At 64.3% G+C, this 56,891-nt stretch carries 50 protein-coding genes and 1 tRNA gene (2 of these 51 cut by a window edge); 34 read left to right on the top strand and 17 right to left on the bottom strand.

The window, feature by feature from the left end; translation table 11 throughout:
• Positions 1 to 183 carry the 3' portion of an amino acid ABC transporter substrate-binding protein gene (locus AAE027_RS18385; protein ID WP_370986767.1) on the top strand. The gene continues 726 nt to the left of window position 1, outside the view, so 183 of the gene's 909 nt are visible here — the last part of the coding sequence; its start codon lies off the left edge, out of view; the stop codon is at positions 181 to 183.
• Positions 184 to 193: 10 nt separating this feature from the next.
• On the opposite strand, the gene AAE027_RS18380 is transcribed toward AAE027_RS18385, so the two are convergent.
• Positions 194 to 1,483, bottom strand: coding sequence for an MFS transporter (locus AAE027_RS18380; protein ID WP_370986768.1), 1,290 nt, complete (start codon positions 1,481 to 1,483; stop codon positions 194 to 196).
• Positions 1,484 to 1,512: 29 nt separating this feature from the next.
• On the opposite strand from AAE027_RS18380, the gene AAE027_RS18375 reads away from it, so the two are divergent.
• Genes AAE027_RS18375 through AAE027_RS18360 form a run of 4 tightly spaced genes read left to right on the top strand, consistent with a single transcriptional unit; the run spans position 1,513 to position 5,106 of the window.
• On the top strand, positions 1,513 to 1,986 hold the full coding sequence (locus AAE027_RS18375) for a MarR family winged helix-turn-helix transcriptional regulator (RefSeq protein WP_370986769.1): 474 nt from the start codon (positions 1,513 to 1,515) through the stop codon (positions 1,984 to 1,986).
• A 2-nt stretch (positions 1,987 to 1,988) separates the two neighbouring features.
• On the top strand, positions 1,989 to 4,040 hold the full coding sequence (locus AAE027_RS18370; protein ID WP_370986770.1) for an FUSC family protein: 2,052 nt from the start codon (positions 1,989 to 1,991) through the stop codon (positions 4,038 to 4,040).
• Positions 4,037 to 4,243, top strand: coding sequence for a DUF1656 domain-containing protein (locus AAE027_RS18365; RefSeq protein ID WP_091888586.1), 207 nt, complete (start codon positions 4,037 to 4,039; stop codon positions 4,241 to 4,243). Before AAE027_RS18370 ends, AAE027_RS18365 begins: the two co-directional genes overlap by 4 nt.
• Entirely contained in the window at positions 4,240 to 5,106 is an 867-nt protein-coding gene (locus AAE027_RS18360; RefSeq protein WP_370986771.1) for an efflux RND transporter periplasmic adaptor subunit, read from the top strand. Before AAE027_RS18365 ends, AAE027_RS18360 begins: the two co-directional genes overlap by 4 nt.
• 676 nt (positions 5,107 to 5,782) lie before the next feature.
• On the opposite strand, the gene AAE027_RS18355 is transcribed toward AAE027_RS18360, so the two are convergent.
• Positions 5,783 to 6,994, bottom strand: coding sequence for an acyl-CoA dehydrogenase family protein (locus AAE027_RS18355; protein ID WP_370986772.1), 1,212 nt, complete (start codon positions 6,992 to 6,994; stop codon positions 5,783 to 5,785).
• A 48-nt stretch (positions 6,995 to 7,042) separates the two neighbouring features.
• Positions 7,043 to 8,668: a long-chain fatty acid--CoA ligase gene (locus tag AAE027_RS18350; RefSeq protein WP_370986773.1), complete on the bottom strand. Its 1,626-nt coding sequence runs from the start codon at positions 8,666 to 8,668 to the stop codon at positions 7,043 to 7,045.
• Between the two features lie 176 nt (positions 8,669 to 8,844).
• On the opposite strand from AAE027_RS18350, the gene AAE027_RS18345 reads away from it, so the two are divergent.
• The 4 genes from AAE027_RS18345 to AAE027_RS18330 all read left to right on the top strand — a co-directional run bounded on the left by AAE027_RS18345 (position 8,845) and on the right by AAE027_RS18330 (position 12,322).
• Positions 8,845 to 10,698 (top strand): flavin-containing monooxygenase, encoded by a 1,854-nt coding sequence (locus AAE027_RS18345; protein ID WP_370986774.1) that lies wholly within the window; start codon positions 8,845 to 8,847, stop codon positions 10,696 to 10,698.
• Between the two features lie 38 nt (positions 10,699 to 10,736).
• Positions 10,737 to 11,555, top strand: coding sequence for a lytic murein transglycosylase (locus AAE027_RS18340; protein WP_128934425.1), 819 nt, complete (start codon positions 10,737 to 10,739; stop codon positions 11,553 to 11,555).
• 110 nt (positions 11,556 to 11,665) lie between these two features.
• Positions 11,666 to 11,887, top strand: a complete 222-nt coding sequence (locus AAE027_RS18335; protein ID WP_091888574.1) for a hypothetical protein — start codon at positions 11,666 to 11,668, stop codon at positions 11,885 to 11,887.
• A gap of 12 nt (positions 11,888 to 11,899) precedes the next feature.
• Positions 11,900 to 12,322: a hypothetical protein gene (locus tag AAE027_RS18330; RefSeq protein ID WP_091888572.1), complete on the top strand. Its 423-nt coding sequence runs from the start codon at positions 11,900 to 11,902 to the stop codon at positions 12,320 to 12,322.
• Positions 12,323 to 12,883: 561 nt separating this feature from the next.
• Here AAE027_RS18330 and AAE027_RS18325 read toward each other — a convergent pair.
• Both AAE027_RS18325 and AAE027_RS18320 read right to left on the bottom strand, forming a co-directional pair.
• Positions 12,884 to 16,072 carry an efflux RND transporter permease subunit gene (locus AAE027_RS18325; RefSeq protein ID WP_370986775.1) on the bottom strand — a complete coding sequence of 1,063 codons (3,189 nt, stop codon included), beginning with the start codon at positions 16,070 to 16,072 and terminating at the stop codon, positions 12,884 to 12,886.
• Between the two features lie 177 nt (positions 16,073 to 16,249).
• A complete protein-coding gene (locus AAE027_RS18320) occupies positions 16,250 to 17,491 on the bottom strand; it encodes an efflux RND transporter periplasmic adaptor subunit (protein ID WP_370986776.1) in 1,242 nt (413 codons plus the stop codon).
• Between the two features lie 201 nt (positions 17,492 to 17,692).
• Between AAE027_RS18320 and AAE027_RS18315 the strand changes: the two genes are divergently transcribed.
• Positions 17,693 to 18,298 carry a TetR/AcrR family transcriptional regulator gene (locus AAE027_RS18315; RefSeq protein WP_091888566.1) on the top strand — a complete coding sequence of 202 codons (606 nt, stop codon included), beginning with the start codon at positions 17,693 to 17,695 and terminating at the stop codon, positions 18,296 to 18,298.
• A gap of 9 nt (positions 18,299 to 18,307) precedes the next feature.
• Here the strand turns inward: AAE027_RS18315 and AAE027_RS18310 are convergent, their stop codons facing one another.
• Complete coding sequence (locus tag AAE027_RS18310) at positions 18,308 to 19,816, bottom strand: amidase (RefSeq protein ID WP_370986777.1); 1,509 nt, start codon at positions 19,814 to 19,816, stop codon at positions 18,308 to 18,310.
• Between the two features lie 525 nt (positions 19,817 to 20,341).
• Between AAE027_RS18310 and AAE027_RS18305 the strand changes: the two genes are divergently transcribed.
• From AAE027_RS18305 to rnz, 5 genes are read left to right on the top strand one after another with little or no spacing between them, the layout of a single operon-like run.
• A complete protein-coding gene (locus AAE027_RS18305; RefSeq protein ID WP_370986778.1) occupies positions 20,342 to 21,559 on the top strand; it encodes a multidrug effflux MFS transporter in 1,218 nt (405 codons plus the stop codon).
• 15 nt (positions 21,560 to 21,574) lie between these two features.
• Positions 21,575 to 21,721, top strand: a complete 147-nt coding sequence (locus AAE027_RS18300) for a hypothetical protein (RefSeq protein ID WP_370986780.1) — start codon at positions 21,575 to 21,577, stop codon at positions 21,719 to 21,721.
• A complete protein-coding gene (gene guaD, locus AAE027_RS18295) occupies positions 21,678 to 22,970 on the top strand; it encodes a guanine deaminase (protein WP_370986781.1) in 1,293 nt (430 codons plus the stop codon). Before AAE027_RS18300 ends, guaD begins: the two co-directional genes overlap by 44 nt.
• A gap of 15 nt (positions 22,971 to 22,985) precedes the next feature.
• On the top strand, positions 22,986 to 23,969 hold the full coding sequence (locus AAE027_RS18290; RefSeq protein WP_370986782.1) for an antibiotic biosynthesis monooxygenase: 984 nt from the start codon (positions 22,986 to 22,988) through the stop codon (positions 23,967 to 23,969).
• Between the two features lie 29 nt (positions 23,970 to 23,998).
• Positions 23,999 to 24,901, top strand: coding sequence for a ribonuclease Z (gene rnz / locus AAE027_RS18285; protein WP_370986783.1), 903 nt, complete (start codon positions 23,999 to 24,001; stop codon positions 24,899 to 24,901).
• A gap of 14 nt (positions 24,902 to 24,915) precedes the next feature.
• Here rnz and AAE027_RS18280 read toward each other — a convergent pair whose 3' ends face one another.
• Positions 24,916 to 25,767 carry an IclR family transcriptional regulator gene (locus AAE027_RS18280; RefSeq protein ID WP_370986784.1) on the bottom strand — a complete coding sequence of 284 codons (852 nt, stop codon included), beginning with the start codon at positions 25,765 to 25,767 and terminating at the stop codon, positions 24,916 to 24,918.
• 102 nt (positions 25,768 to 25,869) lie between these two features.
• Here AAE027_RS18280 and AAE027_RS18275 point away from each other — a divergent pair, with 102 nt between their 5' ends.
• From AAE027_RS18275 to AAE027_RS18240, 8 genes are all read left to right on the top strand, one after another.
• A complete protein-coding gene (locus AAE027_RS18275) occupies positions 25,870 to 26,790 on the top strand; it encodes a dihydrodipicolinate synthase family protein (protein ID WP_370986785.1) in 921 nt (306 codons plus the stop codon).
• Positions 26,791 to 26,817: 27 nt separating this feature from the next.
• A complete protein-coding gene (locus tag AAE027_RS18270; RefSeq protein ID WP_370986786.1) occupies positions 26,818 to 28,266 on the top strand; it encodes an FAD-binding oxidoreductase in 1,449 nt (482 codons plus the stop codon).
• The gene (locus tag AAE027_RS18265; protein ID WP_370986787.1) at positions 28,263 to 29,369 is read left to right on the top strand and encodes a four-carbon acid sugar kinase family protein; all 1,107 of its coding nucleotides are present in this window, start codon (positions 28,263 to 28,265) and stop codon (positions 29,367 to 29,369) included. Before AAE027_RS18270 ends, AAE027_RS18265 begins: the two co-directional genes overlap by 4 nt.
• The gene (gene pdxA / locus AAE027_RS18260) at positions 29,366 to 30,403 is read left to right on the top strand and encodes a 4-hydroxythreonine-4-phosphate dehydrogenase PdxA (RefSeq protein WP_370986788.1); all 1,038 of its coding nucleotides are present in this window, start codon (positions 29,366 to 29,368) and stop codon (positions 30,401 to 30,403) included. Before AAE027_RS18265 ends, pdxA begins: the two co-directional genes overlap by 4 nt.
• 13 nt (positions 30,404 to 30,416) lie before the next feature.
• Positions 30,417 to 31,547 (top strand): iron-containing alcohol dehydrogenase, encoded by a 1,131-nt coding sequence (locus AAE027_RS18255; RefSeq protein WP_370986789.1) that lies wholly within the window; start codon positions 30,417 to 30,419, stop codon positions 31,545 to 31,547.
• Between the two features lie 142 nt (positions 31,548 to 31,689).
• The gene (locus tag AAE027_RS18250; protein ID WP_370986790.1) at positions 31,690 to 32,661 is read left to right on the top strand and encodes a Bug family tripartite tricarboxylate transporter substrate binding protein; all 972 of its coding nucleotides are present in this window, start codon (positions 31,690 to 31,692) and stop codon (positions 32,659 to 32,661) included.
• A 277-nt stretch (positions 32,662 to 32,938) separates the two neighbouring features.
• A tRNA-Gln gene (locus AAE027_RS18245) sits at positions 32,939 to 33,012 on the top strand.
• A gap of 167 nt (positions 33,013 to 33,179) precedes the next feature.
• Positions 33,180 to 33,542, top strand: a complete 363-nt coding sequence (locus AAE027_RS18240; protein WP_370986791.1) for a DUF1428 domain-containing protein — start codon at positions 33,180 to 33,182, stop codon at positions 33,540 to 33,542.
• Positions 33,543 to 33,551: 9 nt separating this feature from the next.
• Here AAE027_RS18240 and AAE027_RS18235 read toward each other — a convergent pair whose 3' ends face one another.
• The 3 genes from AAE027_RS18235 to AAE027_RS18225 all read right to left on the bottom strand — a co-directional run bounded on the left by AAE027_RS18235 (position 33,552) and on the right by AAE027_RS18225 (position 38,500).
• Positions 33,552 to 34,121, bottom strand: a complete 570-nt coding sequence (locus tag AAE027_RS18235; RefSeq protein WP_370986792.1) for an invasion associated locus B family protein — start codon at positions 34,119 to 34,121, stop codon at positions 33,552 to 33,554.
• A gap of 63 nt (positions 34,122 to 34,184) precedes the next feature.
• Positions 34,185 to 37,331, bottom strand: coding sequence for a multidrug efflux RND transporter permease subunit (locus tag AAE027_RS18230; RefSeq protein ID WP_128947404.1), 3,147 nt, complete (start codon positions 37,329 to 37,331; stop codon positions 34,185 to 34,187).
• Complete coding sequence (locus tag AAE027_RS18225; RefSeq protein WP_370986793.1) at positions 37,328 to 38,500, bottom strand: efflux RND transporter periplasmic adaptor subunit; 1,173 nt, start codon at positions 38,498 to 38,500, stop codon at positions 37,328 to 37,330. Before AAE027_RS18225 ends, AAE027_RS18230 begins: the two co-directional genes overlap by 4 nt.
• Positions 38,501 to 38,873: 373 nt before the next feature.
• On the opposite strand from AAE027_RS18225, the gene AAE027_RS18220 reads away from it, so the two are divergent.
• From AAE027_RS18220 to AAE027_RS18195, 6 genes are all read left to right on the top strand, one after another.
• On the top strand, positions 38,874 to 39,113 hold the full coding sequence (locus AAE027_RS18220) for a hypothetical protein (protein ID WP_025035676.1): 240 nt from the start codon (positions 38,874 to 38,876) through the stop codon (positions 39,111 to 39,113).
• 428 nt (positions 39,114 to 39,541) lie between these two features.
• Entirely contained in the window at positions 39,542 to 42,091 is a 2,550-nt protein-coding gene (locus tag AAE027_RS18215; protein ID WP_370986794.1) for a TonB-dependent receptor, read from the top strand.
• Between the two features lie 19 nt (positions 42,092 to 42,110).
• Positions 42,111 to 42,800: a Fe2+-dependent dioxygenase gene (locus AAE027_RS18210; protein WP_370986795.1), complete on the top strand. Its 690-nt coding sequence runs from the start codon at positions 42,111 to 42,113 to the stop codon at positions 42,798 to 42,800.
• Positions 42,797 to 43,765 (top strand): tonB-system energizer ExbB, encoded by a 969-nt coding sequence (exbB, locus tag AAE027_RS18205; RefSeq protein WP_370986796.1) that lies wholly within the window; start codon positions 42,797 to 42,799, stop codon positions 43,763 to 43,765. Before AAE027_RS18210 ends, exbB begins: the two co-directional genes overlap by 4 nt.
• Before the next feature lie 3 nt (positions 43,766 to 43,768).
• Positions 43,769 to 44,227 (top strand): TonB system transport protein ExbD, encoded by a 459-nt coding sequence (gene exbD / locus AAE027_RS18200; RefSeq protein ID WP_091888533.1) that lies wholly within the window; start codon positions 43,769 to 43,771, stop codon positions 44,225 to 44,227.
• A gap of 9 nt (positions 44,228 to 44,236) precedes the next feature.
• Positions 44,237 to 45,052: an energy transducer TonB gene (locus AAE027_RS18195; RefSeq protein WP_091888531.1), complete on the top strand. Its 816-nt coding sequence runs from the start codon at positions 44,237 to 44,239 to the stop codon at positions 45,050 to 45,052.
• Here AAE027_RS18195 and AAE027_RS18190 read toward each other — a convergent pair.
• The 7 genes from AAE027_RS18190 to gntR form a co-directional block, all read right to left on the bottom strand.
• Complete coding sequence (locus tag AAE027_RS18190) at positions 45,040 to 45,462, bottom strand: type 2 periplasmic-binding domain-containing protein (protein ID WP_370986897.1); 423 nt, start codon at positions 45,460 to 45,462, stop codon at positions 45,040 to 45,042. The genes AAE027_RS18195 and AAE027_RS18190 overlap by 13 nt on opposite strands.
• A gap of 63 nt (positions 45,463 to 45,525) precedes the next feature.
• Complete coding sequence (locus AAE027_RS18185; RefSeq protein ID WP_370986798.1) at positions 45,526 to 46,206, bottom strand: site-2 protease family protein; 681 nt, start codon at positions 46,204 to 46,206, stop codon at positions 45,526 to 45,528.
• 150 nt (positions 46,207 to 46,356) lie between these two features.
• On the bottom strand, positions 46,357 to 46,746 hold the full coding sequence (locus AAE027_RS18180) for a GFA family protein (RefSeq protein WP_370986799.1): 390 nt from the start codon (positions 46,744 to 46,746) through the stop codon (positions 46,357 to 46,359).
• A 7-nt stretch (positions 46,747 to 46,753) separates the two neighbouring features.
• The gene (locus AAE027_RS18175; RefSeq protein WP_370986800.1) at positions 46,754 to 47,500 is read right to left on the bottom strand and encodes an SDR family NAD(P)-dependent oxidoreductase; all 747 of its coding nucleotides are present in this window, start codon (positions 47,498 to 47,500) and stop codon (positions 46,754 to 46,756) included.
• 123 nt (positions 47,501 to 47,623) lie between these two features.
• Positions 47,624 to 48,355: an SDR family oxidoreductase gene (locus AAE027_RS18170; protein ID WP_370986801.1), complete on the bottom strand. Its 732-nt coding sequence runs from the start codon at positions 48,353 to 48,355 to the stop codon at positions 47,624 to 47,626.
• 200 nt (positions 48,356 to 48,555) lie between these two features.
• Complete coding sequence (locus AAE027_RS18165; protein WP_091888523.1) at positions 48,556 to 50,382, bottom strand: IlvD/Edd family dehydratase; 1,827 nt, start codon at positions 50,380 to 50,382, stop codon at positions 48,556 to 48,558.
• Between the two features lie 122 nt (positions 50,383 to 50,504).
• Positions 50,505 to 51,605 (bottom strand): HTH-type transcriptional regulator GntR, encoded by a 1,101-nt coding sequence (gntR, locus tag AAE027_RS18160; RefSeq protein WP_370986802.1) that lies wholly within the window; start codon positions 51,603 to 51,605, stop codon positions 50,505 to 50,507.
• Positions 51,606 to 51,806: 201 nt separating this feature from the next.
• Here gntR and AAE027_RS18155 point away from each other — a divergent pair, with 201 nt between their 5' ends.
• The 5 genes from AAE027_RS18155 to denD form a co-directional block, all read left to right on the top strand.
• Positions 51,807 to 52,874, top strand: a complete 1,068-nt coding sequence (locus tag AAE027_RS18155) for an ABC transporter ATP-binding protein (RefSeq protein ID WP_091888519.1) — start codon at positions 51,807 to 51,809, stop codon at positions 52,872 to 52,874.
• A gap of 42 nt (positions 52,875 to 52,916) precedes the next feature.
• Entirely contained in the window at positions 52,917 to 54,236 is a 1,320-nt protein-coding gene (locus AAE027_RS18150) for an ABC transporter substrate-binding protein (RefSeq protein WP_091888517.1), read from the top strand.
• A gap of 100 nt (positions 54,237 to 54,336) precedes the next feature.
• Complete coding sequence (locus AAE027_RS18145) at positions 54,337 to 55,254, top strand: carbohydrate ABC transporter permease (protein WP_206732736.1); 918 nt, start codon at positions 54,337 to 54,339, stop codon at positions 55,252 to 55,254.
• Entirely contained in the window at positions 55,247 to 56,173 is a 927-nt protein-coding gene (locus tag AAE027_RS18140) for a carbohydrate ABC transporter permease (RefSeq protein WP_128934395.1), read from the top strand. Before AAE027_RS18145 ends, AAE027_RS18140 begins: the two co-directional genes overlap by 8 nt.
• Before the next feature lie 64 nt (positions 56,174 to 56,237).
• Positions 56,238 to 56,891 carry the 5' portion of a D-erythronate dehydrogenase gene (gene denD / locus AAE027_RS18135; protein WP_091888511.1) on the top strand. Its footprint extends 333 nt past the window's final position, so only the first 654 of its 987 coding nucleotides appear in the window; it begins with the start codon at positions 56,238 to 56,240; the stop codon falls past the right edge of the window.

The raw sequence follows: 56,891 nt of genomic DNA, 5'->3' as shown, positions 1-56,891 counted from the left end.
GCCGATCGCGCGACCGCGGAGCTCTATGCACGCCCCGAGATCGAGGTGCTCTACAAGAAATGGTTGCAATCGCCGACCCCGCCGAACGGCCTCAACTACAACGTCCCGATGTCACCGGCCTTGCGCAACGCCTTCAAGAAGCCGAGCTCGAGCGCCGATCCTGATGTCTATGTGGTGAACTGAGGCGAGGGCGCTAGCGCGTCCGCGGGGTGTCGAGCAGCTGCCCCGCCAGCGCCGCGCCGATCGCCGCGATCGCGGCCATCACCAGCGCCCAGGCGATAAAGAGCCGATGGCCGATCAGCGCGCCGCTCACGAGCGGGGCGCTGATGTTTGCGCCCGACATCAGGGACTGATTGAGGCCCATGATCATGCCCTGGCGATTGATCGCGGTGCTGCGCGACAGCTCCGCCGTCAGCGTGCTGCGGGCGAACATGGTGCCGACGATGATCAGCGTCAGCTCGATCGCGAGCAGGCTGATGCTGTTGCCGGCCGCAAGGCCGGCAAATCCCAGTCCCATGCAGGCGAACGCCGCGGTGACGATGCCGCGGTCGGAAGCGATGAGGTTCGCGCGCGTGATCAGAAAGCTCTGGACCGCCATGTTGATGAAGCCGGCATAGGCGAACATCCATCCGAGTTCGCGCGCGCCGAAAGGATGCCCGTCCCAGGAGAAGCGTGCCGACAGGAACAGGCCGATCTGCGACAGGAACATCGAATTGACGAAGAAGAACACGATGAGAAGACCGAGCAGCCGCCATGCGTAGCGCATGCCGAGCATCGAGCGGGTCAGCGTCGGCGGGGGCACACGGTGCTGGTAGAGCGGCTCGGACGCCGGATGGTCAGGCGGGAGCAGTGCGATCGTCGCCAGGATGCTGATCAAGGAGAGCGCGGCTGCGGCCCACACCGGCGCAGTTTCCCCGTAGTGGACAAGAAGGCTCGACAGAGCAGGGCCGACCAGGAGTCCCGTTCCGATCGCGCCGCTCGTCATGCCAAGCGCCTGCTTGCGGGTCGCGGGCCCGCTGTGCTCGGCGGCATAGGCGTGAGCGACCGAGATGTTGCCGGACGTCAGGCCGTCGATGATGCGCGCCAGGAACACCATCGTCAGATTGCTTGCCACGGCGAGCAGAACGAAGCCAACGAGCGTTCCGATCTGGCTCACGACCAGAACCTTTCGCCGGCCATAGCGGTCCGAGAGCATGCCGACCACGGGGCCGGCGATGAGCTGGCAGACGGCATAGACCGAGATCAGAGCGCCGAGCAGGAACGGCGTGGCGCCGAGCCGCTGCGAATAGAACGGTAGGAGCGGCAGGATGGTCCCCATTCCGGTGGCATCCACGGCCACGACGACGAAGGTCGGGACTAGCGTCAGCGCGCTTTCGCCTGCAATCACTGCCCGTGCCTCCGTCGCGGAACCCGATCCCATATCGCGCTGTTTCTCGTTCGCTTTCTCGTGATCGTCCGACCTATGCCAGCTATATAGTTGCAAGCTAATAGTTTGTGTCCTATCTAATTTGCATGGCTCCTTCGCAGGCTCATATCCACGCCGAGATTGGCCGGCTCATCACGCGCCTTGGCCGTATATGGCGCCGCGAGTCCGACCAGGCGCTATCCGATCATGGCCTGTCCTATGCGACGGCGATCCCGCTGCTGGTGCTGTCGCGCCAGGGCGAAAACGTCCGTCAGGGCGTGCTCGCCGATGAATTGGGAATCGAGGGCCCTTCGCTCGTCCGCCTGGTCGACCTGCTCCAGGCCGAGGGCCTCGTGGAACGCCGCGAGGATCCGACTGACCGGCGTGCCAAAACGCTACATCTCACGAAAGCGGGTGAGGCCAAGGTCGAGGAGACCAACCGGGTGCTGCGCCGGGTGCGGGCGAGCCTGTTGAAGGATATCGGAGCTGAAGAACTTGCGATAACGTTCGAAACGCTCCAGCGCATCGAGCAGCGGGCCAGCCGCCTGCATGACGCCAAGACTGCTCCAGAGGCGAAATAGTCATGCGCGCCGAAGAGCCGTTCCTGGTCCGCCACGCGGACCTCATTTTCGCTTTGAAGACGTTCGCCGCGTCGATCCTGGCGCTCGTCATTGCCCTCGCGATGGACCTGCCGCGGCCTTATTGGGCGATGGCGACTGTCTACATCACCTCGCAACCGCTGGCGGGCGCGACGAGCTCGAAAGCGTTCTTCCGCGTGATGGGCACGCTGGTCGGCGCGACGATGACGGTGGCGCTGGTGCCCAACCTGATCGATGCGCCCGAACTCCTGTGCCTCGCAATCGCGCTCTGGGTCGGGCTCTGCCTGTATCTGTCGCTACTCGACGGCACGCCGCGCAGCTATGTCTTCATGCTGGCCGGATACACGGTTGCGCTGATCAGCTTTCCCTCCGTGTCCGAGCCTGGGAACATCTTCGATACGGCGGTGGCGAGGCTCGAGGAAATCTCCCTCGGTATCGTCTGCGCCAGCCTCGTCTCCACAATCATATTCCCACGCAGCGTCGCGCCCGCGGTTGCCGGCCGCGTCGATGCCTGGCTGGCGGATGCCCGCCGCCTCAGCCAGGTCGTGCTGCTGCGCGAGGGCACGAGTGAGACGCGCCGCGCCAGGCGCCTCAAGCTTGCGACCGACATCGTCGAGATCGACACGCTGTCGACCCATCTCGCCTATGACCGGTTGACCGACAGCAGCGCCGTAAGCGGCCTCAGCGAGATCTGGCTGCGCATGCTGATGCTGCTGCCGGTGATCGCCTCGCTCGAGGACCGGCTGGCGGCGCTCAGCGAAGAGGCCTTGCGGCGGCAACCCGAGCTGAAGCGACTTCTCGATGATCTGGCACAATGGATTGTCAGCGACGTCAGCGCGCGGCAGCCCGCCGACCAGATCCGCGCCACGATCGCCGAGCGGCAGGCAACGCTCGACGGCAGCGCATCCTGGGAGCGGATCATCACCACGAGCCTGTTGTTGCGGTTGCGCGAGCTTGTCGATCTCTCGCGCGATTGCCGCGCGCTCAGCCAGGCGATCGCCGAAAGCCGCAAGATTTCGACCGTCGATGTGGCGTTCCATTCCGAGGCCGGTGCTGCGCCCGTACGCCACAGGGATCGCGGCCTTGCGCTGTGGTCGGCGGCTGGCGCGGCCATCGCCATCCTGATCTGCTGCCTGTTCTGGATCGGGACCGGTTGGCCGGATGGCGCGTCGGCGCCGATGATGGCGGCGGTCGCCTGCTCGTTCTTCGCCGCGCAGGACGAACCCGCACGCTTCATCCGCAGCTTCGGCCTGTGGTCGCTGGTCGCCATCGTGGTCGTCGCGATCTACCTATTCGCGCTGGTGCCTGCGATCTCCCATATCGAGGTCCTGGTCATCGCGCTGGCGCCCACCTTCCTGCTCTACGGCCTTTTGATCGCACGACCGGCAACGGCAGGAACCGGCATGGCGCTCGCGGCCAATACGGCGACGCTGCTCGCGCTGCAGTCGACCTACAACGCAGATTTTGCGTCCTACGCCAATTCGGCCGCCGCCTTCTTCGTCGGCGTGGTCATCGCCGAGCTCGTAACCAGGATCGCGCGCGGCGTGGGCGCGGAGTGGATCGCCAATCGCCTGGTGCTATCGAGCTGGAAGACGCTTGCGGTCGCTGCCGAACGCCGCGGCAAGCGCGACCGCGCGGAGTTTGCAGGTCTCATGCTGCACCGGCTCGGGCTGCTGGTGCAGCGTATCGCCTTCCTCTCCGAGAGCGATCGCCGCGACGCCGACAGCTTGGTCCAGCTCCGCATCGGGCTCAACATCATCGATTTGCGCCGCGCCCGCTATGGCCTCGCCGCAACGACCATCCATGTCATCGACGACATGCTCGATCAGCTCGCCATTGCCTGCCGCAGATATGCGGGCGGTGGCATGCCGTTCGAGCTGCTGACGAGCATCGATCGGGCGCTCGCGCGCGCCGTCAAGGACCCCAATGACCGCGCGCGAGAAGATGCGTTGATCGGCCTCGTCGGCATCCGGCGTGGCCTGTTTCCGGACGCGCCGGCCTATCGGCCAAGCTCAGGCAAGAGTGTTGCTGCATGAGATATCAGATCGACATCTACGGTGTGCAGGTGCCCGCGCTGCTGTTGTGGATCATCGTCGCCTATGTGCTGAGCGCACTGCTTCGCCGGCTCATGCAGCGTTTCGATCTCTACCGGCTGGTCTGGCATCGCGCGCTATTCGATTTCGCGCTGTTCGTCTGCCTTCTCGGCGGCGTCGTCTATTTCTCGGAGTTTCTGCCATGAAAGGGAATCTTGGTTGGCTTGCCCGCCTCGCGCTGACCATCATTGTCGTCATCGCGGCGCTCGCCGTCGGCCGCGAGCTTTGGGTCTACTACATGGAGTCGCCGTGGACGCGCGATGGCCGCGTGCGCGCCGACGTGGTTCAGGTCGCCCCCGACGTGTCCGGCTTCGTCACCGAGGTGCTGGTCAAGGACAACCAGAAGGTCCATCGCGGTGACGTCCTGTTCCGCATCGATCGCGAGCGTTTTGCACTGGCCTTGCGGCAGGCCGATGCCGCGGTTGCCGGTCATCAGGCAACGCTCGATCAGGCCAACGCCGACCTGAAGCGCTACAGCGCGCTGACGACCGACGCGGTGTCGCAGCAGAAGCAGGAGCAGGTTCTGGCCACCCAACTCCAGGCCAAGGCGGCCTTTGATCAGGCCGTCGCCGATCGTGCGGTGGCCCAGCTCAATCTCGATCGCAGCGAGGTCCGCGCCTCCGTGAACGGCGTGATCACCAACATGGACCTGCGCCCCGGCGCTTATGTCACGGCCGGCAGGGGCGTGATGGCGCTGGTCGACACCGACACGCTGCATGTCGAAGGCTATTTCGAGGAGACGAAGCTTGCGCGCATCCGTGTCGGCGACAAGGTGCAGATCCGCCTGATGGGCGAGAAGGTCACGCTCACCGGCCACGTCGAGAGCATCGCCGCCGGCATCGAGGACCGCGACCGCGCCGAGGGCGCGAGCCTGCTTGCCAACGTCAACCCGAGCTTCAGCTGGGTGCGGCTCGCCCAGCGCGTCCCCGTGCGCATCGCGCTGGATCATGTCCCCGATAACATGGCGCTCGTCGCCGGCCGCTCGGCGACGGTAGAGGTATTGGACTAACTCGCGTGATCGCGCGGTGGCAGCAAGCAGGGGAATCGCGTTTGGGCTGGGGAAAAACCGGCAACAAGCGTTTCAATGCCAAATCGTAGGGCTAATCCTGACTGGCGTATGTGAGTCGGGGAAGCTGTATGGGCGTTTGGTTTTTAGTCCTAGCAACCTGCGTCGTCGGCACGTTGCTCCTTTTGGCATTCTGCCGATAGGGCCGACAGCGGATGCACTTGTTGCTGCGAAGCATCAGCGAGCCGCTGAATAGCGGTTCCAGGCCGATGGCTTTTGACTGTGCATGGATGAGCGCGTTCACTTCCGGGATTGGAGGCGGACGTGAGTTGGTTGTTTGCGTTTCTCATTGCCGCGAGCGCAGTCGTTCTGATCGCTCATGCGATTGATGCGATGCGTTCCTGATACTCGCTGCGGTTCGGGTCGCTAGCTATTGCAAACGACGACAATGTTCCGGCGCGGGCGAGTGTCAATTTGAGGAACTTGACCTGCAGGTCAAGGTTGTCACAGCAGGAGGAATACGATCATGCTTGCATTCTATCTGCCGATCATAATCTTCGGAGCGATACTCGACGGAATTTCGAAGCCGCGTGTGTCTGGATCCACCCAGGAGCCGCCAAGCGTCGATTAGACTGCGATCCCCAATGCGTATTCTCCAGCACCATGAGCCAACGCCTCCTTAGGCGTTCGAGTATTTCTTCAGCTCGAACCGCGCGATCTGGTTCCTGTGCACCTCGTCCGGTCCATCGGCGAGGCGCAGCAGGCGCGCGGTGGCGTAGGCTTGCGTCAGCCCGAAATCGTTCGAGGTGCCGCCGCCGCCATGGGCCTGGATCGCCCAATCGATGATCTGGCAGGCCATGTTGGGCACGGCGACCTTGATCATCGCGATCTCGGCCTTCGCCACCTTGTTGCCGACAGTGTCCATCGCGTAAGCCGCGTTCAACGTCAGCAGGCGGGCCTGCTCGATCATGATGCGCGCTTCGGCGATGCGCTCCTGCGTCACGGTCTGCTCCGAGACCGGCTTGCCGAAGGCGACGCGGCTGCGCACGCGGCGGCACATCTTTTCCAGCGTGCGTTCGGATAGCCCAATCAGCCGCATGCAGTGATGGATGCGGCCGGGGCCGAGACGGCCCTGCGCGATCTCGAAGCCGCGGCCTTCGCCGAGCAGCATATTTTCCTTCGGCACCCGCACATTGGTGAAGACCACCTCGGAGGCGCGGTCTGGCACGCCGTAGAAGCCGAACACGGGGAGGGGACGCTTCACCTCGATGCCTGATGTGTCCATCGGCACCAGGATCATGGATTGCTGCTTGTGCCGGTCCGGATTGTCAGGATCGGTCTTGCCCATGAAGATGCAGATCTTGCAGCGCGGGTCGGTCGCGTTGGTCGTATACCATTTGCGCCCGTTGATGACGTAATGGTCGCCGTCGCGCACGATCGAGCTTTCGATGTTGGTCGCATCGGATGATGCGACCGCCGGCTCGGTCATGGCGAAGCAGGAGCGGATTTCGCCCGCGAGTAGCGGCTTCAGCCAGCGCTCCTTGTCCTTCTCGGTGCCGTAGCGTTCCAGCACCTCCATGTTGCCGGTGTCGGGCGCCGAGCAGTTGAACACTTCGGGCGCAAGGTGCGATCGGCCCATCACTTCGCAGAGCGGGGCGTATTCGAGATTGGTGAGGCCCGCACCGCGGCTCGACTCCGGCAGGAACAGATTCCAGAGCCCCTCGGCGCGTGCCAGCGGCTTCAGCTCCTCGACGACGGGATAGATCTTCCACGGTCCGAGCTCTTCCGCCTCGCGATAGAAGCGTTCCTCGTTCGGATAGATGTGCCGGTCCATGAAGCTCTCGAGCTTGCGCTTGAGCTCGACGACTTTTGGCGACATCGGGTAGAGCATTTTTCGTCTCCTTGATCGGTGGACGGCATTTGTTCCGAGCGCGGCGGTTCAAGCAACGCGGTATTCTCTGAACTTCTCGCGCAGCGCGGATTTGAGCACCTTGCCGGTCCCGGTCATCGGAAATTCGTCCAGGAATTCGACTGCGTCCGGCAGCCACCAGCTCGCAATCTTCGGGCGCATGTGGTCGAGCAGAGTCTTGCCGTCGACGGTCGCGCCCTTCTTGCGGACGACGAGGAGCAGGGGGCGCTCCTGCCATTTGTCGTGCGAGATCGCGACCACGGCGGCCTGAAGTACATCGGGATGGGACAAGGCGACGTCCTCGAGCTGGATCGAGGAGATCCATTCGCCGCCGGACTTGATCACGTCCTTGGAGCGATCGGTCAGCGTGACGTGGCCTTGGCTGTCGATCACGGCCATGTCGCCGGTGATCAGCCAGCCGTCGCGGTCGAGGCCTTCCTCCAGCTTCATGTAGCCGGAGGCGACCCACGGGCCGCGAGCACGCAGATGGCCGACGGTCTTGCCGTCACGCGGCAATTCATTGCCGGCATCATCGACGATGCGCAAGGCGGTGCCAAAGCAGGCGCGGCCGGACACCTGGCGCCGGTCGAATTTTTCGTTCTCGCTGAGGTGCTCCGAGCCGGGCCGCAAGCCCGGCATCGAGCAGCCCAAGGCTTCGGTCATGCCCCAGGCCTGGATGTAGTCGATATTGTAGTCGCGCTTGAGCTTCTCGACCATCGCGCGCGGCGGGGCCGAGCCCGACGACAGCGTTGCGCGCAGCGTCGAGAATTTGTTGCCGGTGCGCCCGAGCCAGTCGAGCAGGATCAGCCAGAAGCTCGGCACGCCCGCCGACAGCGTCACCTTCTCGCCTTCGAGCAACTCATAGAGCTTGTCGGGCTCATAGTTGCGGCCGGGCAGCACCAGCTTGGAGCCGGTATAGGGCGCGGTGAACGGCATGTTCCAGCCGTTGCCGTGAAACAGCGGCGCCATCGGCATCATCACCTCGCGCACGCCTTCGACATGGCCCGGCAGGAAGTCGAAATTGCAGCAGGTCATGGTCTGCAAGATCGCAGCGCGGTGCGAATAGATCACGCCCTTGGGATTGCCCGTCGTGCCCGACGTGTAGCAGATGGTGGAGGCGGACTTTTCGTCGAACTCGGGCCAGGCGAAACCGGCCTCGTTCTCCTTGTCCAGAAGCTCCTCGTAGCAATGCACGTTCGCCAGCTTCGTCTCCGGCATCCGCTCGCGCGAGGACATCACGACGTAGCCCTCGATCGTCGATAGTTGCGGCGCGATCGCCTCGACGATCGGCAGCGTGGCCCGGTCGATGAACAGCAAGCGGTCTTCGGCATGATTGATGATGTAGACGAGCTGCTCGGGAAACAGCCGCGGGTTGACGGTGTGCAGCACATAGCCCATGCCCGGCGCGGCATAGAACATCTCGAAATGGCGGTGGGTATTCCAGGCCAGCGTGCCGACGCGATCGCCGGATCTCATGCCGAGCCGCTTCAAGGCGAGCGCCATGCGCTTGATGCGCGGATGGGCATCAGCATAGGTGTAGCGATGGATATCGCCCTCGATCTCGCGCGCGACGATCTCGGCCTCGCCGTGGTAGTCGGCGGCGTACTGGATCAGGCCGCTGATCAGGAGCGGCATGTCCATCATCAATCCCTGCATGGTCTCCTCCAGACGCCACGTCGTTGCATGGCGTACGCTTGTGATTGCGCGCGAGGTTAACGGAACGGCCCGCGACGTTCACGCAAAAAAGAAGCCGCGTGATTGCATGCCGCACTTTTTCAGGGCTAACTTCATGCGAACGGCCGGCGCAGCGGTGTGTGCCGTGGAGGAGACGAATGTCAGCGGAAAAACACAAGACCCGCGCAGCGGGCGAATCTACGGTTGATATCTCCGCCCTTCGTGCGCGCTATCGCGACGAGCGCGACCGCCGTTTGCGCAGCGAAGGCAAGGCACAGTATGTCGAGGTATCAGGCGATTTCGCTCGCTATCTCGACGATCCCTGGGCCGATCCCGGCTTCACACGCGCAGCTGTCAGTGAAGAGACCGAAGTGCTCATTGTCGGTGGCGGCTTCGGCGGCCTCTTGTGCGGCGCGCGCCTGCGCGCGGCCGGCATCGACGATTTCCGGATCGTGGAAAAGGCCGCCGATTTCGGCGGCACCTGGTACTGGAATCGTTATCCTGGAGCCGCCTGCGACACCGAGAGCTACATCTATCTGCCGCTGTTGGAAGCGACCGGCTACATGCCGGTGCGCAAATACGCGCGGGCTCCGGAAATCTACGAGCACTCCCGCCGCATCGGTCGGCACTTCGATCTCTACGCGCGTGCGCTGTTTCAGACCATCATCTCACGGATGGAGTGGCAGGAGCAGGAGGCACGCTGGCTGGTCGAGACCGATCGCGGCGATCGCATTCGCGCGCGCTTCGTCATTCTCGCCGGCGGACCGCTGAGCCGGCCGAAGCTGCCGGGCATTCCCGGCATCGAGACGTTCAAAGGCCACAGCTTTCACACCAGCCGCTGGGATTATGACTACACCGGCGGCACTGCTGAGGGCGGCCTCACCGGCCTTGCCGACAAGCGCGTCGGCATCATCGGCACCGGCGCGACCGCCGTGCAATGCGTGCCGCACCTCGGCCGTTCGGCAAAGGCGCTTTACGTCTTCCAGCGCACACCGTCCGCGATCGGCGTGCGCGACGATCGACCGACGGATCAAGCCTGGGCGCAAAGCCTCAAGTCCGGCTGGCAGCGCGAGCGCATGGACAATTTCACCGCCGTGATCTCGGGCGAGCCGTTCGAACGGGATCTGGTGCAGGACGGATGGACCGGTCTGCTCGGCGAGATACTGCTGGCGCCGCGTCGCCAGCCGCAGCCGATGACCTCGCTGGAAGAGGCGCTCAGGGTGATCGAGCAGGCCGACTACCGCAAGATGGAGGAGATCCGCGCCCGCGTCGATGCGATCGTTAAGGACGAGGCGGCCGCGGCGGCGCTCAAGCCCTGGTACAAGGCGTTCTGCAAGCGGCCGTGCTTCCACGACGAATATCTCGACACGTTCAATCGTCCCAACGTGTATCTCGTCGACAGCAAAGGGCAGGGCGTCGAGCGCATGACCGAGAATGCGGTCGTGGTCGACGGCAAGGCCTATGAGCTCGATTGCCTGATCTATGCCAGCGGCTTCGAGGTCGGCACCGATTACGCCCGCCGCATGGGCTTTGAGGTCTATGGCCGCGACGGCAGGAGCCTGTCCGAGCGCTGGCGCGACGGCGTCAAGACGCTGCACGGCTTCTACAGCCGCGGTTTCCCGAACTGCTTCCTGATCGTCACCGTGCAGGCCGGCCAGAGCGCCAATTTTCCGCACATCATCGACGAGCAGTCGCAGCACATTGCCTATGTGATCGCGGAAGCGCGCAAGCGCAAAGCGCGAACGCTGGAGCCGACGCTCGCGGCCGAAAGGGCCTGGGTCGACGAGGTCGTCAAGGCCGCGCTCGGCCGCCAGACCTATCTCGCCGAATGCACGCCCGGCTATTACAACAATGAAGGCGTGCTCGATCCGATCGCGGCAAGAAACAGCCAATATTGGCGCGGGCCGGTGGCGTTCCTGCGGCTGCTCGACACGTGGCGGAAGGAGGGCAACCTGGAAGGCCTCGAATTGTCCTATGATCGCGCCATGGAGTCGGCGCTTTCGAGCGGGTAAGATCGCGCCCGGATTGGTCAGGACGGGAGACAGTGGGTATGATCAGGGGCAGGGCCGTTGCGGGGGCGGTTTTTGGCGCGATGGCGCTGCTTGGTTGCCTGGCGCCCGCCGCCGAGGCCGCGCAATGCGGCAGCTCGCCCGCCGGCTTCGAGGCCTGGAAGCGCGAATTCGGTGCGGAGGCGCAGGGCAAGGGCATCGGCCCGACCGCGCTGTCGGCCCTGATGCAGGCCAATTATGCCAGCGCAACCATCGCAGCCGATCGCGGCCAGCGCAGCTTTTCGCTGACACTCGACCAGTTCCTTGCCAAGCGCGGCGCCACCACCATCGTCGCCAAGGGACGGCAGCTCAAGCAGTCGCAGGCCGCCTTGTTCGCCTCGATCCAGCAGCGTTACGGGGTGCCGCCGGGGCCGCTGATCGCGATCTGGGGCATGGAGACCGGCTTCGGCAGCCAGCGCGGCAACCAAAACATGCTGTCGTCGATCGCGACCCTTGCCTATGACTGCCGCCGTCCCGAATTCTTCACCGACCAGCTCTATGCCGCCTTGAAGCTGATCGACCGCGGCACGCTGTCGGGTTCGACCCGCGGCTCCATGCATGGCGAGGTCGGCCAGACCCAGTTCATGCCCAAGAACATCCTGGCCTATGGCACCGGCAATCTCGACGTGGCTGCCAACGCGCTGAATTCGACGGCGAATTTCCTCAAAGCCCATGGTTGGCGCGCAGGAGCCGGTTACCAGCCGGGCGAGCCGAATTTCGCCGCTATCGAGGCCTGGAATGCGGCCGGGGTCTATCAGAAGGCGATTGCGCTCATGGGTCGACAGATCGACGAAGGAGGAGGGGCGGCAGCCTCGCGCTAAGTCGTTCAGCAAGGCGTGATGCGCCGGCGCGAGAAAGTTGTTGCCATCGGGAACTGACGGCACGACGTTTGCTTTGATCAGGTTCAGGGGTGGGCATGAGGAGACTCAACATGGCAACCCAGATTGTGATGGACCAGACCGGCGATACACGCCACGAGTTTGATCCTGGCAATGCCGAAGCGCTGGCGCGAGCCGAACGGCGCTTTCGGGAGCTGACCGGAGCCGGCTTCACCGCCGCGCTTCGAACCGGACCCGGCGAGGTCACTCGTATCAGATCGTTCGATCCGACCGCGGAGGAAACGCTGTTCTATCCGCGCCTGGTCGGCGGTTGATCTGAGCTGATCATGATCGCGGCAGTTTGGCTCCGCGGCCCGGCGCGTGCGCGTCTGCATGCGCTGCGCGAACTCTATCGGCGCTTCTTCGGCGAGAACACGCCGGATGCCCGGGGCCGCCGGCTGCTCGCCGAATGGCTCTCGTCCGCTCAACGCGCGCAATTCGAACAGCACCGGTATTTCGACGTCGTCGGCTGCGACACCGGCAAGACCTATCGCATTCACTACGGCACCGCAGCCAACGTCCACGAAGTCGACGATGAAGGCCGAGCGACGATGGGATGGTGCTTCGTCCCGTCAGGCTTCCTCGTGCCCGGCGACGTGATGCTGGCGCAGAAGATTGCGCTCGAGACCGACGAAAGGGGCGCGCTTGCGCTCGCCAATCGGTTTCCTGCTGCAACGCATTCCGAGCACTTTTACCGGCGGCCATTCTAGCGCCGGGAGGATGGATTCGAGCCGGCTACGAGGCTCCACCTCTCCTTCGGGAGAGGTGGAGCGAACTCGGCAACGATGTCTGTCAGAAGTGTGTGGTGCGGTAGGCGTCCAGCGCATGCGCCGCGAAGACGCCGATGCTGCAAAGGGCGAGCAGGGCAGAGATCAGTTCGATCATAGCACGTCCTCCCGCAGCGGGTGGGCGACGAGATTCTGGCAGCATGAATATTCGTAGATCAGGTCGAGGAGGAATTGCATGGTGGCCGTCCCTGTATTTATTTTGACAACCACTTAACCGGCCATCTGTTTCAGGCGTGTTTCGTCGCATCGGGAAAGGGGTTTCGCCGGGAACCCTGCGGTGAGTTGTGCGCTGCGGACCCGCTACCGCTGGCCCTTCTCCATCCTCTTTCGCCGTGCGCCTCCGGCTGGCATCATGTTGCGAAGCAAAAATCATGGCGCGGATCGCCGGCTCCGCGGCCGGCGTGATCGCCCTTCATCACGTCAACGAGACGGTCTTTCGCAAGACCGTGCTCGTGTGTTGCTGCTCTTGAGGATTTCCCTGATCTAGTGACCCACCGTCTGGACCGGCGCCGCGCTGGTGTCGCTGCCGTGATGCGTCAGCGGTTTCATGCCGGTGACGGTCCGCAGCAGCACATAGAACACCGTCGTCAGGAACAGGCCGAACACGGTGACGCCGATCATGCCGGAGAACACGGCAACACCCATGGCGCGCCGCATCTCCGAGCCCGCGCCGGTCGAGAGCACCAGCGGCAGCACGCCCATGATGAAGGCCATCGATGTCATCAGGATCGGGCGCAGCCGCAGCCGGCTCGCCTCGATCGCGGCGCGGATCGGCGTGCGGCCTGCGAATTCGAGCTCGCGGGCGAATTCGACGATCAGGATCGCGTTCTTGGCCGACAGGCCGACCAGCACGATGAGACCGATCTGGGTGAAGACGTTGTTGTCGCCCTTGGAGATCCAGACGCCGAACATCGCTGCCAAGAGGCCCATCGGCACGATCATGATGATCGAGAGCGGCAAGGTCAGGCTCTCGTAGAGCGCGGCCAGCACCAGGAACACCAGCAGGATCGCCAGCGGGAACACCCAGATGCCGGAATTGCCGGCGATGAACTCCTGATAGGTCAGGTCGGTCCATTCGAAGGCAAAGCCCGGCGGCAGCACTTCCGCCGCGATCCGCGTTGCCGCTTCCTGCGCCTGGCCCGATGAAAAACCGGGCGCAGCCGCCGCGTTGATGTCGGAGGACAGGAAGCCGTTGTAGCGGATCGCGCGCTCCGGCCCCGCGCTCTGGCGGATCTTGAGCAGCGCCGACAACGGCACCATGTCGCCCGAGGACGAGCGCACCTTCAGCTGCCTGATGTCGTCGGCGCGAGCGCGGAATGGCGCGTCGGCCTGCACGCGGACGGAATAGGTGCGGCCGAACTTGTTGAAGTCGTTGACGTAGTAGGAGCCGAGGTAAATCTGGAGCGTGTTGAACACCTCCGTCACGGGCACGCCGAGTTGGAGCGCCTTGGTGCGGTCGATGTCGGCGAACAGCTGGGGCACGTTGACCTGGAAGCTCGAGAACACGCCGGCGATCTCCGGGGCCTTCTGCATCGCCGCCATGAACGCCTTGGTCGCCTCGTTCAGTGCCTCATAGCCGAGACCGGCACGATCCTCGATCTGGAGCTTGAAGCCGCCGATGGTGCCGAGACCGTTGACCGGCGGCGGCGGGAACATGGCTATGAAGGCTTCCTGGATCCCGGCATATTTCTTGTTCAGTTCGGCCGCGATCGCGGGCCCGCTGAGCGAGGGGTCCTTGCGCTCGTCGAACGGCTTGAGCGTCGAGAACACGATGCCGGCGTTGGACGAGTTGGTGAAGCCGGAGATCGACAGGCCCGGGAAGGCGACCGAGCTCTCGACACCGGGCTGGGTCAGCGCGATATCGCTCATCTTGCGGATCACCTCTTCGGTGCGGTCGAGCGTTGCGCCATCGGGCAGGCGCGCGAAGCCGACCAGATATTGCTTGTCCTGGCCCGGCACGAAGCCGCTCGGCACCTGCTGGAACAAGAGGGCAGTGAGGCCGACCAGGACCGCGTAGAGGCCCATCACCGCCGCCTTGCCCGAGATCACCCTGGTGACGCTGCCGCTGTAGTTCTCCGAGGAGCGTGTGAAGGCCTTGTTGAAGCCGCGGAAGAACCAGCCAAGGCTCTTTTCCATGATGAGCGTGAGCCGGTCCTTCGGCTCGTTGTGGCCCTTGAGCAGCAGCGCCGACAGCGCCGGCGACAGCGTCAGCGAGTTGACAGCGGAGATCACGGTGGAGATCGCGATCGTCAGCGCGAACTGCTTGTAGAACTGTCCGGTGAGGCCGGAGATGAAGGCGAGCGGCACGAACACCGCGATCAGCACCATCGCGATCGCGATGATCGGCCCCGAGACCTCACGCATCGCCTGATAAGTGGCATCGCGCGGCGACAGCCCGGCCTCGATGTTGCGCTCGACGTTCTCGACCACGACGATGGCGTCGTCGACGACGATGCCGATCGCGAGCACGAGACCGAACAGGCTGAGCGCGTTGATGGAGAAGCCGAACACGTGCATCACGGCGAAGGTGCCGACGATCGACACCGGCACGGCCAGAAGCGGAATGATCGAGGCGCGCCAGGTCTGGAGGAACAGGATCACGACCAGCACCACCAGCGCGATGGCTTCCAGCAGCGTGTGGATGACAGCCTCGATCGATGAGCGCACGAACTGGGTCGGGTCGTAGACGATCTGGTAGGACACGCCCTCCGGCATGTTCTTCTTGATCTCGGCCATGGTGGCGCGGACGTTGTCGGAGATCTGCAGCGCGTTGGAGCCCGGCGCCTGGAAGATCGGAATCGCCACCGCCTGCTTGTTGTCGAGCAGCGAGCGCAGGCCGTATTCGGAGGCGCCAAGCTCGATGCGCGCCACGTCGCGCAACCGCACCACTTCACCGCGCGCGCCGGTCTTGACCACGATGTCGCCGAACTGCTCCTCGTTCGCGAGCCGCCCTTCGGCATTGACGGACAGTTGCAGGTCGATACCCCTGACGTTCGGGGAGGAGCCGACCACGCCGGCGGCGGCCTCGACGTTCTGCGCCTGGATCGCTTTCACGATATCGCTCGCGGTCAGGCCGTGCTCGGCGGCCTTCTGCGGATCGACCCAGACCCGCATCGAATAGTCGCCCGCACCATAAAGCTGCACGTCGCCGACGCCGTCGATCCGCGCCAGCCGGTCCTTGACGTTGAGCACGGCGTAGTTGCGCAAATACGTCATGTCGTAGCGGCCGTTCGGCGACAAGAGGTGCACGACCATGGTGAGGTCGGGCGACGATTTCTTGGTGATGATGCCGAGCTGCCGCACCACGGCGGGCAGGCGCGGCTCGGCCTGCTGCACGCGGTTCTGCACCAGCTGCGTCGCCTTGTCGGGGTCGGTGCCGAGGCGGAACGTCACCGTCAGCGTCATCGCGCCGTCGGTGGTCGCCTGGCTCGACATGTAGAGCATATTCTCGACGCCGTTGATCTGCTCCTCGATCGGCGTCGCCACCGTCTCCGCGATCACCTTGGGATTGGCGCCGGGATAGGTCGCGCGCACCACGACGGACGGCGGCACGACATCGGGATATTCCGAGATCGGCATTGCGAACAGCGAGATCAGGCCGGCGAGGAAGATCAGGACCGACAGCACGCCGGCAAAAATCGGACGATCGATGAAGAATTTTGAGAGATTCATGGCTTTGCCCCTGCGCGAGAGACAACTCTCCCGTTCTCCGGGACGCAGGTGTCGCCCATGAACCCGGAATCGAGATGCGATGTCTTGGTCGTCATGACTTCGTCATTCTGGGCGCGCGGCTCCGTCTTCGCTCTTCGAGCTTCGGCTCGACAAGCCGCGCGAACCGGAACGACGTAACTAGCGTTGCACCACGTCCTGATTGCTGTGGTTGGATGCCTGCTGCCCTCGCGCGCCCATCGCCGCCACCTCCGTCTTGAGGAGGGCGCCGGGACGAACGCGCTGCAAACCATTGACCACGATGCGGTCGCCGGACTTCAGGCCCGCGGTGACGATGCGCAGCCCATCGACGGCGCCGCCGAGCGTGACCGGCCGGTAGACGGCGCGGCTGTCGTCACCGACCGCCATCACGAACTTCTTGTCCTGGTCGGTGCCGATCGCGCGTTCGTCGATCATCACCAGCGTCTGCTGCTTCGGTTGCCCCATGCGCACGCGGGCGAACTGGCCGGGGATGAGACGCCCGTCCTCGTTGCGGAAGATCGCGCGAACGCGGATGGTGCCGCTCTGACCGTTGACCTGGTTGTCGATCAGTTGGATGTGGCCCTTGGCCGCAAGGCCGCCGGAGGTCGTCATATCCACGGGGATCTGGTCGAGCTTGCCGCGCTGGCCGGAGCCATCTGCAATGGAATTCAGCGCGCGCAGCACGACCTCTTCGTCCGCATCGAACGAGGCGTAGATCGGATTGACGGAGACCAGCGAAGTCAGCACCGGGGATGCGGTGCCGGCAGCGACGAGATTGCCGACGGTTACCTCGATCTTGCCGACGCGACCGTCCACGGGCGCGCGCACCTCGGTGTAGTCGAGATTGAGCTTTGCGGTTTGGAGCGTTGCCTCGGCCGCCTTCACGTTGGCGATCGCTTCACGATTGGCATTCTCGCGCTGGTCGAAATCGCGCCGCGTCACCACGGCGTTGCCGACCAGCTGCGCGCCGCGCTCGAGCTCGCTCTGGGTGAAGACGACGCGCGCTTTGGCGGCCTCGAGCTGGGCTGCGGCCTTGTCGACCTCGGCCGCGTAGGGCGCGGGATCAATCTTGAACAGCACGTCGCCGGCCTTCACCAGCGCGCCTTCAGTGAAGTTGGTCGACAGGATCGCTCCAGCCACGCGCGGGCGCAGCTCGACACGGTTGATGGCCTCGAGCCGGCCGGAGAAATCGTCCCACAGCACGGTCTGGCGTGGCTCGATCATCGCGACGGTGACGGAAACGGCTTGCTCGGCCGCGGCGGCCGTTGCGGTCGCCTGGGCCGTACGAAAATAGTGACCGGTCGCGATCGAACCGGCTACGGCCAGGGCGCCCACGATGGCCACGCCACCGAGAAGGCGGCGAAAACGGCCGGTACGGGCGGTATTTTGGGAGGGGTGCATTTGCGCGCTCCAGATATGTAGTGTTCACTACAGATGTGGAGCTGGATATCGCAGCGCAAGATACTTATGTACCGTTCGCTAAGAAAATTGTAGCTGCATACCGCAAGAATTGGAAAACGGCAGAGAAAATAAAGCTAGAACAAATAGATAGGATTTGGCGTTAAGCTTCCAGCAGAACGCGAATTCGGAGGAGAGAGGCAGATGGGCATGGGACGCCCCCGCGAATTCGACGCCGAGGTGGCGTTGGACCAGGCGATGGAAGTGTTTTGGCGCCACGGCTATGAGGGCGCCACCATTGCCCAGCTCACCGAGGCCATGGGCATCAATCCCCCCAGTCTCTACGCCTGCTTCGGCAACAAGGAAGGCCTGCTGAAGGCCGCGCTCGACCGCTACACCAAGCTGCGGGGCGTCTGGATGGACGAGGTGGTCGCAGCCCCGACCGCCCGCGCCGTCGCCGAGCGGATGCTGATGGGCATCGCCGACAAGCAGACCGATCCCGCCAACCCGCCCGGCTGCCTGCTCGTGCAGGGCGGCATCGCCTGCGGCACCGGCTCCGAGAACGTCCCCTTCGAGCTCGCCGCCCGCCGCGCCCAGAACGAGGACCAGCTCCGCGACCGCTTTGTTCGCGCCAAGGCCGAAGGCGATCTCAGGGAAGGCGCCGATCCCGCCGCACTCGCGCGCTATGTTTCGGCCGTCGCGGTCGGCATGGGCGTGATGGCGTCCTCAGGCGCGGATCGCGAGGCGCTGCGGCAGGTCGCGAGCGTCGCCGTAGAGGCGGTCGAGGCGCAGTCGGCCGACAAAACGTAACGGCCTTTGTTATTTCGCGAATTGCGTTGAAGGCAGTGACGGTGGCGGCACAAAGCCGCCGAACTCGCGCTCGAGCAGGCCAGCCAGCGCAATCGTCGTGCGGTCCTCGAGATAGGGGCCGATGATCTGCACGCCAATCGGCAAGCCCGCAGGTGTGCGCTCGATCGGAACGGCGGTTGCCGGCAGTCCGCAGGTCGAAGCGGGGTCTGCCCAGATGAAGCACGCATCGGCGTAAGGATAGAGCTTCCCATCGATGTCGAGTTGCCGCGCGTCGAACGGCTCGGACTGGTCGTGTGGAAAGGCCGGCACGGCAGCGGCCGGGTAGATCACTGCGTCGAACTCGCGGAACAGCTCATGCCAGCGTTGCTGCAGCTGAAGCCGCGCCGCGTCAGTCGCCAGCCATTCGCGGTGGATCATGGCCCAGCCGCGGGCGCGTTCGGCCGCCAGGCTGCGGTCGTCGGGCGAGAGTGCGGCGGCAAGGCCTTGCGCCTCTGCGAGGGCGGCTGGTGTCAGGCGTGGACTTCGCGCTGCGTTCAGCAGCTTCATGTAGAGCCGCGCGGACTGGGCGAGATCGGGCAGCGACGCACTTGAACGTGCGACTTGCGCGCCTGATCGCTCGATCCGCTCGGCCAATCGTCCAATGGCTGAACGCACGGCCTCGCCCGTCGGCATCAGCGGATGGCTATCAATCACGAGGATCCTGAAATCCCTGAGCTGGTCATGTCGCGGAGCAGGCAGCGCCAGGCGATAGCCGATCCCGTCGCGCATTTCGTCGGGGCCGGCAATCACGTCGAGCGCCAGCGCCAGGTCCGCGGCAGTGCGCGTCATCGGCCCAATGACAGCCAGGTCCCCCTGGCTAGGGACGGGCGGTGCCGGCGGCAGGCTGTATCCGCGCAGCGGGACCAGGCCGAGACTCGGCTTATGTCCGAATACACCACAGAAATGCGCGGGCACCCGGATCGAGCCGCCGATATCCGAGCCGATCGAGAGCGGACCGAACCCTGCGGCCAGTGCCGCGCCCGATCCGCCTGAGGAGCCGCCGGGCGACCGGCCGAGGTCCCACGGATTGTTCGTCGTCCCATGGATATCGTTGTAACTCTGAAAATCCCGTAAGCCGATCGGGATGTTGGTCTTGCCGATGATGACGGCGCCCGCCGCCTTCAATCGCGAGACGACCAGGGCGTCCTCCGCTGGCTGGAAATCCCTGAAATGCGGAAAGCCCCATGTCGTCGGCAGGACTGTGACATTGAACGGTTCTTTCATGGTCACGGGAATGCCGAGGAGCGGCCGCCGCTCGCCGCGGCCAAGCGCGGCATCGGCGGCGCGCGCGGCGTCTCTTGCGCGATCGAAATCGCGGACGATGATGGCATTGATCTGCCCGTCCAGCGCCTCGATGCGTGCAATCGTATGCGCGAGCAGCTCTGACGCGGAGACCTTGCGCGCGTGCAGGGCGCTCAGCAGTGCGCTGATCGAGCCGTAGTCCAAGTCAGCGGCATCTGCAGCCGGCGCTCGTTGCATCACGGTCTCCATTTTCTTTCATCGTCGCGTCGAGGCTCTTCCGGCCGCAAACTGGACCGGGGGATCGAACATGCAATCTCGGGAACGGGATGAGAAGGCGGCCGTTGTGGGAACCAGATCTGCCCGCCGGTCGGGGCGGAGGCGGTCGCGATCCGCGATGCCTTCTGAGCGGTTAACGGCGCCGGCTCGACTTGCGGAATTCACAATCGGCGATCATGCAATTCTGCGCCTGTTTTGCCCGACGTGTCAAACGTCCCCGGCGCGCAGGGCTGGCGCCGCAAGGTGCGGAATTCTCCAATGATTTGTACTGTGCATGGGGTTGTTTTCGCGTTTTTTGTTTGAGTGCCCGGCTGGCAGCAAAGATCGCAACGTCGGCCAATCAAAATCGGCAACCGATACGGGAACGCCTAAGAGTTTTTACACACAGTTCTGGCACGCTCCACGCGTCAAGACCGCAGCCTGCATCGTCGCATCTCATTGCGCGCACGAAAAGACAGGCCCGCGGCCATCGAGGGGGCGTAAGCCATGACTGCAGTTGCGTCGGACGCCGATCGCGCGAAGCGGGGGATCGTGCCGATCCTGCTGTGCGTCGTGCCGTTCAGTCAGATTCCGCTCGATGCCTATACGCCGGGCCTGCCGCAGATGGTGGTGGACCTCGCAACTGACGCGGCCTCGATGCAGAACACCGTCACCGCCTACATGCTCGGCATGTCTCTCGCGCTGGTGCCGGTCGGCATCGCCTCCGATACGCTCGGCCGTCGCAACGTCCTGCTCGCAGGGCTGTCGGTGCTCATCGCGATGAGCGTTGCCTGCGCGCTGGCCACCAGCGCCTCGCTGCTGCTTGCGCTGCGTTTCCTGCAAGGCATCGGCGGCTGCACCTGTCTCGTCGTTGCCTATGCGGTCGGAGCCGACTGTTTTCGTGGCCGCGAGCTCACGGCGATCTCCGGTCTGCTTGGCGCGGCCTGGGGTCTCGCGCCCGTGCTGGCGCCTGCAGCCGGCGGCTTCATCGTCGAGCTGACGTCGTGGCGCGGAGTTTTCGTCGTCATTGCCATCGCCGCGGCAATCGTCGCCGCGATCGTCATGCTACTGCTGCCGGAAACATTGCCGGCGGAGCGGCGAGCGCCGTTCGATCCGCGCCGCACCGCCGGCATTCTGCGCGAGGCTCTCGTTCGCCCGGGCTTCCTCGCCTTCGTGCTGGTGTTTGCTGCCGCAGCAAGCGCGCAGTTGGCGTTCGGCGTCGTCGCGCCGTTCTTCTACCAGACCGGCCTCGGTTATTCGGCGGCCATCTACGGTCTCGTCGCACTCGGCCTTGGCGGGGTTAATCTCGCCGGCGAGCTCGGCTGCGCGCATTTCGCGCGCTTCATGCCGGCCCGCGTGCTGGGCTTCGGCGCCTTCGCGCTGTTTCTCGCCGGCGCCGCGCTCCTGACCGCAACCGGCATGGTCCTTGGTCTCGATCTTGCGTCGATCACGATCGGCGGCGCGCTGGTGCTCGGCGGCTGCGGCGTGCTGTGTCCGATGATGTACGGCATGGCGCTCGGCCTGTTCGAGCGCGACCACGGCCTGATCGGCGGCCTCATCAGCGCGCTCTGCTACCTTGCGGTGAGCGGCGCCATGGCAATCGCGGCGGTGTTGCCCGAGGCGACCCAGGCACCGATCGGAGGGCTCTATCTCGGCCTCTGCACCGTTGCCGGTACGCTGCTTGCGATCTCGCTCCCTTCGGCGCGCCACGCCATACAGAATTAAGGAAGGAACCAAATCATGACCACCGTCGGTATTCGCGGCACGTTCTTCGACTTCGTCGACGATCCCTGGAAGCACATCGGCAACGAGCAGGCCGCCGCGCTTTCACCAGGACGGCCTCATGGTCGTCACCGACGGCGTCATCAAGGCGTTCGGTCCTTATGACAAGGTCGCCGCCGCGCATCCGGGCGTTGAGATCACTCGTATCAAGGACCGCATCATCGTCCCGGGCTTCATCGACGGCCACATCCATCTGCCGCAGACCCGCGTGTTAGGGGCCTATGGCGAGCAACTGCTGCCATGGCTCCAGAAGTGGGTCTATCCGGAAGAGCTCAAATACCGGGATCGCAACTACGCGCGCGAGGGCGTGAAGCGTTTCCTCGACGCTCTGCTGGCGTCCGGCACCACCACCTGCCAGGCCTTCACGAGCTCCTCGCCTGTCTCAACCGAGGAACTGTTCGAGGAAGCCGCCCGCCGCAACATGCGCGTCATCGCGGGCCTCACCGGCATCGATCGCAACGCGCCGGCCGATTTCATCGATACCCCGGACAATTTCTATCGCGACAGCAAGCGGCTGATCGCGCAGTACCACAACAAGGGCCGCAACCTCTACGCCATCACGCCGCGCTTCGCCTTCGGTGCTTCGCCGGACCTGCTGAGGGCGTGTCAGCGCCTCAAGCACGAGCATCCGGACTGCTGGGTCAACACCCACATCTCCGAGAACCCGGCCGAATGCAGTGGCGTGCTCGTCGAACACCCGGATTGCCAGGACTATCTCGGCGTCTACGAGAAGTTCGACCTCGTCGGCCCGAAATTCTCCGGCGGCCACGGCGTCTATCTCTCCAACAACGAGTTCCGCCGCATGTCCAAGAAGGGCGCGGCGGTAGTGTTCTGCCCGTGCTCGAACCTGTTCCTCGGCAGCGGCCTGTTCCGCCTCGGCCGCGCCACCGATCCGGAGCATCGCGTGAAGATGTCGTTCGGCACCGACGTCGGCGGCGGCAACCGCTTCTCGATGATCTCCGTGCTCGACGACGCCTACAAGGTCGGCATGTGCAACAACACGCTGCTCGACGGCAGCATTGATCCGACGCGCAAGGATCTCGCCGAGGCCGAGCGTAACAAGCTCTCGCCGTATCGCGGCTTCTGGTCGATCACCCTCGGCGGTGCCGAGGGTCTCTACATCGACGACAAGCTCGGCAATTTCGAGCCCGGCAAGGAGGCCGATTTCGTCGCGCTCGATCCGAACGGCGGGCAAGTCGCGCAAGCGTGGCACCAGTCGCTGATCGCCGACGGTGCCGGGCCGCGTACGATCGACGAGGCCGCGAGCATGCTGTTCGCCGTCATGATGGTCGGCGATGATCGCTGCGTCGACGAGACCTGGGTGATGGGCAAGCGTCTCTACAAGAAGGACTGAGGCGGACCGCTGCCAATGAGCGCATCTTCTGACACGGCCGGCCAGCCGGTCGCTCTCGTGATCCAGCGCCGCATCGCCGACGATGGCTTTGCCGCGTTCGCGCGGTGGAACGGCGAGGTCGGCGAGGCGCTCAAGGCCTGGCCCGGCTTCCTCAGCCAGGAGGTGGTGCCGCCCCAGCCGCCGGCCCATGTCGACTGGGTGACGATCCTGCGCTTTGCGAGCCCGGCCGCGGCCCGCGCCTGGCTTCAGAGCGATGTGCGGGCGCGGCTCATCGCAAAGGTGCAGCACTTCTTCGTCGGTTCGGAAGACCTCCATATCCTGCCTGACACCGGCGTCCAGCGCGACAGCGCAGTCTCGGCCGTGATCTCCTTCAAAGTCCCGGACGGACTCGAGGATGCGTTCCTCAAATGGCAGCAGCGCATCCAGGCCGCAGAAGCCGAGTTCAAGGGATTCTTGCGCCACAAGATCGAGCGGCCGATTCCAGGCCTGCACGACGAGTGGATCATCATCCTGTCGTTCGACAGTGATGCCAACCTCAATGCATGGCTGGACTCGCCGTTGCGGCAGTCGCTGCTGAACGAAGGCGAGCGCTTCAACGCCGGCATGAATGTGAAGCGGGCGAGCTACGGCTTCAATTTCTGGTTCCCGGCCGGCAAGGCGCAGGCGCCGGAGCAAGGACCTAGCCTGATCTGGAAGAGCAACCTCATCGTCCTTCTGGTGCTTTATCCCGTGGTCTACCTCTGGGGCTACTTCATCAGCGCGCCCTTGATCGACAGCCACGGCGTGCCGGTCTGGCTGTCGCTCTTCGTCGGCAATCTCGTCAGCACGCAGCTGCTCGGCTGGTGGCTGGTGCCAGCCGCCTTTAGGGCGCTCGATTGGTGGATCTCGCCGAAGGCGACGATCGGCCGCCAGATTGTGGGATACGCACTCCTCGCCGCGCTCTATGCCGCGTCGATGGGCCTGTACGCGCTACTGATCGCGTGGCATTGGGGACGGTGAGACCGTCCACAACTGGACACGCGACGACCATGTTCGCCCTGACGTTTCTCGGAACCTCGGCCAGCGTTCCGTCGGTGGAGCGCAACCATCCGGCGCTTCTGGTGGAGGCGGCGGGCAAGCGCATCCTGGTCGATTGCGGCGAGGGCACGCAGCGCCAGTTGCTGCGCGCTGGCGCCGGCTTTCGGCGGCTCGACCGCATCCTGCTGACGCATGCCCATCTCGATCACGTGCTCGGCATCCCCGGTCTCTTTTCGACGCTGGGCTTACGGCAGAGCGCCGACGTGATGACCATTCATGGCGGTCAGGGCACGCTCGATCTCGTCATCCGGATGCTTGCGGGCCTGTGGGGCGCGGGCAGGGCGCCGATCGCGGTGGAGTTCTCAGCCCTGACCGAAGGGCAGGTCATGGACGCCGGCGATTTCACCATCGACTGCTTTCCGGTTCGCCATCGCGACACCGACAGTTTTGGCTTCGCGTTCCAGAGTCCCGCCCGCCGCCACCTTCGGCCGGAGCGCCTTGCCGAGCTGGGCGTTCCAGACGGGCCGATGCGCGGAGAGTTGGCCGCGGGACGACCAGTCGTGATCGCCGATCGAACGATCGATCCGGAAGACGTCCTGGGGCCGCCGAGCGGCGGCAGGAAGCTCGTCGTGATCGGCGACACCGAGACCACCGAAGACCTCTCCAAATACGTTTCTGGCGCCGATCTACTGGTGATCGAGGCAACGTTCCTCGATCGCGACGCATCGACCGCGCGGGACTATGGCCACCTCACTGCGCGCGATGCGGCTGCGTTTGCGGCCGCGACCAATGTCGGCCAGCTCGTGCTCACGCATCAGTCGGGCCGCTATGAGGACGATGAGGTCCTTGCAGAGGCAACCAGGATTTTTCCAAACGCCCGGATCGCTGCCGACTTCGATCGCATTGCCATCTAGCCTCGAGAGGCCGTTCAGCTCGTCAATCCGGACTTGATGGCGAGGTCCTGCACCTGGCGCGTCACCTGCATCAGGCGCGGCAGCGCCTGGTCGCGAAAGGCCGGCATGTCCATGCGCACCGCATCGATGGTGACGCTCAATCCGGCAATCACGAGACCCTGGGCGTCGAAGATCGGCGCTGCCAGCGTGCGCAGGCCATAGGCGTTCTCGCCGTCAGAAACGGCGTGCCCTTTCTTCTTCACCTGATCGAGCCGGGCGAGCAGGGCGTCGAGATCGGTGAGCGTTCGCTCCGACAGTTTGACTCGCGGTCGCGACTCCAGCCGCGCGATCTGCTCGTCCCGCGCCAGATGCGCCAGCATGACGTGGCCGAGCGCGGCGCTATAGGCCGGGATCCGCGTGCCCGGCCGGCGATCCATCTTGTGGCGGTCGAGGCCCGCACCGACCCGTGCGAGATAGACCACGTCGCCCCCGTCGAGGATGCCGAGCGAAGCCGCATCGCCGACGTCAGGCACGAGCTCGCGCAGCAGCGGCTCGACGATCGGCCGCAGCGATCCGTGCGACAGCACGGTGTAGCCGAGATCAAGGCAGGCAACGCCGAGGCGGAACCGGCGGCTCTGCGGAACGGCCTGGAGGTAGCCGAGTTCGATCAAGGTCTGGATCAGCCGGAACGCCGTTCCGCGATCGAGGTCGGCCCGTGCGGCAATCTCACTCAGGGTCAGCTCGAAGGCCTCGCTGGTGAAGCTCTTGAGCACAGCAAAGGCCTTGCCGACGGAAGCGACGTAATTCTTTGGATTTTTCGCGTCGGTGTCCGATACGCGTTTCGTGGCCTTCTTTTCGACCTTGGCCATGCTCGAATGTCTCGCCATGACATGTCCCCTTGACGTGGCGGCAAGCTGATTTTACGACGGGACAATCCAATAACAAATGTTCGCATTCCGAACAACATCGATTTGACGATCGGAGGAAGTTTGTCGACATCATCGCTGCACCCTCATGGTGTGTTCTCCGCCGCGCTGACACCGCTCGATGCCGAGCTCGCCCCCGATCATGCGCGCTTCGTCGCGCATTGCCGCTATCTGCTCGACGAAGGCTGCGACGGCATCGCGCTGCTCGGCACGACCGGCGAGGCGAACTCGTTCTCGGCCACTGAGCGCACCGCGCTGCTCGAGGCGGTGGTCGCCGCCGGCATCGCGCCGCAGCGGCTTCTGCCGGGCACTGGTGTCACCGCGCTCAGCGAGACCATTGCCCTGACGCGTCATGCGCTCTCGGTCGGCGTCGATACCGTGGTGATGCTGCCGCCGTTCTACTACAAGGGCGTCAGCGACGACGGCATTTTCGCGTCGTACAGCGAGGTCGTGCAGCGCATCGGCGATGCCAAGCTCAAGGTCGTGCTCTATCACATCCCGCAGATGTCGGCGCAGCCGATCTCGCATGCGCTGATTGAGCGGCTGCGCGCGGCTTATCCAGCGACGTTCACCGGCATCAAGGATTCCTCCGGCGACTTCGCCAACATGACCGCGATGGTCGAACGCTTTCCCGGCTTTTCGGTCCTGGTCGGCGCCGATCCTTTGTTGCTGCCGCTGCTCCGCAAGGGCGGCGCCGGCTGCATCACTGCAACGTCCAATCTCGTGGCGCGTGACCTTGCCTATGTCTACAAGCATTTTGGCGACAGCGACGACGACGCCGCGCTCAAGGCCGCGCAGGCGCGCATCGTCAGGGCGCGCGAATTGGTCTCGCGCTTCCCGCAGATGGCGTCGCTGAAGGCGCTGGTGGCCGAGCGCACCGGCCATGCCGGATGGCAGCGGTTGCGTCCGCCGCTGGAATCCTTGCCATCGGCTCACGTGAAAGAGCTGCTTGCGGATGCCACTGCATTCGCAGCCACCATTTAGCCGCGACGCCGGCGACGAGGCGATCCGATGTCCGACTCTTTCCAGGATGCGCTGTCCGGGCTCGCCGCCATCGTTGGCGACAAGCACGTCATCGCCTCCGGAGCCGACCAGGAGCCTTATGTGGTGGACTGGCGCGGCCGCTATCACGGTCGCGCGGTCGCGGTGGTGAAACCCGGCTCGACCGCTGAGGTCGCCGCCGTCGTCAAATACTGCGCGGAAAGGCAGCTTGCGATCGTGCCGCAGGGCGGCAACACCGGCATGTGCGGGGCCGCGACGCCGGACGATCGCAACGCAGGCAATGTCGTGATCCGGCTCGACCGTATGCGGGCCGTGCGCGACGTCAGCCCGCTCGCCAACACGATCACGGTGGAAGCCGGCTGCATTCTCGCCGAGGTGCAGAATGCGGCCCGTAGCGTCGATCGTTACTTTCCCTTGAGCCTGGGTGCCGAGGGTTCCTGCCAGATTGGCGGCAACATTTCCACCAATGCCGGCGGCACGGCCGTGCTTCGCTACGGACCGACACGCGATCTCGTGCTCGGGCTAGAGGTCGTGCTGCCCGACGGGCGCGTCTTCAACGGCCTGCGCGCGCTGCGCAAGGACAACACCGGTTACGCGCTCAAGCAGCTCTTCATCGGCGCAGAGGGCACGCTCGGCATCGTCACGGCGGCGGTCCTGAAACTGTTTGCACCGCCGCGCAGCTCTGCGCTGGCGCTGCTGAAATTGCAGGGCGTCGAGCAGGCGCTCGAGATCATGCAGCGCCTGCGCGGCGCGGTCGGCGACCGGCTCGGCAGCCTCGAGATCATGTCGCGCTCGCAGATCGAGGCGATAGCGGAGACAGTGCCGCATGTCGCGATCCCGTTCGAGTTGACGACGCCGTGGTATCTGATCGTCGAGCTGACCGACACGCTTCCAGGCGTTGACCTCAACGAGCCGCTCGCCACGGTGCTCGCTGAGGCGATGGAGGCCGGGCTCGCTGACGACGTCATCCTGGCGTCCAACCTGGCGCAGGCCAAGGCGATCTGGGCGGTCAGGCACAGTGTGTCCGAAGGCAACAAGCGCAGCGGCTATGTCGTGTCGCATGACAGCGTGGTGCCGCTGGAGCGGCAGGCGGCCTTCGTCGCCAATGTCGAGGCCCGGATCAAGGCTGCCGTGCCGCATGCGCGCGTCGTGATGCATGGCCATATCGGCGATGGCAATATCCACGTGATCGCACTGATCGACCGCGCGCATTGTCAGGACCCCGCTGCAACGGCCGCGCTGGTGGCCGAGATCAACGAGATCGTCGATGACGAGACCGCAGCGCAAGGCGGAGCCATCAGTGCCGAGCACGGCATTGGCATCACCAATCGTGGTCGGCTCGCGCGCGTCACCGATCCCCTCGATATCGAGCTGATGCGAGACATCAAGCAACTGCTCGATCCGAACGGCCTGATGAACCCGGGCAAGATCTTTACTGCCGGAGGCGCGCGACGATGACGAGCGTCCGCCTGCTTGCCGACGATCTCACCGGTGCGCTCGACACCGCGGCGGAGTTCGTCGGTCTGTGCGGACCGTTCGACGTCACCTGGCCGGAAGCATCTGCGGCGCAGGACTCTGAAAGCCTGGCGATCGACAGCGGCACACGCGAACGTTCCAAAACCGAGTGCATCGAGATCGTCGGACGACTGGCGCCACAGCTCCGCGGGGCGACGATCGCCTACAAGAAGGTCGATAGCCTCCTTCGCGGCGCGTGGGCGGCCGAGCTTGACGCCTGCCTGCGCAGCGGCGATTGGGCGTCCTGCGTGGTCGCGCCCGCCTTCGACTATCAGGGGCGCCGCACCGCGGGTGGCCAGCAATTTGCGCGCACGGTGCAAGGCGAGTGGCACCGCGTCGGCGACAATCTCCTGGCCCAGCTGCAGCAGGACGGCATCGAGGCGCGGCAGGGCGGGGCCGACACGCTGTCGCAGGGCGGCGTTCAGGTCTTCGACGCCGAAAGCGACATCGACCTCGATCGGGTCGTCGAGATGGGGCAGCGCATGCCGGGACCCGTGCTATGGTGCGGCAGCGGTGGGCTCGCCGGCGCGCTCGCCCGCAGCCATGACGCCGCTGCGCCGACCCAATTGAAGCTGCCGGTGCTGGGGCTGTTCGGCTCGGATCAGCCCGCGACTGCGTCTCAGCTGGCTGCGTGCGGCGAGGCAACCATCGCGCTTGCGGAAGGCGAGGGCGCGGAGCCTGTCCGGCGCAAGCTGGCCGATGACGCCGTGGCACTGGTCAAGTTCTCTCTCGCCAACGGCCTGACGCGCGCGGAGGCGGCGCAGCGGATCGCGCGCGAAATGACGGCACTGATCGCGGCGCTCGAACCACCGGGCACGCTGATCGTTGCTGGCGGCGAGACCCTGAAGGCCGCATGCGTCGCCCTTGGCGCGCATGCGCTCCAGGTGACGGGACGTATCGTGCCGGGGTTGCCGCGCTCGATCTTGCAGGGCGGCCGGTGGGCCGGCGTGGACGTGATCTCGAAGTCCGGTGCATTCGGACCCAGCGAGCTCTGGCGCGATCTGCTCCGGGACAATCATTTGCTCAACATGAGGAGTCCGACATGACCTCTCGTCATCTTGCCATCACCATGGGTGATCCCGCCGGGATCGGACCGGAGATCATCGTCAAGGCTTGCGTGGGATTGAAGGACCGGATCGCGAAGGGCGATCTGCGCCTGCTGATCATCGGCAGCGGCGCGGCGCTTGATGGCGCAAAGGCAGCGCTCGGCGCTGACATTGCCATCCCCGAAGTAAGCGACCAGGATCGCGACTGGCCAAATCTGTGCTTCCTCCAGGCCGACGCCGAGGGCGATCCCATCAGGCCCGGCGTGCTCAGCGCTGACGGCGGCCGTTTTGCCTACAAGGCGATCGAGCAGGGCGTGCGCCTGACGCAGGCGGGCCGCACCGCGGCCATCGTCACGGCACCGCTCAACAAGGAAGCCCTCAACAAGGCCGGCTATCATTTCCCCGGCCATACCGAGATGCTCGCGCATCTCACCGGCGTGCGCGGCTCGGTGATGCTGCTTGCCCATGGCAACATGCGCGTTAGCCACGTCTCGACGCATGTGGCGCTGGAGGACGTGCCGAAGCGTCTGACGCCGGAGCGCCTGCGCATGGTGATCGACCTCACCAACGACGCGCTGCGTCGGCTCGGCATCGAAAAGCCGAAGATCGCGATCGCCGCGCTCAATCCGCATGCCGGCGAGGGCGGCCTGTTCGGCCGGCAGGACATCGATGTCTCGGCGCCGACGATCGCCAAGGCAGTCGCTGACGGTCTCGACATTGTCGGCCCCGTGCCGGGTGACACCATCTTCGTGAAGCTGCGCGCCGGACAGTACGATGCTGCGGTCGCGATGTATCACGACCAGGGCCACATCCCTGTCAAGCTGCTCGGCTTCCAGGTCGATCCCGCGACCGGCCGCTGGCAGGAGCTCTCGGGCGTCAACATCACGCTGGGCCTGCCGATCATCCGCACGTCCGTCGATCACGGCACCGCCTTCGACATCGCCGGCAAGGGCATCGCCAACGAGCACAGCCTGATCGAGGCCATCGACTATGCCGAGCGGCTGGCCGTCGGCGCTTCCACATCCAAGTCGTGAGATCGAACGCACGATGACCAACGCCTTCACGCCCATCGAAATTCTTCGCCCCACTATCCTGGAGTTCGGCTGCGGCACGATCGCAGCCGCAGCGCGTTTCGCCGAGCGGATCGGCGCCAAGCGGCCGCTGGTGATCTCGGACCCATTCAACGCGCGTCGCGTCGATACGCTGGGGCTACCCGGCGCGGTCAAGCTGTTCGGCGATGTGAAGCCCGAGCCGGACCTGCCCAATCTCGAGAAGGCGGTCGCGATGGCGCGCGACGCCAAGCCCGATCTCGTCGTCGGGTTCGGCGGCGGCAGCGCGATGGATCTGGCCAAGCTGGTGGCGGTGATGTGCACGAACGACGTGGCCTTCGCCGACATCGTTGGGCCGGAGAAGGTGGCCGGCCGCAGCGTGGCGCTGATGCAGATTCCCACCACCTCGGGCACCGGCAGCGAAGCCGGCACCCGCGCGCTGGTGACCGACCCCATGAGCCAGAACAAGCAGGCGGTGCAGAGCCGCTTCATGCTGGCTGACATCGCCATCGTCGATCCGGATCTGACGATGACGGTGCCGAAAGAGGTCACCGCGGCGACCGGCGTCGATGCGCTGGCGCATTGCGTCGAGGCCTATACCAGTCGCAAGGCGCATCCCACGATCGATCTCTATGCGCTCGAAGGCGCGCGGCTGGTTGGGCAGTATCTCAAGCGGGCGGTGGTCGATGGTAGCGATCGCGAGGCGCGTGCGGGCCTGGCGCTGGCCTCGCTCTATGGCGGCTATTGCCTCGGGCCGGTGAACACGACCGCCGGCCATGCGGTCGCGTACCCGCTCGGCACGCGTCATCATGTGGCGCATGGGCTCGCCTGCGCGGTGATCTTTCCGCACACGCTGGCCTTCAACATGCCGGCCGTGGAGGCGAAGACCGTCGCAGTGCTCCAGGCGCTTGGATTGCCGAAGCAGGACGATGCAAAGCTGGCGTTCGACGCAACCTACAAGTTCTGCGCCGATCTCGGTATCGAGATGCGGCTGTCGGCGCTCGGCGTGCCCAGGGACGATCTCGGCGTGATGGCCGACGAGGCGCACGCCATTCGCCGCCTGCTCGACAACAATCCGCGCGACCTTAGCCGGGATGCGATCCTGAACATGTACGAGGTCGCGTTCTAGAGCATGATCCGGAAAAGTGTGTAGCGGTTTTCCGAAGAGATCATGCTCAAACAATAAGCTAAGGCGCGATGCATCGCGCTTTAGCCATCCCCGCCGCTCGTTCGCGGCAGCCAATCAACAACACTGAAAAGAGGAAACTTCGATGAGATCGACGTGGCTTGTTCTTGCCTCACTCATGCTGCTGGCGGCATCGCCGGCAAAGGCCCAGGACGGTTATCCGTCCAAGCAGGTGACGGTGATCGTTCCCTTCGCCGCCGGCGGTACCGCCGATATCTTCGCCCGCATGGTCTCCAACCATTTGCAAGCGAAGCTCGGCAAGCCGTTCGTGGTCGAGAATGTCGGTGGCGCCGGCTCGATCCTCGGCGTGACGCGGCTGGCGAAGTCGGCGCCTGACGGCATCACGCTCGGGCTTGCGAGCACGTCCGCGCTCGCGATCAACCCGTCGCTCTATGGTCCGAAGCTCAGCTACCAGCCGGACAAGGATCTTGCGCCGGTTGCCCAGATCAGCGTCGTGCCCAACGTGCTTGTCGTGAACCCCAACAAGATCAAGGCGCGCACCGTACCGGAGCTGATCGCTTATCTGAAGGCGAATCCGGACAAGGTCTCGTTCGGCTCGGCCGGCGTCGGCACCTCGCAGCATCTGGCCGCCGAGCTGTTTCAGCAGATGACCGGCACCAAGATGGTGCACGTACCCTACAAGGGCTCCAGCCAGATGCTGACGGACCTGTTGAGCGGCCAGATCGATCTCGCCTTCGACAACGTGCCCCTGCTGCTGCCGCAGGTGAAGACCGGCCAGCTCGCACTGCTCGCGACCGCGACGCCGAAGCGGGCCGCCTTCGATCCCGAAGCTCCCGCCGTCGCTGAATTCCTGCCGGGCTTCGAGGCCGTGGCCTGGCACGGCTTCTTCGTCCCGGCCGGGACGCCGAAACCGATCGTCGAAAAGCTCTCGGCCGAGATCCGCGCCTTCATGCAGCAACCTGACACGGTACAGAAATTGGCCGAGCTCGGCGCCACCGCGGTCGCAGTGGATTCCGAGCCGTTTGCGGCCTACATCGCCGCTGAGACGGCGCGGTGGAAGAAGGTGATCGAAGCCGCGAACATCAAGCTGGACTAAGCGCCAAGGGCGCTGCTTGGCGATATTTGAGACGTCCGCGGGCCGCAGCGTGACCCGACCGCTTCATGCGGTCGGGCGCGGCTCGTGCCTTGTCGCTGCGGACTCCCGACCTCTCGTCCTATCCCCCGTCGAGACACGACCCATCCACCGCAGCGCTTGCCAGCCCAGGGCCGAGCGGGTAGAACGCTGCCACGCCTGAGCCGTGATTTGCGCCAAACGCGCTTCCGGCCACAGTCGAGCAAATCAACAAGGCTTTGAATTTGTTCGACTATTCCGTTGGGGAATGGTGTAACGGTAGCACAACAGACTCTGACTCTGTTTGTCTTGGTTCGAATCCAGGTTCCCCAGCCATTCCGGCGCTCCTTCTCCAGACGTAACCCTCGGCATCTGCGCGGCAGCGACGGTTCGTTGGCGGCACCGCCGCTCGCGACCGTTTGCCTCATCTGAAAAATCGCGTTTCCGGTCGGATCTCCGCGCACTCCATCGTCCTTGAGTTACACAACCCAAGGAGATCCGTGATGCCCTATGTCGATGGTTTCGTGCTGGCCGTGCCGAAGGACAAGATCGAGGCCTACAAGACGCTGGCAACGACCGCCTGCGCACTCTGGCTGGAGCATGGCGCGCTCGACTATGTCGAATGCATCGGTGACGACGTCCCCTATGGCGAGCTCACCTCGTTTCCGCGCGCGGTCATGGCGAAGGAGGACGAGATCGTGGTCTTCTCCTGGATCGTCTACCGCGACCGGGAGACCCGTGATGCCGTCAACAAGAAGGTGATGGCGGACCCGCGGCTGAAAATGGACGGCATGCCGTTCGACGGCAAGCGCATGATCTATGGCGGCTTCACGACGCTGCTTCGGGCAGGCGACATCGCGACCTGACGGCGTCCGTTACTTGATCTTGTCGTAGGCCGCGGCGAAATCGTTGAGCGGCATCGGGATCGCGATCGTCTCCTTGGCCATGTTCTGGAAGGAGACCTTCAACTGCTTGCCCGACCGCAAGGCCGTGAGCAGGTCCGGCGCGACCGGCGTCGAGGCGTAGCAGCCGCGGTTCTCGCAGGTCTGGATCTGGAGATCGAACGCCTTGCCTTCGTCGACCTGGAGCTTGGCGCCGACGGGCAGGTTGAGGCCGAGCGGCAATTGCAGCAGCGCAATCGGTGTGCGGGTGTCGGGCGCGATGCGGATGTTGATCAGGATGACGGTCTGGCCGGTCTTGGTCAGCACCGCGTTCTGCTCCATCGCGCATTCGAGCGGCGCCTCGCGGCTTGCGCTGGTGCAGCGCACGATCCAGCCGGGTTGCCCCGGAGCGCCGTCCGCCTGTGCTTGCGTCGGGCTAGGCGCAGGCTGAGTGGCCGGGGCAGGAGAAGCGGCGTTCTTCTTGGCGCCCTGCTGGGCATACGCGGCGCTGGTCGACAACAGGACAGCGGCGGCGAAGGCGACAAGTCTGGATTGCATGAGCATGGCGAAACCGCGTTGGCGTGAACCGAGGTCTCGCTGTAGCGTCGCGGAAGGTGCGGCGCAAGCTTACTCGGCGGCTTGCTTGACGCTGCGGCGCTCGGCCGCCTCGTCGCCTTCGCCGTCACCCGAACGGCCCCAACCCGAGAACCAGTTGTTGAGCTCGTCGAGATAGAGATAAACCACCGGCGTGGTGAATAGCGTCAGCGCCTGGCTGACGATCAGGCCGCCGACCATGGCGTAGCCGAGCGGTTGGCGGATCTCTGCGCCGGTGCCGTGGCCGAGCATCAGCGGCACGCCGCCCAGCAGCGCGGCCATCGTCGTCATCATGATCGGGCGGAAGCGCAGCAGCGCGGCCTGGCGGATCGATTCCGCCGGTGTCTTGTGTTCGTCGCGCTCGGCGGCGATCGCGAAGTCGACCATCATGATGCCGTTCTTCTTCACGATGCCGATCAGAAGGATGATGCCGATCAGCGCGATCAGGCTGAAGTCGAAGCCGGCCGCCATCAGGATCGCGAGCGCGCCGACGCCGGCCGAGGGCAGGGTCGACAGGATCGTGATCGGATGGATGTAGCTCTCGTAGAGGATGCCGAGGATCAGGTAGACCACGACGAGCGCAGCGAGGATCAACAGCGGCACGGTGCCGAGCGATTGCTGGAACGCCTGCGCGGTGCCCTGGAAACTCGAATTCAGCGTCGGCGGCGCGCCCAGCTCCACCATCGCCCGTTGCACGGCCTCGGTGGCCTGGCCGAGCGCGACGCCTTGTGCGAGGTTGAAGCTGATCGTGATCGCCGGGAACTGACCCTGATGGCTGATCGAGAGCGGGCGGACCGGGTCGGTGGTCCAGGTCGCGAAGGTCGACAGCGGCACCTGTTCGCCGGTCAGCGGCGACTTCAGATAGAGCTTGTTCAGGCTGTCGAGATCGCCCTGCATCTCCGGCAGAATCTCGAGGATCACCTTGTAGGTATTGAGCTGGGTGAAATACTGCGTGACCTGCCGTTGGCCGAAAGCGTCATACAGCGTGTCGTCGATCATCTGCGGCTGGATGCCGTAGCGCGAGGCGGTGTCGCGGTTGATCTTGAGCTGCACCGTGGTGCCCTGCGTCTGCTGGTCGGTCGCGACGTCGCGCAGCTCCGGCAACGTCTGCATTTTGGCGAGGATCTTTGGCGCCCAGTCGTTGAGCTCGGCGAGGTCGGCGTCCTGCAGGGTGAACTCGAACTGCGTGCGGGTCGGCCGGCCGCCGAGCCGGACGTCCTGGGCCGCCTGCATGTAGAGGCGGGCGCCCTCGACCTTGTCGAACTGCGGGCGCAGGCGCGCGATGATCTGCTGAGCCGAGGCCTCGCGCATGTCGCGAGGCTTGAGCGTGATGTACAGGGCACCGTTGTTGCCGGCACGTCCGCTGCCGCCGATCGCCATGGCAACGCTCGCAACATCGGGATCGGCCAGGATGATCTTGCCGAGCTGCTCCTGGCGTCTGACCATTTCCTTGAACGAAATGTCCTGCGAGGCTTCGGACGTGGCCGTGATCAGGCCGACGTCCTGTTGCGGGAAGAAGCCCTTCGGGATCAGGACGAACAGGTAGATCGACAATCCGAGCGTGGCGAAGAAGATCGCGAGCGTGGTGCGGCGCCACGCCAGGGCGTGGTCGAGCACATATTCGTAGCCGCGCAGCATCCCGTCGAAGGCGCGCTCGCTCCATTGGTAGAACTTGCCGTGGGTCACTTCGCCATGCGCGCGCAGGAAGCGCGAGGCCATCATCGGCGTCAGCGTCAGCGACACGAACATCGAGACGAAGATCGTCATCGCCAGCACCACGGCGAATTCGCGGAACAGGCGCCCGATGATGCCTCCCATCAGCAGCAGGGGGATCAGCACCGCGACCAGCGAGATGCTGATCGAGACGATGGTGAAACCGATTTCCTTGGAGCCCTTGAAGGCGGCCGCGAGCGGGGATTCGCCTTCCTCGATGTAGCGGGTGATGTTCTCGAGCATCACGATGGCATCGTCGACCACGAAGCCGACCGCAATGGTGAGTGCCATCAGCGACAGATTGTCGAGCGAATAGCCGGCCACCCACATCAAGGCGCACGCGCCCAATAGCGCCAATGGCACCGTGACCGTGGGGATGACCGTCGCCCAGAAGCTGCGCAGGAAGATGAAGATGACCATGACCACGAGCGCGATGGTCAGCAGCAGCGTGAACTGAACGTCCTCGACCGCGGCACGGATTGTCGTTGTGCGGTCACTAATCAGCTCGATCTTGATTGCGGGCGGAATAGCGGCCACCAGCCGGGGCAGGGTGGCCTTGATCCGGTCGACAGTCTCGATGACGTTGGCACCGGGCTGCTTGAAGATCACCAGGAACACGCCGCGCTTGCCGTTGGCCCAGGCCGCCTGCTTGGCGTCTTCAGCGCCGCTGACGGCCTGGCCGATGTCGCGGATTCGCAAGGGGCCGCCATTGCGATAGGCGATGATGACGTCGTTCCAGTCCTTGGCGTGGGTGAGCTGGTCGTTGGCGTAGATCGTATAGGCGCGCTTAGGCCCGTCGATATTGCCTTTGGGGCTGTCGACCGTAGTGATGGCGATCTGGCTGCGGACGTCCTCCATCGACAGGCCCTTGGCGACAAGTTTCGCCGGGTCGATCTGAACGCGGATGGACGGCTTCTGCTGGCCGCCGATGAAGACCTGCGCGACGCCGGAGAGCTGGCTGATCTGCTGGGCGAGCTGGGCGTCGACGGCGTCGCTGACGCTGGTCAGCGGCAGTGTTTCGGAGGTCGCCGACAGCAGCAGGATCGGGGCGTCCGCCGGGTTGACCTTGCGGTAGGTCGGCGGCGAGGGCAGGTTCTTCGGCAGCTGGCCGCTGGCGGCGTTGATGGCACCCTGAACGTCGTTGGCCGCGCCGTCGATGCTGCGGTTGAGGTCGAACTGGATGGTGATCGACGCCGTGCCCAGATAGCTGGTCGAGGTCATCTGGGCGATGCCGGGGATCTGGGCGAATTGGCGCTCGAGCGGCTGCGCCACCGACGAGGCCATTGTCTCGGGGCTGCCGCCCGGCAGGTTGGCGGTGATCTGGATGGTCGGGAAGTCCACCTGCGGCAGCGGCGCGACCGGCAGCAGGGGGTAGGCGACGAGGCCGACGAAGAGGATGCCGGCCATCAGCAGCGAGGTGCCGATGGGATAACGGATGAAGGGTGCCGAAATCCCGCCCGCGATCATTCGTGTCGAACCTTGTTCTGGGCCGGATCCGAGCTCGCCACCGCCGTCGAGACGAGGCTTCCAGGCTGCACCTTGAACTGACCGCCGGTGATGACCTGCTGCCCGGGCGTGAGGCCTTCATCGATGACCGAACGTCCATCGATGCCATAGCTGACCTTGATCTTGTGCACTTCGGCCTTGTTGTCCTGATTGACGGTATAGGCGTACAGGCCGTTGGTCGAATGCTGGACCGCATCATCGGGAACGACGGTTGCATCTTTCAGCGTCCGCACCAGAAGACGCGTCGAAACCGACTGGCCCGGCCACAGCGTGTGGTCCTTGTTGTCGAATACCGCCTTGAGCCGAATAGTGCCGCTGGTCGTGTCGACCTGGTTGTTGATGACCGCGAGCTTGCCTTCGGCCAGCGTCTTCTTGCCGTCGGTGGTGAAGGCGATCACCTTGAGCGCGCCGGCCTGCTGACCTTCGGTGATGTAGGGGAGCTGGTCTTCCGGTGCCGTGAAGATCACGGCGATCGGCTCGACCTGAGAGATCGTGACGATGCCGGTCTGCGTCGAGGCGTTGACGATGTTGCCGATGTCGACTTGGCGCAGCCCTGCGACGCCCGTGATCGGCGCCTTGATCTGCGTGTAGTCGAGCTGGGTCTGGGCGTTGGCGATCGCCGCTTCGTCGGCCGCGATCTGGGCGGTGAGCTGGGCGACAGTGGAGCGCTGGGTATCGACCCGCTGCGCGGTCGCGAATTCGCCGAGCCTCATGGCGCGCTGCAGTTCGAGATTGGCGTTGGCGAGGTTCGCCTCGTCCTGCGCCTTCTTGGCTTTGGCCTGATCGAGCGCGGCTTGATAGGGGCGGGGATCGATCGAGACCAGAAGGTCGCCCTGCTGGACGATCTGGCCTTCGCGGAAGGCGAGCTTGTCGATCTGACCATCCACTCGGCTGCGGACTTGGACGGTGTTGAAGCCCTGCACCGTGCCGAGACCGGTCAGATACACTGGGAAGTCGGTCTTCTGAACCGGCGCAACGCTGACGGGAACGGCCTGCTGGCGAGGCGCTGCTTTTTGTGTCGTCTGGGTTTTTCCGGCCCCGGGCGAGCCGTATTTTTGCCAGCCATAATAACCCGCGGAGGCCACGGCCGCGATGATCAGAATCCAGAGGATCGGCCGTGTTTTTTTCATATCGGCTCGGCGGCGCTCGTGCCCCCAAGCTACGAATTATGGGGCAATCATTGGGTTCCAGCGCGCTTGTATAATACACGCCAAGTTCCAGTGTAAACAGCACTATCGGTCGAGAATCCTAAACAATTGGAAAGCTTTGCACCGCATGCAGCAGGCTGGCGCGGCAGTGTGCAGGGCTGCATTTTCCAGAGCCCGAACGATCCGCGTGCGAACCTTGGACAATGCCCGCAGACCGTGTCCCGCGCTGAGGGGCGCGGCGGACGACCACCACGCCGGTGCGTCACGAGAACGGTTCTAAATCGCGCACCGGCCGTTTCGGTTGTCAGCAAAATCAGCATCGGTCATATCGGCGCCGCCACAACGGGAGCGCAGGATGGACGAACTGAACGGCAAGCTGATCGCGTGTCAGATTCTGATCACGGGGCTGATCGCGCGCGTCGCCAACGAACAGCGCGATCCCTTGCGCTTCCTCACCGACTTCCGCGACGAAATCAAAGCCGTCGTCAACGGCGTCAACATCGCCGGGATGGACAACACCGATCGTGTGCGCGCGGTCGCGCAGAAAACCGTCGACGAATTGTTCTCGCTGATGAAGCCGCCGAGCAGCGACTGAGTGAGTGCCGGCGGGGACCCGTGGGTTCTTCGGACTGTGCCGGCTTAAGATCGCATTTGCGCATCGACATCTACACGCAGTCCGATCTGGACAGATTCAAATGTGCGGACGGACCAGTTGCATTGACCTGATTTTGCTCGACCGATAGGACCGCGCTGTTGTTGGCATCTCCGTCTCGATCATGCGCATCAATCGGTGCGCTGCTTCAGCATTGAGGAGAGCGCAGCAATCGAGAGGCAGATTAGAACGCTTCAAGTTTAGAACCGTTTGAAACTGCAGGCCTCGACGAGATTAGAATTGCTTTGAAATGGACGGATTCAGCCGGAGTGTTGCTCTGCTCTCGTTGACCCCCATTCATGCTCCCGCTAGCACCGTTGCGTCGCGTTGTCGCAATGCGACCAATCGTCGTTGAGGAAGTGGGGCGTGAAATGGGGAATGTTAGGTCGCCGCGGTCATTGCGTTCGGCTGCGTTGAGAAAGTCGGTCGACAACAATTTCGAAGCTGCTGCTGGCAAGACGGTTTCCGCCGTTGCAAGCCTGATCGCTGTCGCGACGGTGTCGAGCGGCGCAGAGGCGCAGCAGTCGAACCTGCCGCCGGTGACGGTCGATGCTCCGGTGCAGCGTCCGCGTCCGGTGGCTTCGAAGCCGTCGCCGGAGCAGGTCCGCGCCCGCAACGCGCTTCGCCGCGCCGCGCAGCGCCAGCAGCCCCAACAGACGGCTCCCATCACACCGTCAGGTCCCGCCGACGCAAATCCGTATGCGGATCCGGCTGCGCCCTATAAGGTCGATCACGTGCAGGCCGGCGGCAAATTCCCGGAGAAGCTGGTCGACACTCCCAAGTCGATCACGGTTCTCAGCAAGGAAGTCCTCGAGGACAAGAACGCCACGACGCTTAAGCAGGCGATCCTCAGCACGGCCGGCGTGACGCTCGGCTCGGGCGAGGGCGGCAACGCGTTCGGCGACCGCTTCTTCATCCGCGGCTTCGATGCGCGTAACGACATCTTCATCGATGGTGTTCGTGACGCCGGCGTCAGCGTGCGTGAAAACTTCTTCACCGAGCAGGTCGAGATCCTGCGCGGTCCCGGCTCGACTTTTTCCGGCCGCGGTGTCGCCGGTGGTGCGATCAACATCGTCACCAAGCAGGCGACGACGGAACAGAGCTTCTACAACATGGACACCACGTTTGGCACCGACCAGACCAAGCGTGTCACCCTCGACGTCAACCAGGTGATCGACCCGACGCTCGCCGTTCGTGTCGGCGGCCTGTTTCAGGATGCCAATGTCGCTGGCCGCGACTACGTCACCGACAACCGGAACGGCGCCTTCGTCGCCACGACCTGGAAGCCGACCGACACGATCAAGGTCACCGGCAACTACATCCACACCGAACTGACCGGTCTTCCGGACTTCGGCGTGCCGTATTATCGACCGAGCACAGCGTCCACCGCTGGCGGTCCGTTCCCGGATTTCGGAGCGAGCCGCAAGAACTGGTACGGTTTCGTCAATCGCGATTTCTTCCGCACCGGCCAGGACATCGGCACGATCAACGCGGAAGTGCAGATCACTCCCGATCTCATGATCAGCAACAAGTTCCGCGCTTCGCGTTCGACCCAAAATTACATCGGAACGCTGCCGGAATCGCCCTCGCTGAAGGACCCGCTCTCAGCTTCGACGCTGACGTCCAATCCGCAGAGCCGTTTTCAGATCACCGATGTGCTCGCCAACCAGACGGAGGCGACCTACAAGTTCCTGGACGGGGCGGGGTTCAAGCATACTGCGCTTGCGGGTATTGAGGTCGATCGTGAGCGGTCGTCGATCGACAGGTATCTTGGGCTGACCTCGGAAGCCACCGGCATTCCCTCGAGCCCATCGGGCTCGCCGACCAACACCAGCGTCTTCTTTCCTCAGAACACGTATCTGCCCTTCGGAATCCCGTCGCTTTCAGGTTTGCCGACCAAGATCGGTATCGACACTGTCAGCGGTTACGTCATGGATAGCGCAAACTACCATGACCTGCTGATCCTCAATGGCGGTTTCCGTTACGACAACTACAAGATCAACACGTCGGGATACGGAACGATCGGTGGGGTGAGCCGGTTCGGCCAGCAATCCGCCGAGTTCCTGATTCCGAATTTCAATCTCGGTCTCACGCTCAAGCCGCTGCCGAACGGCAGCGTGTACGTGGCGTATGCGACCTCGGCCAATCCCGTCGGTGCCGAGTTCGATGGGACCAGCACGGCCTATGGCGGTCTCACACCGGTCCTCAACGGCAACTCGAACCAGATTTTTGGGCCGGAGAAGAACAAGGCGATCGAGGTCGGCACGAAATGGGAGTTGTTCGACCGTCACCTGCTACTGACGGCGGCGTTGTTCCAGACCGAAAAGGAAAACGCGCGCGAGTCGCAGAATATCACTGCGGCGACGGCAACTGCGACCTGTCCCTATCCAGTGACTGTTCCAGCGACCACCGGCACGGTGTCCTGCATCACGGCCGGGGCAGCCTACCGCATCCGCGGTATCGATCTCGGCGTCGGTGGCAAGATCACAGACAAGTGGAGTGTGTTCGGCGGTCTCGTGCTGATGCAGTCGGAAGTGACGCAGTCGCTGGCACCGTCGGCCAACAAGACATTGTATCCGACCAACGTCGGGCGTCCGCTCGCCAATATCGCGCACGAGTCGTTCAGCCTGCTGTCGAAATATCAGCTCAACGACACCTGGGAACTGGGCGGGCAGGCGGTATACCGCTCCAAGATCTATGGCGGCACTTTGCTCGCGGCCAATCAGGGCACGTCGCTGCCGAGCTACTGGCGCTTTGACGCGTTCGCGGAGGCGAAGCTCGATCAGCACTGGAAGCTCAAGCTGTTCGTGAACAACATCTTCGACAAGCGCTACTACGACGCGCTGTACCAAAGCGCAGCACCGTTCGTGCTGGAGGCACCGGGCCGTGCCGCCTATGTGGTGCTCTCCGCGCGCTACTGATGGAGCAACAACGAGTTTCATGCTGACATGCATAGAAAACGTTCTCAGCAAGGATGATGTGGCGGATTTCCGCCGCATCATGGACGCCAGCGACTGGGAGGACGGCCGCTCCACTGCGGGCGCGCAGTCCGCCATGGTCAAGCGCAACGAGCAATTGCCGCCGGACAGCGAGGTCGCGCGCAAGCTCGGCAACCGCATCATCTCGGCGCTGACGTCGAACCCGCGCTTCATCGCGGCGGCGATCCCGCTCCAGATCTTCCCGCCGCTCTTCAACCGCTATGCGGCGAGCAGCGGCCACCATTTCGGCCTGCACGTCGACAATGCGATCCGCGGCGACCGCCTGACCGGCCTTCGCATCCGCACAGACCTGTCGGTCACGCTGTTCCTCGCCGAGCCGGAGGAGTACGATGGTGGCGAACTTGTGATCGAGGACAGCTACGGTTCGCACGAAGTCAAGTTGCCAGCCGGCGACTGCGTGCTCTATCCCTCGACCAGCCTCCACCTCGTCACGCCGGTGACGAGGGGAACGCGGGTTGCGTCTTTCTTCTGGCTTCAGAGCATGATACGGGACGATCAAGCCCGGAGCATGATCTTTGACCTCGACACCGCGATTCAGGCGCTGGTGGAACGGCTCGGGCGTGACGATCCCGAAACGGTCAAATTGACGGGTATCTATCACAACCTCATTCGCTACTGGGCCGAAGTATGAAGACCATGACCTTCCAAGCCAGCCTTGCCGCCGCCGCCATGCTGGCGGCCGCCTGGCTCGCATCCCCTGCTTCTGCCCAGACACAAACCCCGCCGGCCCCGGCGCAATCGGTGGCTCAACCGGCCCCGGCCGGTCCGGCTCCCGCGGCGCCAGCAGCTGCTGCCCCGGCGCCTTCGGCCCCGATGGCGACCGCTCCCGCTGCTCCGACGGCGCCCCCCGCGGCCGCCGGTCCGACCACCCCCAAGCCCGATGTGGCGACCGCTGTCGCACCGGCCATGAAGGAATTGTCGCCCTGGGTGATGTTCATGTCGGCGGACGTCATCGTGAAGGCGGTGATGATCGGGCTCGCCTTTGCCTCGCTGGTGACCTGGACCGTCTTCATCGCCAAGTCGATCGAACTGTCGGTCGCTTCCACCAAGCTTCGTTCGGCGCTGAAGAAGACCGCAGAGGCACGTTCGCTCGCGGAAGCCCAGATGGCGCTCGGAGCCAAGGAAGGGATCCTGCCGTCCTTCCTCGTCGCGGCGCTGCGTGAGGCGCGGATGTCGGCCGGCCTGTCCAGCGATGCCGGCATCAAGGAGCGCGCGGCCTCGAGCTTTGCCGAGATCGTGCGCGCGGAACAGCGCCGCATCCGCATCGGCATGGGCGTGCTCGCGACCATCGGCTCCACCTCGCCCTTCGTCGGCCTGTTCGGCACGGTCTGGGGCATCATGAACAGCTTCATCGGCATCTCGAAGTCGCAGACCACGAACCTCGCCGTGGTCGCGCCCGGCATCGCCGAGGCGCTGCTCGCCACCGCGATCGGCCTGGTCGCCGCGATCCCCGCCGTCATCATTTACAACCATTTCGCACGCGTGACGAAAGGCTATCTCGAGCTCGTCAGCCGCGCCTCGGGCGCGGCGGGGCGGCTGCTCTCGCGCGATCTCGATCGCAGCCACGGCAGCGTGCATTCGCGCGCAGCGGAGTGAACCATGGGCGTTTCGCTCGCAGACAACGACGGCGAAGACGACGATTTCTCGGAAACGCATGACATCAACGTCACGCCGTTCATCGACGTCATCCTGGTGCTGCTGATCATCTTCATGGTCGCAGCGCCGCTCTCGACCGTCGACCTGCCGATCGATCTGCCAACGTCGAGCGCGACGCCGCAGAAGAAGCCGGACAAGCCGACCTATCTCAGCATCAAGCCTGATCTGACACTGGCGATCGGAGAGAACCCGGTCCACCGGGCCGAGTTGATCGGCACCCTCGACGGTCTGTCCGACATGAGCAAGGACAAGTATGTCTTCCTGCGCGCCGATCGCTCGGTGCCGTATGGCGAGTTGATGGGGGTCATGGAGCTCTTGCGCTCAGGCGGCTATACGCGGGTCAAGCTGGTCGCGCTGGAAGGCGCTCCGGGGGCGCCCGCGGCAGGCGCCGCTCAGCCTTAAAGGCCCGCTATGTCGGACGAACTCAGACCATCCAGGAAGCTTTGGATCTTGGCCGCGGTGGCGGCGCTCGCGCTTCATCTGGGTGGCGCCGCGCTCGCGCTGGCACACCTGCAAGCCGATGACGGCGACGATGGTCTGGGTGCGGCGGGCGCCGAGTTTGCGGTCGAGATGGCCTCGCCAAAGGCGCCCGATACCGACCTTCCGCCGGGGCCTGACAGTGAAGCGATGCAGGAGCAGCAGGCGCTTCCCGAGCAAAAGGCCGAGACCAAGGAAACCGAGCTGCCAAAGGATCAGTCGCAGCAGGTCGACGATCCCGATCGGGTTGTCACCGAGAACATCTCGAAGAAGCCGCAGGACGAGGATCCGAAGATCGCGGCGGTCGAAACTCCCGCTGCCGAGGCATCGCCGAAGTCGGTTGCGACGGCACGGCAGACACTCGATGAAGACGCGCGCGAGGCCGAGAAGGCCCTGGCGCCGGTGCTTGGGCTTGGCAAGGACATCCTGAAGATTACGGCGGACTGGAACCGCAAGATCAGCGCGCATCTGACGGCCCACAAGGTCAATCCGGAGGGCAAGGAGCCCAATAACCAGAAGGTCAAAGTGAGCTTCGCGATCAACCGCAAGGGAAACGTGCTGTCGGTCGACGTCGTGGAGTCGTCGGGGGATGCGGCTTACGATGCGGCCGCGGTCTCGATTGTCCGCAAGTCCGATCCCATTCCGCAGCCGCCGGCCGGGCTGACTGACGACCGGTTCGAGCGCACCGTCGACATCATCTTCACGCCGCCGGACGCGAAGAAAAAGAAGAAGACGGCTCAGCGCCAGTAGAGCCTGATCCCGACATAGACCACGACCAGGCAGGCGAAGATCAGCGCCACCGGCAGCGGCCGTTTCTGGGTTCCAGCGAATGCCGCCGTCCCGAAGGAGGCGGACTTCTTCGGCTTGGGGGCCGGGCGACGGAAGGCGGTAACATTGTCCGCCGCCGTTTCAGGCGGACGGGTGCGAACGTCGGGCGGGGTTCCCGCGCCGCCCATCTCGGCATAATAGGCCTTGTAGATCGCGCCGATGGTGGCCTCGGTGGCTTCGCCCTCGCTCATCTGCTCCAGCAGGTTCTTGTAGCTCGCGAGGAACTCCTGGGCCTCCGGAGGCAGCGCGGACGCCCCGTTGAGCTTCGCCATCATCTTCCAGGTGGCAAAATCGGCGCGGGCGCGGGTGTCGGCGCGTCGCGCGATCAGCATATCGGCAGCTTTGACCAAGTCGGCCTCTGGCCCTCAGGCCTACGTTCGGATGTCGCTGTTCAACTACACATTGCCGGTCAGGAACAGAACAGCCTGAATCACATAACCGGTCAACGTTCGCAGTATTGCTGAAATAACATCAAGATTTAGACCGAACTGCGAACCCGCCAGCGGTAGCAGGATCAGGAGGCCGATCAGGATCAGCATCCCGACCGGCTCGAGCCGGGCCAGCGGCACGGCGAGTGCCCGCGGCAACAGCCCGACCGCGACGCGCCCGCCATCGAGCGGCGGGATCGGCATCATGTTGAACACCGCCAGGATCGCGTTGATCACGAGGGCATTCTTGAGGTTGTCCGCAACCCATTTCGCCGAGCTCGCAGGCACCAAGGGCAGGGCATGGAAGGCGAGGGCTGCGGCGAGCGCCAGGAGGATGTTGGTGACGGGCCCGGCCAGCGCCACCCAGACCATGTCGAGCCGGGGGTTATTGAGCTTGCGGAAGTTCACCGGCACCGGCTTGGCGTAGCCGAACAGGAACGGCGAATGCGCGAACAGCAGCATCGCCGGCAGGATCAGGGTCCCGAACGGGTCGATGTGCCTGATAGGATTGAAGCTGACGCGCCCGAGCTGCGAGGCTGTGTTGTCCCCGAGCCGGTCCGCGACGAAGGCATGCGCAGCCTCATGGAAGGTGATGGCAAGCACGAGGGGGAGCACCCACACCGATAAGTCATAAAGCGAAATGTTCACGGCTCGTCCGTCCCGGTTTGCCTGCTGCCTTGCAGCCATCCAGCTAGGGCGGTGGTGCAGCAACGCTTCAGCTCAACATAGGGGGACCGGTTCCGAAATGCCACGCTGCAAACGGTCTGCCAGCGGCACGCCGCCGTGCCATCGCGCAATTTATGGAATCGTCGTCTGATATTGCGTCAAGCCGTCGTCGAGCTTCACCCAGGCGAGCTTTTCCGAGACCCAGATGTGCTCGGTCGGCGCGAAGGCGTTGCGATCATCGAAGGTGGCCAGCGCGACGCCGGCGAGCGTACCGTTGCGGCGCCAGGCGAACAGCCGCGTGCCACAGCGCTTGCAGAACACGCGGTCGATATTCTCGGAGGACGCGTATCGCTCCGTGTCGCCCTCGACCGTCAATGCGCGCTGATCGAACTGCGCGCGGGCGAAGTAGGGCGAGCCCATCGCCTTCTGGCAGAGGCGGCAATGGCAGATGCGGACATTGAGCGGCTCGCCCTCCGCCTTGAACCGCACCGCGCCGCACAGGCATCCCCCTTCCCGGATCATGATGTCCTCAATAGGTCGCGCGACCGCCCGAGATGTCGAAGACAGCGCCGGTGGAGAACGCGCAGTCCTCGGATGCCAGCCAGCTCACCATCGCGGCGAGCTCTTCGACCAGCACGAAGCGTCCCTTCGGAATCTTCGACAGCATGAAGCCGATATGCTGCTGCGTCATCTGGTCGAAGATCGCCGTCTTGGCTGCCGCCGGCGTCACCGCGTTGACGAGGATGTCGTGCGAGGCGAGTTCCTTGCCGAGCGATTTCGTCAGCGCGATCAGGCCAGCCTTGGACGCCGAATAGTGCGAGGCGTTCGGATTGCCTTCCTTGCCGGCGATGGAGGCGATGTTCACAATGCGCCCGTATTTCTGCTTGAGCATGGCGGGCACGATCGCCTTGCAGCAGATGAAGGGACCGTCGAGGTTGATGCGCAGCACCTTGCGCCATTCCTCGAGATCGGTCTCCCAGACCGGCTTGTTGACGCCGGCGATGCCGGCATTGTTGACGAGGATATCGATCTTGCCGAAGGCGCCGAGCGTGGCATCGCGGGCCTGCTCGACCGCCGCAGTGTCGGTGACGTCGACCTTGAAGACGCGCACGCTGTCGCCGATCTCCTTCGCCGTCTTCTCTGCCAGCGCGGCGTCGAAATCCCAAATGGCGACCTTGGCGCCGGAGGCGACGAAGCGCTCGGTGATCGCGCGGCCAAAGCCCTGCGCGCCGCCGGTGACGACGGCAACGCGGCCGCTGAGATCGATCTTGTTCATCGAGAAATCCCTTTCTCTATCCCTCATGGTGAGGAGCGCGCACTCAGCGCGCGTCTCGAACCATAGAGCCCGTGGCCCATCCCTCGAGACGGCGCTGCCGCGCCTCCTCGGGATGAGGAGTGATCAGAGCATGTAGCCGCCGTCGACCACGAGGTCGACGCCGGTGGTGAAGGCGCTTTCGTCACTGCCGAGATAGACCGCCATCGCTGCGATCTCGTCGGCGGTGCCGAGCCGGCCCATCTTCTGGCGGGAGATGAACATCTCCTTGCCCTGCGGCCCCTGCGCGGCGGCGCGGTCGAGCATCGAGGGCGTCTCGACGGTGCCGGGGCAGATGCTGTTACAGCGGATGCCCTTGGTGATGAAGTCGAGCGCGACCGCGCGCGTCAGCAGCGACACCGCCGCCTTCGACGCGCTGTAGACGTAACGGTTGGCCGGCGGCCGCAGCGCCGCGCAGGACGAGATGTTGACGATGCTGCCGCCGCCGCCTGCCAGCATCTCAGGCAGGAATGCCCGGATGGTCCGGTGCATGGACTTGACGTTGAGGTCGAACGAGAAGTCGAAATCCTCTTCCGAGCACTCCAGGATGGTGCCGTGATGCACGAAGCCCGCCGCGTTGAGCAGGATGTCGATCTTGCCGACGCGCTTGGCGAAGGCGTTGACGTCGGCGGTGTTGCGGACGTCGAGTTTTGCGACTTCGGCGATGCCTTCCTTGGTGAGGCTCGCGATACCGGCTTCGTTGATGTCGGTGGCGATGACGGTTGCGCCCTCACGCGCGAATGCGATGGCGCATGCGCGCCCGATTCCTGCTGCCGCAGCCGTGACGACGGCGCGCTTTCCCTTAAGGCGGTCTGCCATTTTCTTGTTCTCCTTTATGTGTTCCAATCCCAACCCAGCGTCATTGCGAGGAGCCGGCGACAAAATTGCGGAGCAATTTTGCGCTGGTGCGACGAAGCAATCCAGACTGTCTCCATGGAGATATCTCTGGATTGCTTCGCGGAGCCTGTCATCGGGCGGCTGTTCGGCGGACCCGGTGGCTCGCAATGACGGTGTGGCTGCTAGTGATTATCCCGCGCCACGCCAAAGGTGCCGGCGACGTTCTGGTAGCGCGTGGCGAGTTCCATGCAGGCTCCGGTGGACTGCTGGCCGACGGTGTTGCGGTAGATCTCCTGCCACGGCGTCTGGTTCGGCGGGTGCTTGAAGCCGCCATTGGCCTTGAGCTCGGCATGGCGCTTCTTCAGCTCCTCGTCCGAGATCAGGATGTTGGCGCTGCCCTTGTTGAGGTCGATGCGCACCTTGTCGCCGGTCTTGAGGATCGCAAGACCGCCGTTGGCGGCAGCTTCCGGCGAGGCGTTCAGGATCGAGGGCGAGCCCGAGGTGCCGGACTGGCGGCCGTCGCCGATGCAGGGCAGGGACAGGATGCCGCGTTTGATCAGGGCTGCCGGCGGCTGCATGTTCACGACCTCGGCGCCGCCGGGGTAGCCGATCGGCCCGGTGCCGCGGATGAACAGCACGCAGCGCTCGTCGATGTCGAGCGAGGGATCGTCGATCCGCTCGTGATAATCCTCGGGGCCCTCGAACACGACCGCGCGGCCCTCGAAGGCGTTGAGGTCCTTCGGATTGCTGAGATAGCGATCGCGGAATTCCTTGGAGATCACGCTGGTCTTCATGATCGCGGAATCGAACAGATTGCCCTTCAGCACCAGGAAGCCGGCGTCCTTCACCAGCGGCTTGTCGTAGGCCCAGATCACGTCATTGTCGGGCGCGGGCGCATTCTTGCAGTTCTCGCCGATGCCGCGGCCGTTGACCGTCACCGCGTCCTCATGGATGCGCTTGTGCTTCATCAACTCGCGCACCACGGCCGGCACGCCGCCGGCGCGGTGGAATTCCTCGCCGAGATAGAAGCCGGCCGGCTGCATGTTGACCAGCAGCGGCACGTCGTGTCCGAATTTCTGCCAGTCGTCGATCGAGAGCTCGACGCCGATATGGCGGGCGAGGGCGTTGATGTGGATCGGCGCGTTGGTCGAGCCGCCGATTGCCGAATTGATCACGATGCAGTTCTCAAACGCCTTGCGAGTCAGGATGTCCGAGGGCTTGAGGTCCTCCCAGACCATCTCGACGATGCGCTTGCCGGTCTCATAGGCGATCTGGCCGCGCTCGCGATAGGGGGCGGGGATCGCCGCGCAGCCCGGCAGCGAGAAGCCGAGCGCTTCGGCAAGCCCGTTCATGGTCGAGGCGGTGCCCATGGTGTTGCAATGGCCGACCGAGGGCGCCGAGGACGCCACGATCTCCATGAACTCTTCATAGTCGATCTCGCCGGCGGCGAGCCGCTCACGCGACTTCCAGACAATCGTGCCGGAGCCGGTGCGCTCGCCAGCATGCCAGCCGTTCAGCATCGGGCCGCCCGACAGCACGATCGCGGGCAGGTTCACGGTCGCCGCGGCCATCATGCAGGCCGGCGTGGTCTTGTCGCAGCCGGTGGTCAGCACCACGCCGTCGAGCGGATAGCCGTAGAGGATCTCGACCAGGCCGAGATAGGCGAGGTTGCGGTCGAGCGCCGCGGTCGGGCGCTTGCCGGTCTCCTGGATCGGATGGGTCGGGAATTCCATCGCGATGCCGCCGGCCTCGCGGATGCCTTCGCGGACGCGGTGCGCGAGCTCGATATGGTGGCGGTTGCAGGGGGAGAGGTCGTTGCCAGTTTGCGCGATGCCGATGATCGGCTTGCCGGATTGAAGCTCGGCGCGGGTGAGGCCGTAGTTCAGATAGCGCTCCATATAGAGAGCGGTCATGCCCGGATTATGCGGGTTGTTGAACCAGTCCTGCGAGCGAAGGTGGCGGCGAGCGCCGTTGCCGGCAGCATGTCCATTGGTTGGCTTTTTTGTCATTGGTCTCTCCTGCAATGCAAACGCACTGGCGTCCGTCTCAATGTGTCGGCTGGTGCGATGCCCGGCGGCGCGAGCGATGGTCGGCCGGCCCGCTGGCGGGTCATTTCCTCACAAGTGCGATACTAGTCATGGCTACTTGGTAACGCTACCATTTTGTTCGCGGCGCCGGCGCCGGAAGCGGCCGACCTATTGTCCGAACGCCGCGACGACGAGCTTTGCCGCTCGACCACCTTGAAGCCGAGATCGAGCACTGGCTGCTCCGGCCGCCGTCCGTCGATCGCGTCAATCAGCATGGTCGCGGCGGTTTTTCCCATCTCGTAGCGGTTGGTGCGCACGCTGGTGAGGGTGGGGACGGCGGAGGCCATGAATTCGAGGTCGTTGAATCCGACGATCGCGATCTGCTCGGGGACCGCGATCTCCCGGCGCCGGCATTCGAACAGCACGCCGAGCGCGAGGTCGTCATTGGCGCAGAACACCGCATCGAGGTCGGGATCCCGCGCGAGGAGGTCGGTGAACAGGGCGCCGCCGAGCGTCACCGATGTCGGCGTCGCCGTCGTGACCACGAGGCGCGGCTCGAACAGCGCGGCGTCCTTCATGGCCGAGACGTATCCGTCCAGCCGCCGCTGCACCCGCGGGTCCATCCGCGCGCCGACGAAGCCGATTTTGCGGTGACCCTGCGCGAACAGGTGGGCAACCGCCGCGCGTGCTGCATCATAGTGCGAAAAGCCGATCATCATGTCGATCGGATGGGGGCCGATCTCCATGATCTGCACGATCGGGCAGTCGGCGGCCTCCAGCATCGCGCGCGATTCTGAGGTCTGGTCGATGCCGGTGACGATCAGCCCGGCCGGCTTCTGCGCCAGAAAGAGGCGCAGCAGCTTCTCCTCCTGCAGGATGCTGTAGCGTGTGTTGGACAGCTGGATCGAGTAACGGCCGCCTTCGGAGGCGTCATAGATGCCGCGCAGCACGTCCGAGAACACGTTATTAGTGAGCGATGGGATCAATACACCGATCACCTCGGTGCGTTGCGAGGCCAGCGCGCGGGCCGCAAGGTTCGGCACATAGCCAAGCTCCTTGGCGGCGCTCTCGACCCGCGTCCGCTTGGCAACCGACAGCGCTTCCGGATTGCGGAAGAAGCGGGACGCCGTGATCGGGCTGACGCCGGCAAGCTCGGCGACTTCCGCCAGCCGGATTTTGCCTGACTTGGTGCGTTTTCGACCCATTTGTTGCTCTTAACACAGTCACGGTCGCAAACAAAGGAACGTTGACAGCGCTACCAGCAACGACTAACCAAAGACAAATTGCCAAAACCGCACAAACTGCCGACAATGTCGCCCGCTATTGATCGGGCTTCGTTCGGTGAAGTCTGAAAAACAAGACGGTCGCGGCGCGAGAGGCGCCGTGGACTACGAGGAGGGAGCTAGATGTCGTCTGTGCAAATCCGCGATGTGCGGAAATCGTTCGGCAACTTTGAAGTCCTGCACGGCGTGACGATTCCGATCGAGGACGGCCAGTTCGTCGTTCTGGTCGGCCCCTCCGGCTGCGGCAAGTCGACGCTTCTGCGCATGCTCGCCGGTCTCGAGAACATTACCTCCGGCACGATCTCGATCGGCGACCGCGTCGTCAACAATGTCCAGCCCAAGGAGCGGGACATTGCGATGGTGTTCCAGAATTACGCGCTCTATCCGCACATGACGGTGGCCGACAACATGGGCTTCTCGCTGAAGCTGCGGAATGCCGGTTCCGACGAGATCAACAAGCGCGTCAAGCGGGCCGCCGAGATCCTGGCGCTGTCGCCGCTGCTCGATCGCTATCCGCGCCAGCTCTCGGGTGGCCAGCGCCAGCGCGTCGCCATGGGCCGCGCCATCGTGCGCGATCCGCAGGTCTTCCTGTTCGACGAGCCCTTGTCGAACCTGGATGCCAAGCTGCGCGTCGCCATGCGCACCGAGATCAAGGAGCTGCATCAGCGGCTGAAGACGACGACCGTCTACGTCACCCACGACCAGATCGAAGCCATGACCATGGCCGACAAGATTGTCGTCATGCATGACGGCATCGTCGAACAGATGGGCACGCCGCTCGAGCTCTACGACAAGCCCGACAACCAGTTCGTCGCCGGCTTCATCGGCTCGCCCGCCATGAACTTCCTGAAGGGCCATGTGCGCGCCAACGGCGTTGCCACCTTCGAGGGACCGAACGGCGTCAAGCTGCCGCTCAAGAATGCGCCGACGGCGTCCGACGGCCGTCCTGCCGTCTACGGCGTGCGGCCTGAGCATTTCACCATCGCCGATGACGGCGCCGAGGCCGAGATCATCGTGGTCGAGCCGACGGGCTCGGAGACGCAGGTGTTCGCCAATGTCGGCGGCGAGCAGGTCGTCGCGGTGTTCCGCGAGCGCCATCAGTTCAATCCCGGCGACAAGGTGCGGCTGAAGCCCGACCCGTCGCTGGTGCATTTGTTCGACGAAGCGACAGGCAAACGCCTCAACGCCTAGCCCAAGACGTAAGACAAGAAAAAGCATCACAGGGAGGACGATATGCAAGACTTTACCCGCCGGACTCTGCTTCAGGGCGGAACGGCTCTGGCTGCAACCGGCATGCTGACAGGGCCGGCGCTGTTCGAGTTTGCGAAGGCCTGGGCGCAGAGCGCGCCCTGGAAGGCCGAGCCCGGCGCCAAGCTGACCGTGATGCGGTGGAAGCGGTTCGTGCCGGCGGAGGATGATGCGTTCAACGCGATGGTTGCGGCGTTCAAGGCCGCGACCGGCACCGAGATGAACGTGTTCAGCGAATCCTTCGAGGACGTGCAGCCGAAGGCATCGGTCGCGGCCAATACCGGCTCCGGCCTCGATCTCGCTTGGGGCTTGCATACGCTGCCGCAGCTGTTCCCGACCAAAGTGCTGAAGATGAACGACGTCGCCGATTATCTCGGCAAGAAATATGGCGGCTGGACCGATGCGGCCGCCAAAACCTGCAAACTCGGCAACGACTGGCTGGGCATCCCCGTGGCGACCAACGGCGGTTACATGACCTACCGCAAGTCGGCGCTCGACAAGGCGGGCTTCAAGGAGTTCCCGAAGGACTTCCCCGGCTTCCTCGAGATGTGCAAGGCCCTGAAGGCGAACAACACGCCGGCCGGCTTCGCTCTCGGGCATGCGTCGGGCGACGGCAATTCGTGGCTGCACTGGGTGCTGTGGGGGCACGGCGCCTACACGGTCGATCAGAACGACAAGATCATCATCAATTCGCCGGAGACGGCGAAGGCGCTGGAATATTGCAAGGCGCTGTACGAGAGCTTCATCCCGGGCACCGCGTCCTGGAACGATTCCTCCAACAACAAGGCGTTCCTCGCCGGCGAGCTCTATTGCACGGCGAACGGCATCTCGATCTACGTGGCCGCCAAGACCGATCCGTCCAAGAAGGAGCTTACCGCGGACACCTATCACGCGCTCTGGCCGGTTGGTCCGGTCGGCAAGCCGACCGAGCTGCAGCTTGCGCTGCCGATCCTCGCCTTCAACTTCACCAAATATCCGAACGCGGCGAAGGCCTTCGTCGCCTTCATGCTGGAGAAGGAGAACTACGAGAAGTGGCTGGATGGCGCGCAAGGCTATCTGACGCAGACCTTGAATGCCTATGAGTCGGCACCGATCTGGACGGCTGATCCCAAGAATGCCGTGTTCTCGCAGGCCTCCAAGCGCACTCTGCCGGCATCCGGTATCGGCACCGTCGGCGAAAAGGCTGCAACTGCAATCGCCGATTTCATCGTCGTCGACATGTTCGCCAACTACTGCACCGGCGCCAAGGATGCGAAGGGCGCGATGGCGGAAGCCGAGCGCCAGCTGAAGCGCATCTATCGCTGACGGTCACGGGGCGGGCGGCCGTCCGGCCGCCCGCTCGTCAACATTTCGATCAGGGATATCGGGCATGGCTGATGTCGCAATTCCCCGGGCCAAGCCTCAGATGAGCGAGGCGAGCGCCTGGACCCAGCTCAAACACAATCGTAACTGGCTCGGCTTCTGGTTCATGGTGCCGGCCATGGCGTTCCTGATCTTCTTCCTGGCCTATCCGCTCGGGCTCGGCATCTGGCTGTCCTTCACGGACACCCGCATCGGCAGGGTCGGACACTTCATCGCAACCGAGAACTACGAGTGGCTCTGGGACGACTCCATCTTCTGGCTGTCGGTGTTCAACACGCTGCTCTACACGTTTGTCGCCAGCGCTCTCAAATTCGCGATCGGGCTCTATCTCGCGCTGCTGCTCAACGAGCACATGCCCTTCAAGGCGATGCTGCGCGCGATGGTGCTCGTCCCCTTCATCGTTCCGACCGTGCTCTCGGCACTCGCCTTCTGGTGGATCTTCGACTCGCAATTCTCGATCATCTCGTGGTCGCTGAGGCATCTCGGCCTGATCAGCCAGAACATCAACTTCCTCGGCGACACGACCTGGGCGCGCATTTGCGTGATCTTCGCCAATATCTGGCGCGGCGTACCGTTCGTGGCGATCACGCTGCTCGCGGGCCTGCAGACCGTCTCGCCGTCGCTCTATGAAGCAGCAACGCTCGACGGCGCCACGCGTTGGCAGAATTTCCGGTACATCACCTATCCGCTGCTGACGCCGATCATCGCTGTCGTGATGACCTTCTCCGTGCTCTTCACCTTCACCGACTTCCAGCTGATCTGGGCGATGACCCGTGGCGGCCCGGTCAATGCCACCCACCTGATGGCAACCCTGTCCTACCAGCGCGCGATCATCGCCGGGCAGTTGGGCGAGGGGGCCGCGATCTCCAGCGCCATGATTCCATTCCTGCTCGCTGCGATCATGGTTTCCTGGTTCGGCCTGCAGCGCCGGAAATGGCAGCAGGGAGAGAGCAATGACTGACCTGCCCACCAGATCCATCGATCTCAAGAACGTGCTGTCGGGCTCGGCGCCTACGGCCGATCACAGCGAGGGCATGAGCTATCTGCAGTCGGTGCCGCGCAGGATCGTGACGCTCTATCTGCCGCTGGCGATCATCGTCTTCATCCTGCTGTTCCCGTTCTATTGGATGGCGCTGACGTCGGTGAAGCCCGACGAGCAACTGCTCGATCTCGACAAGTACAATCCGTTCTGGACCTGGAATCCGACCTTCAAGCACTTCCACAAGCTGCTGTTCGAGAGCTACTATCCGCACTGGCTCTGGAACACGATGTACGTGGCGATCTGCGCCACAGTACTCTCGATCGTCGCATCGGTGTTCGCGGCCTACGCTATCGTGCGGTTGCGTTACAAGGGCGCCAATCTCGTCGGGGGCCTGATCTTCCTCGCCTATCTCGTGCCGCCGTCGATCCTGTTCATTCCGCTCGCCACCGTCGTGTATCAGTACGGCTTGTTCGATTCACCGCTGGCCCTGATTCTGACCTATCCGACGATCCTGATCCCGTTCTCGACCTGGCTGTTGATGGGCTATTTCAAGACCATCCCCTTCGAGCTCGAGGAATGCGCGCTGATCGACGGGGCGAGCCGCTGGCAGATCCTGATCAAGATCGTCGTGCCGCTCGCAATCCCCGGCCTGATCTCGGCCTTCATCTTTTGTTTCACGCTGTGCTGGAATGAGTTCATCTACGCCCTGACCTTCCTGCAGTCGACCAGCAACAAGACGGTGCCGGTCGCGATCGTCAACGAGTTCGTGGATGGTGACATCTACCGTTGGGGTTCGCTGATGGCGGGAGCGCTGGCCGGCTCGCTGCCGCTCGTCATCCTTTACGCCTTCTTCGTGGAGCATTATGTGTCGGCAATGACCGGCGCCGTGAAGGAATGATCGCGGGGCTTGCCGAGGGCGCGTCAGGAGCGGCGCGCTCCGGCCAATAAGAAGGAGTAGGCTCTTGCACATTCTGGTTCTGGGCGCCGCCGGCATGGTCGGCCGCAAACTCTGTGAACGGCTGTTGCGCGACGGCCGGCTCGGCAAGAGCGACATCACCAGGCTGACCATGCATGACGTGGTCGAGCCGAAGAAGCCGGAAAAAGCCGGCTTCCCTGTCGAGACCGTTTCGGGCGATTTCGCGGTGCCGGGCGCGGCCGAAAAGCTGATCGCTGGCCGCCCCGACGTGATCTTCCATCTTGCCGCGATCGTCTCAGGCGAAGCCGAGCTCGATTTCGACAAGGGCTACCGCATCAATCTCGACGGCACGCGGATGCTGCTCGACGCGATCAGGCTCGTCGGCGGCGGCTACAAGCCGCGTGTGGTCTTCACCTCCTCGATCGCGGTGTTCGGCGCGCCGTTCCCGGATGCGATCGGCGACGAGTTCTTCCACACCCCGCTGCTCAGCTACGGCGCCCAGAAGGCAATCGGCGAACTCCTGCTCGCCGACTATTCGCGCCGCGGTTTCCTCGACGGCATCGGCATCCGCCTGCCGACTATCTGCATCCGCCCGGGCCTGCCGAACAAGGCGGCATCGGGCTTCTTCTCCAACATCCTGCGCGAGCCACTGGCCGGCAAGGAAGCGATCCTCCCGGTGTCCGAGGATGTCCGCCACTGG

This window comes from Bradyrhizobium sp. DN3, assembly GCF_041357655.1.
Classification (GTDB): Bacteria; Pseudomonadota; Alphaproteobacteria; order Rhizobiales; family Xanthobacteraceae; genus Bradyrhizobium.
This window is presented reverse-complemented; position numbering and strand designations above follow the sequence as displayed.

Bases quoted from the DNA above. Each gene is read 5' to 3' on its own strand.
- AAE027_RS18375 (WP_370986769.1), top strand. From the start codon at position 1,513: ATGGCTCCTTCGCAGGCTCATATCCACGCCGAGATTGGCCGGCTCATC.
- AAE027_RS18370 (WP_370986770.1), top strand. From the start codon at position 1,989: ATGCGCGCCGAAGAGCCGTTCCTGGTCCGCCACGCGGACCTCATTTTC.
- AAE027_RS18365 (WP_091888586.1), top strand. From the start codon at position 4,037: ATGAGATATCAGATCGACATCTACGGTGTGCAGGTGCCCGCGCTGCTG.
- AAE027_RS18360 (WP_370986771.1), top strand. From the start codon at position 4,240: ATGAAAGGGAATCTTGGTTGGCTTGCCCGCCTCGCGCTGACCATCATT.
- AAE027_RS18355 (WP_370986772.1), bottom strand. From the start codon at position 6,994: ATGCTCTACCCGATGTCGCCAAAAGTCGTCGAGCTCAAGCGCAAGCTC.
- AAE027_RS18350 (WP_370986773.1), bottom strand. From the start codon at position 8,668: ATGCAGGGATTGATGATGGACATGCCGCTCCTGATCAGCGGCCTGATC.
- AAE027_RS18345 (WP_370986774.1), top strand. From the start codon at position 8,845: ATGTCAGCGGAAAAACACAAGACCCGCGCAGCGGGCGAATCTACGGTT.
- AAE027_RS18340 (WP_128934425.1), top strand. From the start codon at position 10,737: ATGATCAGGGGCAGGGCCGTTGCGGGGGCGGTTTTTGGCGCGATGGCG.
- AAE027_RS18335 (WP_091888574.1), top strand. From the start codon at position 11,666: ATGGCAACCCAGATTGTGATGGACCAGACCGGCGATACACGCCACGAG.
- AAE027_RS18330 (WP_091888572.1), top strand. From the start codon at position 11,900: ATGATCGCGGCAGTTTGGCTCCGCGGCCCGGCGCGTGCGCGTCTGCAT.
- AAE027_RS18325 (WP_370986775.1), bottom strand. From the start codon at position 16,072: ATGAATCTCTCAAAATTCTTCATCGATCGTCCGATTTTTGCCGGCGTG.
- AAE027_RS18320 (WP_370986776.1), bottom strand. From the start codon at position 17,491: ATGCACCCCTCCCAAAATACCGCCCGTACCGGCCGTTTTCGCCGCCTT.
- AAE027_RS18315 (WP_091888566.1), top strand. From the start codon at position 17,693: ATGGGCATGGGACGCCCCCGCGAATTCGACGCCGAGGTGGCGTTGGAC.
- AAE027_RS18310 (WP_370986777.1), bottom strand. From the start codon at position 19,816: ATGCAACGAGCGCCGGCTGCAGATGCCGCTGACTTGGACTACGGCTCG.
- AAE027_RS18305 (WP_370986778.1), top strand. From the start codon at position 20,342: ATGACTGCAGTTGCGTCGGACGCCGATCGCGCGAAGCGGGGGATCGTG.
- AAE027_RS18300 (WP_370986780.1), top strand. From the start codon at position 21,575: ATGACCACCGTCGGTATTCGCGGCACGTTCTTCGACTTCGTCGACGAT.
- guaD (WP_370986781.1), top strand. From the start codon at position 21,678: ATGGTCGTCACCGACGGCGTCATCAAGGCGTTCGGTCCTTATGACAAG.
- AAE027_RS18290 (WP_370986782.1), top strand. From the start codon at position 22,986: ATGAGCGCATCTTCTGACACGGCCGGCCAGCCGGTCGCTCTCGTGATC.
- rnz (WP_370986783.1), top strand. From the start codon at position 23,999: ATGTTCGCCCTGACGTTTCTCGGAACCTCGGCCAGCGTTCCGTCGGTG.
- AAE027_RS18280 (WP_370986784.1), bottom strand. From the start codon at position 25,767: ATGGCGAGACATTCGAGCATGGCCAAGGTCGAAAAGAAGGCCACGAAA.
- AAE027_RS18270 (WP_370986786.1), top strand. From the start codon at position 26,818: ATGTCCGACTCTTTCCAGGATGCGCTGTCCGGGCTCGCCGCCATCGTT.
- AAE027_RS18265 (WP_370986787.1), top strand. From the start codon at position 28,263: ATGACGAGCGTCCGCCTGCTTGCCGACGATCTCACCGGTGCGCTCGAC.
- pdxA (WP_370986788.1), top strand. From the start codon at position 29,366: ATGACCTCTCGTCATCTTGCCATCACCATGGGTGATCCCGCCGGGATC.
- AAE027_RS18255 (WP_370986789.1), top strand. From the start codon at position 30,417: ATGACCAACGCCTTCACGCCCATCGAAATTCTTCGCCCCACTATCCTG.
- AAE027_RS18250 (WP_370986790.1), top strand. From the start codon at position 31,690: ATGAGATCGACGTGGCTTGTTCTTGCCTCACTCATGCTGCTGGCGGCA.
- AAE027_RS18240 (WP_370986791.1), top strand. From the start codon at position 33,180: ATGCCCTATGTCGATGGTTTCGTGCTGGCCGTGCCGAAGGACAAGATC.
- AAE027_RS18235 (WP_370986792.1), bottom strand. From the start codon at position 34,121: ATGCTCATGCAATCCAGACTTGTCGCCTTCGCCGCCGCTGTCCTGTTG.
- AAE027_RS18230 (WP_128947404.1), bottom strand. From the start codon at position 37,331: ATGATCGCGGGCGGGATTTCGGCACCCTTCATCCGTTATCCCATCGGC.
- AAE027_RS18225 (WP_370986793.1), bottom strand. From the start codon at position 38,500: ATGAAAAAAACACGGCCGATCCTCTGGATTCTGATCATCGCGGCCGTG.
- AAE027_RS18220 (WP_025035676.1), top strand. From the start codon at position 38,874: ATGGACGAACTGAACGGCAAGCTGATCGCGTGTCAGATTCTGATCACG.
- AAE027_RS18215 (WP_370986794.1), top strand. From the start codon at position 39,542: ATGGGGAATGTTAGGTCGCCGCGGTCATTGCGTTCGGCTGCGTTGAGA.
- AAE027_RS18210 (WP_370986795.1), top strand. From the start codon at position 42,111: ATGCTGACATGCATAGAAAACGTTCTCAGCAAGGATGATGTGGCGGAT.
- exbB (WP_370986796.1), top strand. From the start codon at position 42,797: ATGAAGACCATGACCTTCCAAGCCAGCCTTGCCGCCGCCGCCATGCTG.
- exbD (WP_091888533.1), top strand. From the start codon at position 43,769: ATGGGCGTTTCGCTCGCAGACAACGACGGCGAAGACGACGATTTCTCG.
- AAE027_RS18195 (WP_091888531.1), top strand. From the start codon at position 44,237: ATGTCGGACGAACTCAGACCATCCAGGAAGCTTTGGATCTTGGCCGCG.
- AAE027_RS18190 (WP_370986897.1), bottom strand. From the start codon at position 45,462: ATGCTGATCGCGCGACGCGCCGACACCCGCGCCCGCGCCGATTTTGCC.
- AAE027_RS18180 (WP_370986799.1), bottom strand. From the start codon at position 46,746: ATGATCCGGGAAGGGGGATGCCTGTGCGGCGCGGTGCGGTTCAAGGCG.
- AAE027_RS18175 (WP_370986800.1), bottom strand. From the start codon at position 47,500: ATGAACAAGATCGATCTCAGCGGCCGCGTTGCCGTCGTCACCGGCGGC.
- AAE027_RS18170 (WP_370986801.1), bottom strand. From the start codon at position 48,355: ATGGCAGACCGCCTTAAGGGAAAGCGCGCCGTCGTCACGGCTGCGGCA.
- AAE027_RS18165 (WP_091888523.1), bottom strand. From the start codon at position 50,382: ATGACAAAAAAGCCAACCAATGGACATGCTGCCGGCAACGGCGCTCGC.
- gntR (WP_370986802.1), bottom strand. From the start codon at position 51,605: ATGGGTCGAAAACGCACCAAGTCAGGCAAAATCCGGCTGGCGGAAGTC.
- AAE027_RS18155 (WP_091888519.1), top strand. From the start codon at position 51,807: ATGTCGTCTGTGCAAATCCGCGATGTGCGGAAATCGTTCGGCAACTTT.
- AAE027_RS18150 (WP_091888517.1), top strand. From the start codon at position 52,917: ATGCAAGACTTTACCCGCCGGACTCTGCTTCAGGGCGGAACGGCTCTG.
- AAE027_RS18145 (WP_206732736.1), top strand. From the start codon at position 54,337: ATGAGCGAGGCGAGCGCCTGGACCCAGCTCAAACACAATCGTAACTGG.
- AAE027_RS18140 (WP_128934395.1), top strand. From the start codon at position 55,247: ATGACTGACCTGCCCACCAGATCCATCGATCTCAAGAACGTGCTGTCG.